Below are 57,671 nucleotides of genomic sequence, written 5' to 3' on the forward strand. Positions count from 1 at the left end.
TTTGGCTAACTACATCGTACCGCTGCTGCTGATTCCGTTCTTCGCGGTAACGCGTTTCAAGCCTAAGGATATTGACCGGCTGCTGTACGCTTTTGCCAATATCGCAGTCCTGGTGGCGATCTACGGCATCATCCAATATCTGACGGTTCCTCCCTGGGACGCTTTCTGGATGAGGAATGCAGATATGATGTCCATCGGAACACCGTATCCCTTGGAAATCCGCGTCTTTTCCACTCTGAATTCTCCCGGACCGGCGGCGACCTTCCTGGTATTCGCCCTCGTCCCGATGATTCTGGAGAAAAGATGGCAAGGCACGCTGCGCTGGATCGGTGTCCTGCTCGTTGTGGTCTGTCTGCTGACCACGCTGGTGCGTTCCGCCTGGCTGGTCCTGCTGGTTATGCTGCTGGTGTACATCGCCTCTTCTCCCTCCAAAGGGAAGTGGAAAACCCTGCTTCAGCTGGGATTTGTAGCAGTAGCGCTGATCTGGATCGTTCCCAAGCTGCCGGGAGCAGAGGGGCTGGTGGCCCGCATGGAGACACTTACCTCCGTGCAGGAAGACCACTCCTATAATGAACGGCTCAGCTTATGGCAGAACATGCTGCCGATGGTAGCCGCTAATCCGGTTGGCCAGGGAATCGGCAGTGTAGGCCAAGGAACAAAGATTGGCAACGGCGGGGAGCTTGGAGAGTACGGCAACATGGACAACGGCGTTATCGCACTGCTGCTTACCTTTGGAGTACTGGGCGCCTTATTCTTCTTCGGCGCACTTGGGGCCGTCATTAAACAGATTGTGGTCAGAGTCACCAGCAAGGACAGTCTTCAGCCCTATGCCCGGCTATCGCTGGCAGCATGGATGGGGGCGGTAGTCAGCCTGGTGTCTGACAACGGATTCCCCGGACTCAAGGGATATCTGATATGGATGCTGATCGGCCTTGGGCTAAGCGCCAAAGAGATTATTGAGAGCAGAAAGAAGGGAACACCACATGCAGCAGTTGAACGCGAAATCACTTCCCACTAGCACAGTCTGGTCCTCGCTCAAGAAATTCACAAAGAGCAAGGACAACAGCTCGGCAGCCGTAAAAACCATGTTCGTCAGCGTGTTGATTCTGCTGGTTAACATGCTGACGGGTGTGCTGACTGCCCGCTATCTCGGGCCGACAGGCCGCGGGGAACAGACAGCTATGGTGAACTGGTCCCAGTTTCTGGCGTTCAGTATGAGCTTCGGTATTCCCTCGGCGCTGATCTACAATGCCAAGAAGAATCCGGATGAGGCCGGGGTGCTCTACCGGGTGGCGCTGATGATCGGCCTTGGGTTTGGCATGGTGGCCATGACAGTGGGAATCTTTGTCCTACCCTACTGGCTGGAATCCTTCAGTCCGGAGGTGGTGGTTTTTGCGCAATGGTCGATGATCCTGTGTCCGCTGATTGTGATCTCGCAGATTAACAACGCGGCATTTCAGTTCAGAGGGGATTACAAGACCTTTAACTGGATGCGTTATCTGGTTCCTCTGCTGACGCTGGCAGCCATTGGCGTTCTGATCCTCACGGATCATATGAATCCATTTACTACGGCACTGGCTTACTTGGTTCCATCCGTACCGCTGTTTATCGGAATGACAATCTTGCTGCTCCGCACCTACAGGGTGAAGCTGAAGGACGCATACCTGAATTTCAAAAGATTATTCACGTATGGCCTCGGCTCTTACGGAAATGACCTGCTCGGCCAATTCTCCGGCTATATCGACCAGATCATTATTGCCGGTCTGCTGCGGCCAGCCGATTTGGGACTGTATGCAGTAGCAGTGAGCTTGTCGCGGATGGTCAACTTCTTCTCGAACTCGATCACCGTGGTGCTTTTTCCAAAGGCTTCTGAGCTCTCGAAGGAGGAAGCGATCGCCCTTACCTTCAAAGCATTTCGGATCAGTACGACCTGCACCCTGCTCGGCGCGGTGTTCCTGATGCTGGTGGCCCCCTTCGTTATTCCGTTGCTGTACGGGAAGGATTTCAATACGGCGCTGACCGTATTCCGCCTGCTGCTGCTGGAAGTTACGATCAGCGGAGGCACACTGATTCTGGCTCAGGTCTTTATGGCGCTTGGCAAACCGAAATTCGTATCCATTCTTCAGGGAGTGGGCTTGATCCTGGTGATCCCGATGCTCTTCCTGCTGGTGCCGAAGTTCGGATTGTTCGGAGCAGGGGTGGCGATGTTGTCATCGGCTGTACTGCGGTTCTTGTTCATTATTCTCAATATTAAATACAACCTGAAGGTCAAGCTACCGCGGCTGCTGATCAACGGGGACGACATTAAGTGGATGAAGACGACGATGAATTCCTATATTCATAAAAAACCCGCGGATACGAGCAGTTAGAGAGCAGAGGTACGATGCGAGCTGCTTAGCTGCTAAATAAACAAGGGACGGTGTGAGAGGAATGGAGAGAAAGTTTGGAGCTGTAGAAGCGTTAGCGTTCGCCTTTGTTCTCTGATTTCAACCGCAGCTGGCGGTTCAATAATAGAAATCAGAGAACAACAGCGATCGAAAGCCCAAACATTTCTCGTAATGACGACAACCACCGGACCATCAAAGCAAAGGAGGAAACCTTCATGGATTCAGTGACAAGCGTGCTTGGCGGCCCGGGGAGTTACCCGATATCTGCTGTCATCATTGCTCAGGATGACGAAATTCGAATATCCAAAGCAATTCAATCCTGCCGACTTTTCGCCGACGAGGTGGTTGTAATCGACGGAGGAAGCAAAGACGGGACGGTGCAATTGGCCGAAAGCCTGGATTGCCGGGTATACGTCAACCCATGGCCCGGATACGCGAAGCAAAGAGAATTCGGAGTGGAACGCGCCGTCCATGATTGGGTCTTCCTGATTGATACCGATGAAGTGGTCAGCGATGAGCTGGCCAAGGATATTCTTGAGCGCAAGCCGGCGCTGACGGACCGGGGCGTAGCTTACTCGCTATACCGGATCGGTGATTTTCTGGGCAGATGGCTGGATAAGGGCGAGTATCTGGTGCGGCTGTACAACCGCAAGGAGTACGGTATCCGCAACTCCCTGGTGCATGAAATGCCCGAGGTGTTGGAGGAACGGACGGTTCGCTTGAACGGAACGCTCTGGCATCAGGGCTTCCGCAGCATCAATGACCATGTAACCCGGTTTAATAAATACACCGACCTGGAAGCGCAGAGCGCTTATGCGAGCGGCAAGCCGTTTAAGCTGAGAAATCTGCTGCTGCGGCCGCCGGCACGGTTCCTGCAGAAATATTTTCTGCACGGTTTGTTCAAGAAAGGCATTGCAGGGTTCGCGGTATCCGTATTTTGGGTGATGTATGAATTCATGGTCGGCTTCAAGCACTACGAATTGAACAGCTCCGGCAAGCTGGCCCAGCACAACGCACAGGGGCAGGCCGAGAAAGAAAAGAAAGGGGAGAGAAGCTATGCCGTACAGTGACGGATTAAACATTATGACGACAGGCCTCAGTTGGCCTTCGTTACAGCCCGGCGGGCTTAACACTTATTTTAAATCCGTTTGCGAGCAGCTCTCCTCACGCAACCAGGTGCATGCGCTGATCTGCAGTCAGGAGACGCCGTCCACCTCGAAGGAACTGATTATTCATAATGCCGGAGATCCCAAGGAAACGATCTGGAAGCGTAAGGATGCTTTTCAGCGTAAAGCTGCAGATTTGATGGGCAGCGGGAGCGGGCGCATTGATATTCTATATACCCACTTCGCACCCTACGGCGTTGGGCCGGCGATGGAAGCGAAGAAGCGGGGGATTCCGGTGGTCATGACTTTTCATGGCCCATGGAATGAAGAGATGAAGATCGAAGGCCAGGGCATTAAGCACCGGGTCAAAACAACGATTGCCAAATCTATTGAACGCAAGGCCTACAAGCTGGCCGACCAGTTCATTGTACTTAGCGAGTATTTCCGTGACATGCTGCACAGTCTGCATGGTGTGCCGCTGCACAAAATCATCGTGATCCCGGGTGCAGCCAATGTGGAGCGGTTCATCCCTGCCAGCAACCGGCTGGCTGTCCGCCGGACGCTGAATTTGCCGGAGGGAGCAACGACGGTACTGACGGTCCGGCGGCTGATGAACCGGATGGGGCTGCTGCAGCTTTTGGAAGCCTGGAAGCAGGTATCCGAGCGGTTCCCGAACGCGATTCTGCTGATCGGAGGCAAAGGTCCGCTGCGCGGAGAGCTGGAAGAAAAAATCTCCGATTATGGTCTCAGTAACAAAGTCAGGCTGCTTGGCTACATTCCCGATCATGAACTGGCCTCCTACTACCAGGCTGCTGACATGTTCGTGGTTCCTTCACAGGCACTCGAGGGCTTTGGACTTATCACCGTTGAAGCACTGGCTTCCGGTCTTCCGGTTATGGCTACTCCGGTCGGAGGCAACAAAGAGATTCTGCAGGGCTTCCGTCCGGAGCTGCTGTTCAAGGGTTCGACCAGTGATGATATGGCGGAGGGTATGATTCATATGCTCAGTAACCGCAAGCTGCTTCCCGGCCGTGACGAATGCAGAAACCATGTGCTGGAGAAATACACCTGGCAGCATGTGGGCGATCAAGTGGAATCGGTATTCCTTCAAACATTGGGAAAGGGTGTGGCTGCAGGATGCTAAAAGTCGCTTATATTGATCACACCGCCAAGTGGAGCGGAGGAGAGGTTGCGCTGTTCAACATTCTCACCAACATCGGCAAAGAGATTCAGCCGCTGGTCATCCTGGCCGAAGAAGGGGCGCTGGCTGAACGTCTGCGCGAAAAAGGCATCGACGTCCGCATCATCCCGCTTGATGAGAGCATCCGCAGCCGCGGCAGAAATGCCGTCAATCTCGGCGCTCCGGCTGCGGCGTTCAAGCTGCTGGCTTACGGCCGCAAGCTGGCGCCGCTGCTCAAACAGGAAAAGGTGGATTGTGTGCACACCAACTCCCTGAAATCGGCCTTCTATGGTGCAGTTGCCGCGAAGAAAGCGGGAGTGCCGCTGATCTGGCATATCCGGGACCATATCGGTGCCCCGTACCTGAAGCCGGTTGTCGCCAAGGCGATCCGGCTGCTGTCACGCCTGCTTCCCAATGGCGTGATTGCCAATTCCCATTCCACGCTGAATGCGCTGGAGCTGCCGCGTTCGAAGAAGACACTGGTGGTCTACTCCGCTTTTGCCAAAGCAATCGGCGAGAGCATCGGCAGACGGGACCAGAAGGATTTCAACGTCCTGCTGGTGGGCCGGCTGGCGCACTGGAAAGGCCAGCATATCGTGCTGGAGGCTGCCAAAGCGTTCAAGGATGACAGCCGTGTCCAGTTCTGGCTGGCCGGTGATGCCTTGTTCGGGGAAGAGGAATATAAACAGGAATTAATTCAAAAGATGCAGCAGGATGGGCTTACCAACGTCAAACTGCTGGGTCATGTGGATGACATACAAGGCCTTATGAAAACTGCTGATTTGCTGATTCACACTTCGATTACCCCCGAGCCATTCGGCCAGGTTATTGTCGAAGGCATGGCGGCTGGACTGCCGGTAATCGCCTCCAATGAAGGCGGCCCGGTAGAGATTGTGGTTCCCGGTGTAACGGGACTGCTGATCCAGCCTGGAGACCCAGTCGTACTTGCAGATTCCATCACCTGGATGCTGAACCATCCCGAAGAGCGAAGAAGGATGGCGGAAAGTGGAATGAAGCGGGTAAAAGAGCATTTTGTCATCGAGAATACGGTCAAGGACATCGTCGCTTATTACAAAGGATTGCTCGCCGCAACCTGAGCTGTTTTTCCGGACAATGCTAAAGCTTAAGGGCACCGTTCCTTCCATGCATTCACTACTTGATGATGCTGCTCCATAAAACTTTGAGGATGATTTACATGAAAATTGCGATAGCGCACGATTACTTAATCCAAATGGGCGGAGCGGAAAGAGTTGTGGAGGTCTTCCACCACATGTATCCGGAGGCTCCGATCTTCACGACGGTTTTTAACGGAAGCCGCCTGACCGACAACCTCAAAGATGCGGATATCCGGGCCTCCTGGCTGCAGAAGATCCCGGGAGTGAAGGCCAATTTTAAAGGGGTACTGCCGCTTTATCCGATGGCCATTCGTGATTTGGACTTTAGCGGGTACGATATCGTCCTGAGCTCCAGCAGTGCTTTTATGAAAAGCATAAAGGTTCCCGAATCCACGTTTCATCTATGCTACTGTCATACGCCAATGCGCTTTGCCTGGGATTATGACACGTACATGGAGCGGCAATCGAATTCCGGACTGTTCAAAAGACTGCTCAAGGTCTATATGCAGCGGCTCAAGACCTGGGATCAGCGGACATCCAAAAATGTAAACCAGTTCGTGGCCAACTCTTCCGTAGTGAAGACGCGGATTCAGAACTATTACCATAGGGATGCCGATGTGATCTTCCCGCCGATCAATACAGCCCGCTTCACCAGTTCCAGCTCTATCGGCGACTATTACCTGATCGTCTCCCGGCTTGTATCCTACAAACGGATCGACCTGGCAGTGGAGGCTTTTAGCCGGAATGGCCTTAAGCTCTATATCGTCGGCGACGGGCCGGACCGTAAGCGTCTGGAAGGAATGGCCAAAGATAATGTCACTTTTCTGGGCCGGCTGGAGGATGAAGAGGTTACGGGCCTGATGTCGAAATGCCGGGCGTTTATTTTTCCGGGAGAAGAAGATTTCGGAATTACGCCCCTGGAGGCGAATGCCGCTGGAAGACCGGTCATTGCTTATCAGGCCGGAGGGGCGCTGGATACCATAGTTCCTTATGTCAATGGCGTATTCTTTCAGAATCAGGAAGTGGATGATCTGCTGAAGGCTATCCACGAAGTGGAGTCCTATGCGTGGGACATCAGCAAGATTATGGGGCATGCGCATAAATTCGATGAACAGACGTTTATGGTTCAGTTCAAGCAGTATGTGGAACAGGCCTACGTTAATTTTCTTAAAGGAGGATGATTATATGAAGCTGGCAGTAATCGGTACCGGCTATGTCGGTCTTGTATCTGGCGTATGTTTTACACTTAACGGGAATCATGTCATCTGCGTCGATAAGGATGAGGAGAAAATCAATAAATTGAACCGGATGGAATCCCCCATCTATGAGCCGGGTATTGAGGCGCTGATCGAAATGAATCTCCGTGAGGGCAGATTATCCTTTTCGGCAGATCTGCAGGAATCGGTGCGCCTTTCTGATATCGTCATCCTCGCTGTAGGAACGCCTTCCCTGCCGGGCGGCGAAGCAGATTTAACGTATATCGAGGGAGCAGCCACAGAAATTGCGCAAGCGATGGAAGGCTATAAAATCATCATGACCAAGTCGACCGTACCGGTTGGCACAAATGAGAAAATCCGCAATCTTATTGCTTCCCACACGAATCATCCCTTCGATATCGTCTCCGCTCCCGAATTCCTGCGTGAAGGCTCGGCGATCCGCGATACGCTTCATCCTGACCGGATTGTGATTGGTCTGGATAATCCGCTTTTGGAGCCAACGATGCGCCAGCTACATCAAGGCTTCACTGAAAATATCTTCGTAACGGATATCCGCAGTGCGGAAATGATTAAATATGCATCGAATGCTTTCCTGGCAACCAAAATCTCCTTTATCAACGAAATTGCCAACATTTGCGAAAAAGTGGGAGCTGATGTAACCGAAGTGGCGGAAGGCATGGGGATGGACCGGAGAATCGGCTCAAGCTTCCTGCAGGCCGGAATCGGTTATGGAGGCTCCTGTTTCCCGAAAGATACCAATGCACTGATCCAGATCGCAGGTAACGTGGACTATGAGTTCAAGCTGCTGAAATCGGTGGTTGAGGTGAATAAAGGACAGCGGTTTATGATTATTTCCAAACTTCATGAGTCGCTCGGCAGCCTGCGCGGCGCGGTTATCGGAATTTGGGGGTTGGCCTTCAAGCCGAATACCGATGATGTACGCGAGGCACCTGCCCGTGAAATCGTCGAAGCGCTGGTAGCGGAGGGAGCTACAGTGAAGCTCTATGATCCGATTGCCGCCGATAACTTCAAAATGCAATACGATCATCCGCAGCTCCGCTGGTGCGGCCTGCCGGAAGAGGCGGCAGAAGGCAGTGATGCCGTATGCCTGCTGACCGACTGGAGCCAGTTCAAGGATATCGACCTGCATCGCTTGGCGGGCAGTATGCGCCGCCAGGTTTTGATCGACGGCCGCAACGTCTACTCCAAGGAGCAGATCGAAGGCACCGGCCTGGAGTACCATTCCGTCGGACGCCCGCAAATGGGCGGACTGAGCGGGTATTCGGCCAGCGTGGCTGGTGCGATCTAAGCTAACACCTTGCCCTTTACTGCCGTCAAACTAGCGGCAATGCCGGATCTTTAGCAGGGTGCTTCGCCTGTGGGTGCAAGCCGCGGGCGTGAATGTCTTGCTAGGGCGCATAGCCCAGCTGGAATCCATCTAAGTAAGCTGTTATGGAATGGAACGGAGAGGAATTTTGGAACTGTAGGAGCGAATGCGTCCGCCTGAAAGCTTTCCGTAGGAAAGCTCGCTTCGAAAGCATATGCAGTCTGCGGATTTCCACCGCGAACAGCGGTATAAATCAAGAAATCTGCAGACAACAGCGGCCGAAAGTCCAAACATTCCTTGCAGTGACTCTCATAACAGCCCAAGCTGGTAGAATTTTTGCGCAGCCTGCAGTGCTGCCTGAAGCAGTCTGTCTTTTGCATTAGCCGAACTGCAGCTCACAATAACAATCCGATATTTTTGCGTCAACACATAATGAGGAGGGTTCCATATGAAACTGGTACTTCTATCAGGCGGTTCAGGTAAACGTCTCTGGCCATTGTCTAACGATTCACGTTCGAAGCAATTTCTGAAGGTACTTGAGAGCCCGACGGGTGAACCGGAATCCATGGTACAACGGGTATGGCGGCAGCTGGAGGAAGCTAATATGTCGGGTTCGGCTTATCTGGCTACCGGCCGCAGCCAGGTGGAAATGATTCAGAGCCAGCTTGGCAGCGAGGTGCCTATCATCGTTGAGCCGGAACGCCGCGATACGTTTCCGGCGATTGCCCTGACAGCAGCCTACCTGTATTCCATGGAAGGCGTTTCGCCAAGCGAGACCGTGGCCATCCTGCCGGTCGATCCTTATGTGGAAGCCGCCTTCTTCGATACAGTAGTGCAGCTTGAGCAAACGATGCAGGAGAGCGGAGCGAACCTGGCGCTGATGGGTGTAGTACCCGAGCATGCTTCAGAAAAATACGGATATATCATTCCTACCAGCGCTGAGGCGGGAGCAAGCGGCTATCTGCAGGTAAGCCACTTCCAGGAGAAACCTGACCGTGAGCAGGCTGAGGAACTGATCAGCCGGAATGCCCTCTGGAACTGCGGCGTGTTCGCGTTCCGCCTGGGTTACCTGCTTGATATTCTGCAGCGCAAGGGATTGCCGCTGAACTATGAGGAACTGCAGAAGCAGTACAAACTGCTTGCTTCCATCAGCTTTGACTATGAAGTGGTGGAAAAAGAGGAGAAAATCGTAGTTCAGCCTTATGACGGATTCTGGAAGGATTTGGGCACCTGGAACACGCTGACCGAAGAAATGAACAGCAACCATGTGGGCAAAGGGTTCGTGACGGCCGATTCCGAAGGCACTTGCCTGATTAATGAGCTGGATATTCCGATTACGGTGATCGGCGCGAAGGATCTGATTATCGCTGCCAGCCCGGACGGGATTTTGGTTACCCATAAAGCGGAGAGTCCGAGAATCAAGGAAGTGCTGAAGTCTTTTGAACAAAGACCGATGTACGAAGAACGCCGCTGGGGCCATTATAAGGTCATAGATTATGTGAAATACGATGAGGGAAATGAAGTGCTGACCAAACGGATTTTTATCGAAGAGGGTAAAAATATCAGTTACCAGCTGCACCATAAACGCAGTGAAATCTGGACATTTGTCAGCGGTGAAGCAAGCATTGTAATTAATGAGAAGATGCATAATGTGAAGGCGGGAGATGTGGTGCGTATACCGGAAGGCACCAAACATGCGATTCTTGCGCTGACGGATGTAGAGTTTATCGAGGTACAGACCGGCTCGGAACTGGTAGAAGAGGATAACATCCGCATCACCTTGGATTGGGAAGATATAGCTTTGCAACAGTTTATCTCTTAGGCCTAAACAGTCTATTTACCCAATTGTTGCAGATCCAAAACAGGCATTTAGAACCATTTATTAATTTATTTTTATTAATGCTCTAAATAAAAACTTCATAGGGACGATACTTACGGTAAGAGGGATAAATCCTTCCAAAACGACAAAGGCAAACCTAATCGAAAGATAGGGACGCAAAGCCATAGGGCCTTCGCAAGAGTGGCAGCCTGGCTACCGAAAGGAAGATAATTTTGAAAACTTACCGTAAGTCTCGTCTGCTGTCCACCTTGCTGTCTCTTGCCGTATTGTTAACCGCTATGCCTTTAGGATTTGGGCTGTCGCCTTCAACCGCAGAAGCCTCATCAAGCACAGCAGTGCCGGTTAATCCGGACGCTTCAGCCGAAGCTGTCAAGCTGCTTAGTAACCTCTATTCCATTACCGGAAAAGGGATTATCTCTGGACAGCACGATTATTTGGAGAGCCCGGATGAATTCAGCAACAAGTTGAAGGGAACAAGCGGAGAATATGCTGCTCTTCACGGATATGAGCTTGGCGTAATTAGCGGCCAGTCGGAGAGTACGGCTGCATCGCAGCGCAAGAATGTGGTGAACAGCGCGATCAACTGGTACAAGAACGGCGGCATTGTCGCAATGACCTTTCATCAGAATCTGCCGGGAACGGCTTACCTCTGGTCCAATGTGCAGAAGCCGCTCACCCAAGCGGAATTTAACAGGTATGTAACGCCGGGCACGGCAGAATACGCCAGCCTGATCACGGATCTGGATAAAGTGGCGGTGTCGCTCAAAAGCTTGCGGGATGCGGGCGTTCCCGTACTTTGGAGACCTTATCATGAAATGAACGGCAACTGGTTCTGGTGGGGGAAGAAAAGTAATTTTGCTGAACTGTGGAATATTATGTATGACCGTTTCGTGAACGTTCATCAATTAAACAATCTGTTGTGGGTATGGAACCCCAATGCACCGAATGCCTGGTCTGATCCTTATGCGCTGACCTATCCGGGCGCAAGCAAAGTGGATGTTCTTGCAGCAGATATATATGATAACGACTATATGAATAAGTACTATGACAGTTTGCTTAGTCTGGCTGCCGGTAAACCGATAGGCATTGGTGAAAACGGTGAGATGCCCAGCACGGCCAAACTGAAGCTCTCCCAGAAAAATTTCGTTTTCATGATGAACTGGGGAAAAATGCTCTATGAGAAAAATAGCACAACTACGATTAAGAGTTTCATGAATGATAGCTATACACTGACCCGGAATAAATATAAGAGTTGGAGTGCACCAGCCGTTGCGCCAACGGCAACACCGACACCGACACCAACGCCGACACCAACGGCAACACCGACAGCAACGCCAACGGCAACACCGATACCAACGCCAACAGCAACGTCGAAGCCGACGGCAATGCCAACGCCTGACTCTAATGATTCAGTGGAAGCGCCTGTGGTGAGCGGACTTAAGGGAGAGTACTTCAAAAACATGACGCTTTCCGGTACGCCCGCCTTGGTGCGCAATGATGCATTGCTTAACTTTAACTGGCGCCAGGGTTCGCCGGATCCTTCAATCGGTATAGATTCCTTCTCCGTCCGCTGGACCGGTCAAATCAAGCCAACGTATAGTGAGACTTATCAGTTTTTTACCACTTCGGATGACGGTATCCGCGTTTATATTAACGGTAAAGCTGTCATTGACAGCTGGATGAAACAGAGCGGAGCCGAGCGTACCGGAAGCATCGCTTTAACAGGCGGTCAGTTGTACGACATCAAGGTCGAGTATTACGAGAATGCCGGCGATGCGAATATCCGCTTAATGTGGCAAAGTCAAAGCCAAGTCAAAGGGACGGTTCCGGCCAGCGCATTGTTTGTGAATGCCGGGGCAGCTGCTGCCAGCCAGACAGAATTGGACAGTACACTCAGCCTGGTTGCAAAACCGGTTTTAGCGGCGACAGCAGCACCAGCCGCAACAGCAACGCCGACACCTGCGCTGACAGCAACACCAGCACTGGTGCCAACGGCAACACCGACATCTGCGCCAACACCGGCGGCAACAGCAACACCGGTGCCAACAGCAGCACCGACGCCAGCACCAACACCGACGCCAGCAGCAACGCCAACACCGGTGCCAACACCAGCACCGACGCCAGCAGCACCAACACCGGTGTCTACGCCGGCACCAACACCGACAGCAGCACCTGCTGAGAATGGGCTAAAGGCAGAATATTTCAATAATATGCTGCTGTCAGGCACTCCGGCACTTGTACGTAACGACGCCATTCTTGATTTCAATTGGCGTCTAGGCACCCCGGATGCTGCAATCGGCATCGATTTCTTCTCCGTACGCTGGAGCGGCAAGATTAAGCCGCTCTACAGTGAAACGTACACAATCTATACTACTTCAGATGACGGCATCCGCGTTTGGGTCAATGACAGTCTTGTGATTGACAGCTGGATGAAACAGAGTGGAACCGAACGCATGGGAAGCATCAGCCTGAATGCCGGGCAGCTATATGATATTAAAGTGGAGTATTACGAGAATCAAGGGGATGCCAGAGCGCGTCTAATGTGGGAAAGCCCAAGCCAAGTGAAGGGTACTGTTCCTGCGAGCGCCCTGTTTCTTCCTTCCGCTTCCTAAGCAGAGCGACTGGTTAGCTACTGTATTCACCGGCGGGTGCTGGTTAAGACGTTACAATTATAATTCCTAAAGTCCACTCTTAGTGGCCCTGCTTATCAGCAGGGCTACTAAGCTATAGCCCCCATTTGGCTTCGGGATGTATGAACCTGCATAGGGAACTCATCCTGTGTGCCGTGGCGGCATTTCGCTGGAGAAAGGAGATTACGATTTGAACACTTACCGCAAGTACCGCCTGTTTAATACGATTTTACCTCTTATATTAATATTTTCCCTGCTGCCCTGGTCAGAAGCGAGGAGTCTTCCGGTTCCCCGGACGATAGTTACACCTGCTGCTGCCATCACTCCCATCAATCCCTCAGCTTCGGAGGAGGCTGCCGATCTGCTCAGCTATCTGGTTGATCTTGGAGGCAAGGGAATGATATCCGGGCAGCATGACTATTTGGAGACCCCGGATGAATTCAACAATAAGCTGAAGCATGCAAGCGGACAATATGCCGTATTGCATGGTTATGAGCTGGGAGCGATTAACAACCAGCCGGAGGGCACCATCGTGAAGCAGCGCCAGAATGTCGTGAAGAGTGCGATCAAATGGCACCAGGGCGGCGGAATTGTGGCGATGACCTTCCATCAGAATTTGCCGGGTACCTCCCCGGATTGGGCTAATGTGCATATGAGCCTGAGCCAAGAGGATTTTGATGCTTATGTTACGCCGGGCACCCCGCAGTATAAGAACCTGATCGCTGAGCTTGATGAGGTAGCCGAATATTTGGGAGACCTGCGCGATGCGGGAGTGCCTGTGTTATGGCGCCCTTATCATGAGATGAACGGCAACTGGTTCTGGTGGGGGCAGAAGGACAACTTCACCGAACTTTGGGACATTATGTATAACCGTCTGGCGAATGTGCACAAGCTGGATAATCTCCTGTGGGTATGGAATCCGAATGCGCCTAATGAGTGGTCGGATGGCTATGAGCCATATTATCCCGGTGCCGGGAAGGTTGACGTTCTGGCGGCGGATATTTATAACAATGACTACAGACAGTCTTATTATGAGAAGCTGCTGAAGCTGGCCGACGGCAAGCCGATCGGGATCGGTGAAAGCGGAGAACTGCCAGACCCGCTCATATTGTCCCGAACGCAGAGTAAATGGGTATATACCATGACATGGGGAAAAATGCTGACCGAGAAAAATAACCTCGAGAAGATTAAGAGTTTTATGAGCGATGATTATACCGTGTCGCGGGATGATTATAAATTAATGCTGGTCGGTAAGAACAATAACCCGGCCCCGGTATCCCGAACCGGATTGACGGGAGAATATTTCAATAATATGGATCTGTCGGGCAAAGCCGTCCTGGTCCGCAACGACAATAAGATCGACTTCAACTGGCATGGAGATTCACCGTCTTCAGGAATTGGCAAGGATGCTTTCTCGGTGCGCTGGAGCGGCAAAATCAAGCCGGTTTACAATGAGAAATATAATTTCATAGCCTCCTCGGATGACGGGGTACGTGTATGGATCGACGGCAAACTGATCATCGACAGCTGGAAGAAGCAAAGCGGTGTCAGCCGTGAGGGAAGCATAGTCCTGGAAGCGGGAAGCTCGTACGACATCAAGGTTGAATATTACGAGAACAGTGGAGATGCCAGTATTCGCCTTATGTGGAAGAGCCCAAGCCAGAAGCAGGCGGTTATTCCCAAAGGCGCGTTGACTTCCAAATAATGAAATGAAAGCAATAAGTCATTGTGAGGCAGGCACCCCGGAAGAAAGCGAGGACAAGGAATGAGGACTAGAACTAAGAAGAACAAGAATAAACCTTTACATCTACTGTTAAAATTCGCAGCTTTAACCCTCTTGTTTCTATTGTCTGTTTCTATCTTCGGAGATGACGGGACGAAGAGGGCCGAGGTGGAGGTTGACATGTCCAAATTGTCCGCAGCGAAAGATGCAGGACCCGCATTGCCGGACGGAACTGTGCTGTGGCAACTGGGCAAGCACGACGGAACAGCTGGTGAATTTGCGGCTGCCGGCTCTTCGGCCGCTAAGGAGGCATTTAAGGTTGCCTCCGTTTCGGCCAAGACTGCGGAGCTCCAAAGTGTGCCCTCCGGTCTTAGAGGCGACACTAATCCTGAGCTGAGGATTATGTATAAGCTGGATAAGATCCCGGTCAACGGGGTCTTATTTCGCGTAAGCATCATAGATGCCTATAAATCCATTCCGCAAATGAGCGTATTCTCCAACCGGCAGCTGTCGGGGATTATCCAGATTGCAGGTGTTGCCGGTACAGACAGCAAATATACGTTCCGCAAAACGTATGAGCTATATATCCCGAAAGAGCAGCTGGTGGCTGGAACCAACGAACTAAAGCTGCAGGCGGCCCGCGGGATCTATTCCTCCGATTTGGAGGATAAGTACAACTGGTGGACCTGGGATGACCTTAGCCTGGAGTCGCTGAATGCCCCAATCAAGGAGCCGATTCATGGTAGCTACACACTGACGGGCACCATGGTGAACAATAAGCAATTTTATTTTGACGAAGGTGCAGTTACGCATCTGCCTTATATTATGAAGTGGCTTGGAGTAGCTTACAGCGGCAATATTATGCGCACCAGCTGTGCCAGCGATGTCGGCCGCTCCTGTTCGAATATGGAGGAGTACTACAAGGTGCTCAAGGATTACAACATGCAGGCCGTTGCGCTGTATTTGTATACCGGTGATATTAAGCTTAAGGCGGATGGCTCACTGCCGGATGACGCCGAGAAGAAACTGACTGATTATTTCCAGAAGTACAGCCCGTACTTCCAATATTATGAGGTGGACAATGAACCCGGCCTGTTCAATCGCTCGAAGGCAGTGAACCTGGCGATTGCCAACTGGCTGAACGAAAAGGGCAAAACTATAGCTCCCCATCTGCAAACTGTGGCACCGGGTTGGGCCTATTGGCCGAGTTATAGTACAGATTCCTGCGGCAACCAGAAAGGCACGCTTAAACAGTGCGGCGATCCGGACGGTTGGGAACGTGATTCGGAGCAACGCAACGAGCTGGAGGAAGTGACGGATTTAACGAATGGACACTCTTATGGCGAATCCTATATTTTCAGCCATGGAGGAAGCTTTACCGAGAATCTGAGAACCTTTGGCGGAACTGCGGACGGCCTCGGCAAAAAAATGCTGACGACGGAGTTCGGCACTTCAGACACACATGTAGATGCTTACCAATACGGGGCAGCCGAACGGACATCGGCGGTCTTCGACCGGATTATGCGCGGTCATATCGGCTACGCGGATATGTTCATCCAGCATGCCGCCTTCTTCAAGAATTTCAGTCTGTTCAAGTACGGATTCAATCTGGAAGAGCATGATCCGGCCAAAACAGAGATCTACTATACCAAAGAAGGCGAGGATTCCCGGGTCAGCATTATGAGAAGGCTCAGCCTGGCTTATGCTACCCACGGAGCCCCGTTAAGTTATGAAATTACCAATAAGGATGATCTAGCCGACAAGCTGCTATATGTACGTGCTGTTGATACCTCAACACTTGAGCCTCAACCCGGAAGCAAAGCCACCTCCAACAAGGTGCTGGTCAATTTCGTCAATTTTGAGGATACACCGCAGACGGTTCATGTGAAAGTAAATATGCCGAAGAAAACCGTGTATGAAGGTGAACGGTTCGGCAGCGGTGATTCATACGAGGCGGCACGCAGCTATGTATCCGGCAAAAGTGCTACACCTGTACTGGAGTTTACCGAGACTTTAGCTCCGGGCGAAGCGGTGCAGTATATCCTTCAGCCATCCTCCGAGGTGGCGGATGCTGCACCGCAGAGCTTTAAAGCTGCTGCAGTCAAAGGTTTGTCCGTAAAATTGAACTGGCTGGAGGCCCCTGGAGCAAGCTATGAAGTGCTCCGGGCCGACGGCTCAGGCACAGACCTGAAGGTTATCGCAACGGGGATAAAGGCTACGGAATACACCGACAGCAAGCTGCAGGAAGGAACATTATATACGTACGCAGTTAGGGTACCTGGTTCCAGCGTCATGTCGGAGAAGACACAGATTACAGCAACAGGACTGGTTCCTTTGGACCGTTCGCAGTGGAAGGTATCCTCCAATGTCAATACCGAGGCGTCCTATCCCGGAAATGCGATTGACGGAGACCGGCGCACACGCTGGGATACGGGTAAACATCAAGCCTCCGGAGAGTATTTGCAGGTAGATCTCGGGAAGGAACATAGTATAGAAGCGGTGGAAATGGATTACACATTATCTTCTTATGATTATCCACGGGGATATGAGCTTTATGTATCGGATGACGCCAGCAATTGGAAGCGCATAGCTTCCGGAAAAGGGAAGCTGGAGAAGACCAAGATAGAGTTTGCCAAGGTGAATGCGCGGTACATCAAGATTCTGCAGACCGGCTCGGGAGGAAATTACTGGTCCATTCAGGAGCTGCAGATTTTTTCAAGAGAATAGAGATGTTGGGATTGGGCTGGCCGCATTTTTAAGAGAACTGATGAGGGCATGAAGTTATAAGAAATTTATAAGGAAACCGAGGACTGCCCTGTTCCGTTCTTATCGAAATTGCGGCAAAGATTTATGAATTCACTTTCGGAGATATGTCCGTGTTTATACAACGCGTGGAAGCTTTCTTTTAGGTCTATTGTGCCTTCGTGCTTCATTCCTAACTGGTTTAGTAAGCTGCGAATAGAAAATTCTAATCTCATCAACTAAGCTCCTCCGCGAATATCTAAAATTAGGTAATTCATGTAAGCCTACTTTACTACTAATTCAAAAAAAAGAATGTCACTATGTGTCGGTGATAAAACTAATATTTTAAGTACTTTTGACTCATTTTACTCATTTTTGACTAGGCTGCAGAGGAATATGTTGAAATGTATTCAGCAGACTAGAGAAGTATACATAAGAATTGCAAGAGGAGCAGGAATAAAAAATAATCACGACAGCTCCCTTAACTAGCGGAACCGCCGTGATTATGATGGATAATGATTCATTGTTGACCATTGTCGCCAGAACTGGCGGCCGCCCTGTTCTGAACTACCCGCTCCAGCAGCATGCGCACAAGCTCCAAATCCTGCTCTTCCAAAGGAACGCCGTCCCAATGCAGCTGATGCTGGTTAAGGATCTCTCTGGCATTGTTCGTGATTTCCATGGGGTCGGGGTTATCGGTAAGGCCGATGAGATAATCTGAGGTAGTGTGAAGCTTCTTGGCAATCAGTTGAGTATTTTCAAGGGTAGGCTGACGGTATCCGGATTCATACCCGGCATACGTACTTTTGGCGACGCCAACCGCTTCAGCAACCTCCTGCATTGAGAATTTTCTTGTTTTTCGTAGCTGTTTCAACCGTTTAGCAAACATCTGCATGCCTCCAATTGCGGGTTCCAACATGATTGGATATAGGCGTAATTCGTATTGAATCATTTTTGGATATTATACCATAAACATAACTGAACGAACATCCATCCCTTTTACAGCAGCCAACCCGCTTGGGAAACTCCTCCGCACATCCCCCGGTACTTTACGAGTGTTCTATTTTCAAGGGAGAAATATAGAATTAACAGTGGTCACCTGTTTGTTTACGGTTTTGCTCTGGAACGTGGAATTGTATACGGTGATTGTTCCCCCCACAGGTAAGTCAGTATTATAGATAGCCACTTTGCTGTATCCAACGGTAGAGGCCATAAATTTGCTGTTGTACACTTTCACCTTTGCATTCGACAATACCGCGATATCCGCTTTGGGATCACCGGTATAATTGGCGGAGCCGTTGTTCTTAAAGATTGAATTGACAATCGTTACCTCCGCATAATCTTCAACATGAACACCTTGTCCCCGGATATGAATAAAGCTGGAGTTTTTAATGACAATGTCTTTTGCGGACAAAGCAACGCCTACTCCAAATCCCGCCCAGCGGGAAGGGCTGGTGTTGGTATCAAATACACAGTTCTCGATGACCCAGTCACGGCTTGGGGCATTGATTTCAATCCCGTCACCTTTGATATTCACGAACCGGGTATTCAGGATCTTAACCTCGTAGCTCGGATTTATATTCGACAGAATGCCATAGCCGGAATTTTCGAACAGACTGTTAAATACAGTTAACCGGTTGACTGTCACCGCATTCTGAATCCCTTGAACGCTGCATTCGAATCTGACGTCGATAATGTTGATGTCGTCCCCGTTCGGCATAATGCCAATGCGGGCTTTAATCCCGATGCCTTGAACACTCTGTTTGCCGAGCAGCCGCAGGGCGGCTTCATCCTTGTTATCATTGCGGATCAAGGTAGCATCTCTTCTGCCTGCACCTAGAATAGATATATTTTCAGGGACATGAATAGAGTTGATTAGATAAGTCCCTCTGTCGAAATAAACCGTGCCGCCCCCCGAATCCTGCGCAGCCTTTACAGCCTTGGCGATACTCGCTGTATCATTAGTGACTCCGTCCCCTACGGCCCCGTAGTCCTTCACATTAAACGTCGGAATGGCAAAAGCCTGAACACTTCCTGCGCCCGTATCGCTGCTCCAGGCTTTTTCCGGAGCCTTATTCCAAATGAGTCCCACAGCCAGAGCTGCAGTAAGGACGGCAACCAGGGGCAAAGCTATTTTCCAGCGCATCATGAATCCCTCTCCTTAATGAAATGGTTTATGAGTAACTTTGAAAAACTTTTTTTCCTGAAAAGAAAACATTAGTTGTTTACAAAGTTATTCTAAATGAATATAATAATTTTGACAAATACTCCTAATGAATAATATATGGCGATAATCATTCGATGTCAGAATATGTGAAGAATGAAAGGGAACATGAAAGGAAATGGGATAAGCGCTTTTTAAAAATATAAGAATTTATATGTTTCACACGATAATTTATCCTTCCATTTCTCGCTGAAACGGTACCGTCCTTAAAAAGGACGGCAAAGCCGTTTCCACTTGATAGAGATTAGGCAAGGAATATTTTTTTTAGTCACTCGGTCGCGATATGAATAACTTTATTTAAATTATTAAACATTTATTCTCGATGAGAACCAAGAGAGGGAGGCCAGTCCTCTTTAGAGCGGCAGACGTCAACCTTCATTAGCATATGTGCCCCGCCAACTGTTGGTGCGGCAGCAACAGCGGACAAACGCTGAGATTCCGTATATCATTGCCTGCATTTTTCGCAGGATCAAAGGTAATGCCTCCTGTACCTATATCACTGGAGACACTCGGTCATGCTGTGGGTGCTGATACCTTAGACGTTAATCGTCAAGGGTGTGACGTGAGGAAGGGTTAAATGCCCGCTTATTGCAAGAATTCAGTTCGTCAATAAAGAAACAAGGGATGTGTTCGGGATGAAAAAGGTAAGAAAGGCTATTATTCCAGCAGCTGGGCTTGGAACCAGGTTTCTTCCCGCTACCAAAGCAATGCCGAAGGAAATGCTTCCGATCGTAGACAAGCCGACCATTCAATATATCGTGGAAGAGGCGATTGCTGCGGGCATTGAGGACATTATCATCGTTACCGGAAAAGGAAAACGCGCCATAGAGGATCATTTCGATATTGCGTTTGAGCTTGAGCATACCTTGTTTGAGAAAGGGAAGCTGGAGCTGCTGGAAGAGGTGCGGCGTTCCTCCCAGGTGACTCTTCACTATATCCGGCAGAAGGAAGCCAAGGGGCTGGGGCATGCCGTATGGTGTGCGCGCAACTTTATTGGAGATGAGCCGTTTGCCGTGCTGCTGGGAGACGATATTGTGCAAAGCGATGTTCCGTGCACCAGACAGCTGATTGAACAGTACGAAAGACTTGGGAGATCAGTTATTGGCGTCCAGACGGTACCTGCCGATCAAACGAACCGTTACGGTATTGTAGATCCGCTGCGGGCCAGAGGGCGGCTGTACGAGGTGGACCGTTTTGTGGAAAAGCCGGCTCTAGGCCAGGCACCTTCCAATCTGGCGATTATGGGACGGTATGTGCTTACGCCGGACATCTTTGATTTCCTGGAGAGCCAGGAGACCGGAGCAGGCGGTGAAATTCAGTTAACGGATGCCATTCAAAGGCTCAATACGGAGCAGGGCGTATATGCCTATGACTTCCAGGGAGTACGGTACGATGTGGGCGAGAAGCTCGGGTTTATTCTGACGACGATTGATTTTGCCTTGAGAAGACAGGATCTGAGGCATGAACTGTTAAGTGCTCTCGGGGAAATTGTGGATAGAGAACACACCAGTACGTATGCAAAGTCAAGAGGTGAATAATAGATGATACCTTCCAGTCAAAGAGAAGAGGAAGCGGCCCTGTATGCTAAAAGGTACTATCCGGCAGTACGGCGTGCCGGAGGCAAGCCGGAGACATTATATCTATTTAATAAACGGGTCTTTGACATTGCGGCATCTGCGGCGGCACTCCTTGTGCTGTCTCCTCTTTTCCTTATTCTTGCGCTGGTTATCAAGCTGGAAGACCCCCGCGGCTCCGTATTTTTCGGGCAAACCAGGGTCGGGAAGGCGGGGCGTTTGTTCCGGATTTACAAATTCCGCTCGATGATTGCCGATGCGGAAGCGCTTCTGCCGAACCTGTTGAATCAAAATGAAATGAGCGGCCCCATGTTCAAAATGAGAAATGATCCGCGGGTGACCCGGGTAGGCAGATTTATCCGCAGAACAAGCATTGATGAGCTTCCCCAGCTGGTAAATGTGCTTAAGGGTGATATGTCGCTTGTCGGCCCAAGGCCGTCGCTTCCACGCGAAGTGGAGAAGTACTCGGAATACGACCGGCTTCGTCTATCGGTTACACCGGGTTGTACAGGGCTTTGGCAGGTGAGCGGGCGGAGCGGACTGAATTTTAAGCAAATGGTGGAGCTCGATCTGCTCTACATTGAGCAGAGAACGCTGGGTCTGGATCTCAAGATTATGTTTATGACGGCCTGGCAGCTGGTGAGATCGAAAAATGCATTCTAAATCATTTATAACGGGGTGAAGCGTATGGATCGCCATTCGAGAATATATGTAGCTGGGCATCGCGGTCTGGTCGGTTCGGCCATCGTCCGCACACTTGAGAAGCAGGGCTTTCATAATCTTGTCCTCCGTTCCAGAACAGAACTGGATTTGCGCAACGGCGCTGAGGTGGACCGTTTTTTTGAGGATCAGGAGATTGAGTATGTATTCCTTGCTGCGGCCAAGGTGGGCGGAATTGCAGCTAACAACGAACAACCTGCGGAATTTATCCGCGACAATCTGCTCATTCAGACCCATGTCATTGATGCGGCTTACCGTAACGGGGTGAGCAAGCTGATGTTCCTGGGATCGACCTGCATTTATCCAAAGCTGGCTCCGCAGCCGCTCAAAGAAGAATATCTGCTGACCGGAGAGCTGGAGCCGACCAATGCGCCCTACGCAGTGGCCAAAATTGCCGGCATCAACATGTGCCAGTCTTACAACAGGCAGTACGGCACCCGGTTCATTTCTGTGATGCCGACGAACATTTACGGGCCAAATGACAATTTTGATCTGTATTCGTCCCATGTGCTGCCTGCGCTGCTGCGCAAATTCCATGAAGCCAAGGAACAGGGCAGCCCGTCGGTGGAAGTGTGGGGCACCGGCAATCCGAAACGTGAATTCCTGCATGCGGATGATCTGGCCGAAGCCTGTCTCTATCTGATGGAGCACTATGAGGGCAATGATATCGTGAACATCGGTGTGGGTGATGACATTGCGATCAAAGACCTTGCACTGCTGATTAAAAAGGTTACCGGCTACGAAGGGGAAATCACCTTCAACACATCCGTTGCGGACGGTACCCCAAGGAAGCTGGTTGATGTATCCAGAATCAATGCCCTTGGATGGAAAGCAAGAATTGGGCTCGAAGACGGGCTGCACGATGTGTACGCTGATTTTCAACATACGTATGCTGTGAAAAAATAATGATGCGGGGGAATTCATCAATGAAGAGAGCTTTAATTACGGGCGTTACAGGGCAAGACGGGTCCTATCTGGCGGAATTTCTTCTCTCCAAGGATTATGAGGTATTCGGACTGCGGAGAAGAACGAGCACGCCCAACTATGAAAATGTGTACTCTATTAAAGATCGCATTCATTGGATTTCCGGAGATTTGACCGATTTGGCTTCCCTGATTGAAGCGGTGAGAATCGCTGACCCGGATGAGGTATACAACCTGGGGGCGCAGTCGTTCGTAGCCGCATCGTGGCCGCAGCCTTTGCTGACGAGTCAGATCACCGCCGTTTCCGTTACCAATATGCTGGAGGCGGTCAAGATTGTGAAGCCGACGGCCAGATTCTATCAGGCCTCAAGCAGTGAGATGTTCGGCAAGGTCGTAGAGACCCCGCAGCGGGAGACTACCCCTTTTTATCCGCGCAGCCCTTATGGTGTAGCTAAGGTGTACGGCCACTGGATTACCGTCAATTACCGGGAGAGCTTTGACATGTTCGCATGCTCGGGGATTCTATTCAATCATGAATCGCCAAGACGCGGACTGGAGTTTGTCACCCGCAAGGTGACCGACGCTGTTGCCCGTATCAAGCATGGGCTGCAAAGCGAGCTGCGGATGGGCAATCTGGATTCCCTGCGGGATTGGGGCTTTGCCGGGGATTATGTCAAGGCGATGTGGCTGATGCTCCAGCAGGAGGAGCCGGATGATTATGTTATTTCGACAGGTGAAATGCATACGGTCCGTGAGCTGCTTCAGGTGGCCTTTTCGTATGCCGGACTCGATTATGAGCAGTATGTGGTGATCGATCCTGAATTTGTCCGTCCGGCTGAGGTCGACCTGCTGCTGGGCGATTCCTCCAAGGCGCAAACCAAGCTGGACTGGAAGCTGGAAGTCGGCTTCCATGAGCTGATTCATATGATGGTGGATGAAGATATGAAGCGCGTCGCTGCTGAGATCCGCTACCACGATGCCTTTACTTTAGTGAACTAATATTTCGATACAGCATAGGTGATCTAACAGGGGACGGCGCTGCCGTCCTTTATTCAAATATAAGAAATTGTATGCTTCACGCTATAAATTATCCTTCTATTTCTCGCAGAAACGGATACCGTCCTATTGAGGACGGCGAAGCCGTTTCCACTTGTGAAGGCTGAAAGCGGGTGAGTGCTCTGTGACCGCACTGAGATTGAGGCTGGCAGGGTTGAGACGCAATCGCGATTTCAATAACGTCATTTACAGCCTGCTTTCTTATTGTATTACTCCTGTCGTTCTGTTCATTTCAACACCGCTGCTGCTCAGGCATCTGGGTGATCAGCAGTACGGGCTGTGGATTCTTATCCAATCGGTGCTTAATGTGCTGGCGGTATCGAATTTCGGCCTCGGCAATGCGCTGATCAAGCTGGGCTCCGAGAGTGACAGCGAAGAGAGATTTAATGCCCTCTTCCGGGTAACGCTTACGCTGTCGGTCGTTCTGGCGGTGTCGGCGAGTCTTTTTCTTCTTCTGTTCGGCACTTATATTTTTCCTTTGCTGGTGAAGGCGGAAGGGCTGGATACCGTGCTGTCCGTCTCCTATTTTCTTAGCGGAATCATCGGCATTCGGATCATCAACGGCATTCTTTCCGGTGCCTACATGGCTAAGCAGCGTTACGATCTGAACAGCAAGGTGAATATCGTATTCAACCTGGCAAGCTCGATTGGCTTCACCATACTGGCCGTCATGTATGGAGACTTGTATCTGCTGGTGCAGTGGATGTTCGTGTTTACGGTGCTGCTGGCGGTATGCAATGTCTTCGTTACACGCAAGGCGCTTCCCGGACTTCGATTTGCTCCCTATTTCGAGCGGGACAGCTTCAGAAGGCTGTTTCATTACGGGATTTATTCCTGGGGCCAAATGTTGATCAGCACGCTGAATGCCCAGATGGACAAATTGATTATCGGGGGATTTCTGGGTGCCAAAGTACTGGGGTACTACACGGTTTGCATGCAGGTGGTAGTGAAAATCCATGAAATTCCCGCTGCGGCCGGAGGATATTTACTGCCTAAATTCAGTTCACTTTCCAAGAGTGATGACCGCCGTGAAATCAGGAGGACCTATCATCAGTCACTGGTCATTGCCATTTCATTCGTAGGAGCTGCGGGTTTGGCAGCCTTTGTGCTGGCCAAGCCGATTCTGTCCCTATGGATCAGCCCGGAGTTTGCTGAAGCCCATTATGTGCTGTTCCAGGTGCTGGTATTGTCGGTATCTCTGGGTGCACTTGGTGTAGTCCCCTATTATTGTCTGAATGGAACCGGGTACGTCAGGCTTAATACTGCCATTTCACTTCTCACCACACTGGTGACAATGGGTCTGTTTGTTCTATTGATCCCGAGATATGGTGCCATTGGCATCGGCCTGGGCAAGTTTGTCGGCATACCGCTGGTTGTCTTCTCCCTGTATTACGTGGAGAAAGTGGTTCTGAATGGCAGCGGTCAAAGGAGGGAACCGGTTCGTGAAGGGACGATGGAAAGCATCTGAAGAGAATCATCAGAAGAAGTACCTGTTCTTTGATTTGCTGAATACCGGACATCATTATCAATATAATCTGGCTGTGATGAAGGGGGTATTGAAGGGGGCGCCCTCCAGTGAAGTCACATACTATTCCAGTAGACTGGAAGAGAGCAGGCAGGCGGAGCTTGAGGCAGCAGGGATCAATTATCAGCGGGCGGTGGAAAGGCGGTATCACCGTTATATGCCATCCATGCTGGTCCGTGCGCTGCTTCTGCTGCAGGTGCTGCGTTTTGCTTACAAGCATAAGTCCGTTCTGCATCTGTTATATCTGGATACGCTGATCATTCCGCTGGTGTTCCTGATTCCTGCGCTGAGGGGGATGAAAATAACAGCGACGCTTCACTGGTATCCGCCAAGAGAGAGCAAACGCAGGCTGCTGAGGAATCTGCTGCGGCGTCAACATCTCGACAAGCTTATTGTCCACGGGGATTATCTGAGGAAGCAGGTGCTGGAACTGACCAGCGTGGAGCAGTCAAGAGTAAGCTCTATCGTGTATCCCAACCTGCATCCTGCTGTGGTGCAGGAAACCGTTCAAGCGCCCGGCACCCATGCCAGCCAAGGCGCTGCGGAGTCCGTGCCGACCTTACTCTGCTTCGGCGGCCTGCGGTATGACAAGGGAATTGACCTGCTATTGGAAGCAGCCGGGAGACTAACCGGCCAGCCTTTCTCTATCCTCATTGCAGGCAGGGAGCAGGATTTCACACGCGGCGATTTGGAGCAGATCATCCGCGACAAGGGGCTGGAGCACAAGGTAGAGCTATGTTTGGAATATATTCCGGATCATGAGGTGCCGTTATATTTCGAGCGGGCGGATATCATTGTACTGCCTTACCGCAAAATGTTCTCCGGCCAAAGCGGACCGCTGACCGAAGCGGCGGCGAGAGGCAAGGTGATTATTGGACCGAGCCACGGGGAGATCGGGTACTGTATTGAGCGTTATGGACTGGGGGTCAGCTTCCGGGCGGAGGATATCAGCGATCTTGGCGACAAAATCGTCTATGCCATACATAACATGGATGAACTCCGCCGGAAATCACAAAGCTCGGAGTATAAGGCGCTCCTGTCGCCGGGTATTTTCGAGCAGCGGTATTTCGAGGAGCTTGCCGGGTAGGAGGGAGGATAATGTAAATGGCGTTCGTTTTAAAAATCGGATTCCTGCTGGTGACCGCCTTTTTGATCAAGCCCACGGCTTTGGGAGAGAACTACTCCATGCTGGGAATCGCAGCGGCCATGCTTGCCCTTTTGTTTCATCTCATTGATTGCCGGGTGCATCCCATGAAGAAAATATCCATTCAGGGCCCTCATCGGCTTGTGCTGTTCCTGGTACTGCTGCTGTTCAGCTACCTGCTGGGCCACGCCATGCTGATGAACTCCATCTTCCTGCTGAATGTGTTGAAAGCGGCAGTGCTGAACTGCACCGTAGTTCTCGTTGCGGCCTTCATCCTAAGCGAGGCAAGGGCCAACTATATTTTCTTTCGCAGCATGGTGATCATTTTTATTGGATTCATTGTGTCCTACTATGTGACCATCGCGCTGGCTGTATTTGTGACTCACCTGGAGCAGCTGGAGTTATTCCGGATTCAAATCGGGGACTATCCCTCCTCAGGGATGACCTATTTCCCCTTCACCGTCATGTACGGCGTTTACACGGTAGACGGTATCCGGTTTCCGCGGCTGCTGGGGCTGTTCAGGGAATCGGGCATTCTGCAGATGTTCCTGATCTGGTCATTGTTCAATCTGAAGTCCATCCGGCTGAACCGGTTATGGATTAAAGGAACACTGCTGCTGGGGATTATCGCTTCGTTCTCAACGGCAGGGCTTGCGATTCTCTTCGCCAACCTTGTGCTGTATCTCTTTATGAATAAAAAAGTGATGAGAGGCGTCGTCTTGCTCTGCTTAACCTATGTGGTGGTCATGTACGCCCCGTTTATCGGGATCAACGACAAGACGGAAACGCATGGCGCTTCCATCTCGGACCGTACCTTGGCTACAGAAGCAGGGCTGGAAGCGCTCGGGAACAATCCGTTCGGTGAAGGCATGTACAACACCCGTATTCCCAACGCGGGGATCAACCTGGTAGCAGCTTCTTCCATGATCGGCGTGGCCGGCGTGCTGCTCGCGATGCTTGTCTATCTGGTACCGGCGCTTGCCGCCGGGGACCGCAGGCGGTATTTACTCGCAGTCATTCCCATTATTCTGACTTCGCTGATCTCACAACCGCTGCTGGATGCCCCGCTGCTCTATCTGCTGCTGATGGCCCCGTATAAGGGCGAAGAGGAACCACAACCCGAAGGGGCGGCATTACTTGTTCAACCCGCTTTGGAATACATCCGTTAGGATCAAGAAAAGGTAGGGTCTTATGATAAAAACACTATTGATAGCCTATCAGATCGCCCCGTACCGTATCCCGGTCTATAACACGATCGACGCATCGGAGGATATCGATCTTACGGTCTGGTTTCTGGAGGAGAAGGAAGCCAACCGGGAATGGAATATTGATTATCAGGATATGCGATTCCGGTACAGCTGCCTGCGCGGGTTCCATTTGTTCATTCAGCGTATGGATTTCGGGGTGCATATCAACCCGGGTTTATTCTTTAAGCTGGTACGCCTGAATCCCGATGTGATTATCACCACGAGTTATGACGCGATTGGCTATTGGGTCAGCTTATTCTACGCTAAGCTCTTCCGTAAAAAGTTCGTCGTCTGGTGGGGCAGCACGCTGGAGAGCAGCAGAGTGAAGAACCGGGCGATGAATGCGGTGCGCGGATTGTATTTCCGTTCGGCGGATTCCTTTGTAACCTATGGCTCGGACTCAGCCAGATGCCTGAACCACTACGGCATTCCGGATGAGAAAATGGCTGTCGGCTTCAATACGGTGGATATCCGCTATTACTACCGGAAACGCCTGGCGGTTAAGCCCCATAAGGAAGAGGAAGGGCTGCTAAATCTCCTGTTTGTCGGTCAGCTGATCAAGCGGAAGGGCCTGGAGGAGACCATCCAGTCATTGGCCCGGCTGAACCATGAGAACTGGAGGCTGCGGATTATCGGCACGGGACCGGATGAGAAAAAGCTGAAGGAAATGGTCCGGCGGTACGGCATGGAAGAGAAGGTGCTGTTCGAGGGCTACAAGCAGAAGGAGGAGCTGACCGGCTATTTGGCGGCGGCCGACTGCCTGCTGGTCCCTTCGCTGATTGAGGTGTGGGGGCTTGTGGTCAACGAAGCGCTTGTCTCTAACACCTTCGTGCTGGCTTCCAAATATGCCGGCGTGACGAGTGATCTGATTGTCGACAAGGAGAACGGGATCATCGCCGATCCTCTGGACCCGGCCAGTATGGATGAAGCGATGCAGTGGCTGTTCGACAATGTATCCTATTTAAAAGCAGACCGGAAGATCAAGCTGAGCATGTGGAAGAAGCTGCATCCCACGACCTATGCCAAATCAGTGGTCCGGGCCATCCGGATGGCGAGCCGGCCCAGCCATTAAAAAGGTAAGGTTAAGATTATTTCGAGAGAGGTGCAAGGCTATGAAGCCGAAAATTGTGTTCGTGATCAATTATTTTTACCCGGATTATGCTTCCACCGGCCAACTGCTGACCGAGCTGTGCCTGCATCTGCAGAATGACTTTCAAATTACCGTCATTGCTTCGCAGCCCGGCTATTCCGGGGAGGCGAACACAGAGAAGAGAAGATTCATTACCGATCACCTGGAAAATATTGAAATTATCCGTATCCGTCTTCCTGTGGTCAATAAGCTGAATAAATGGAGTAGGCTGCGATATATCGTAACCTACTTTTTTTATGCCATTGTTGCCGTGCTGAAGCAAAGAAACGTGGATTTTATCTATACGATCTCACAGCCGCCGATCCTCGGGGGGCTGATCGGAACGATCGGCAAGCTGCTGAAACGGTCGAAGCATATTTATAATATCCAGGATTTCAACCCGGAGCAGGCGAAGGCGGTCGGCTTCATGCAGAATGCCAGGCTGATGAAGCTTGCCCAATGGGTGGACACCCTGAACTGCAAGCTGGCGGATCACATTATTACGGTAGGCCAGGATATGCAGGAGACCCTGCTGAGACGGTTTGCCAACAAGAAGGTGACAGAGAATACCGTCATTAACAATTGGACCAATGAACAGGAGATTATTCCCTTAAGCAGGGAGCATCCACAGGTCCAGGGCTTCCTCGAGAAGCATGGCCTGCAGAATAAATTCATTGTGATGTATTCCGGAAACCTCGGACTCTATTACGATCTGGAGAACCTGGTCAAGCAGACGGCAGCCTTCCGTCATCTCGATAATCTCGCCTTCGTCTTTATCGGAGAGGGAGCAGTGAAAGCCAAAATGCAGGAATATGTGGCGGAGCACGAACTCTCGCAGGTCTATTTTCTGCCTTACCAGCCGAAAGAGGATCTGGTGTACTCCCTGAACGCTGCCCATGTACATCTGGTAGTTAATCAGAAGGGAATCAAGGGTGTCTCCGTTCCCAGTAAAATCTACGGGGTCATGGCTGCAGGCAAGCCGGTGCTTGGTGTCCTTGAGAACGGAAGTGAGGCGTACCGGCTGATTCGGGAAAGCAACTGCGGTCTTCTCGTCGAGCCTCACAGTTATGAGGAGGTTGTCCGCAGCGTGCTGGCTTTTTATGAATGGGATAGTGAAGAGCTGGAGGCCTGCGGGATGCGGGGAAGAGCCTATTTGGAACAGTATTTAAGAAGGGAACTGTCTCTTGAACGTTATAGAGAGCTGCTGCTGTCTTTAAAAATCTCATAAAAGGTGGGGGAATTCATGAAGCTGGTGTTATTGTCCGGGGGTTCCGGAAAAAGATTGTGGCCGTTATCCAACGATTCCCGCTCCAAGCAGTTTCTCAAAGTACTGGAGAACGAAGAGAAGGAAATGGTCTCTATGGTCCAGAGGGTATGGGGGCAGATTGAGCGCAGCGGACTGGGTGCATCCACGTTTGTAGCTACGGGGAAATCGCAGATTGAAATGATGCACAGCCAGCTCGGCCCGCATGTGCCTCTGATCATCGAGCCGGAACGCAGGGATACCTTCCCGGCCATCGCGCTTACAGCGGCCTATCTGTATTCCTTTATTGGAGTGGATCCGGATGAAGTGATCGCCATTCTGCCGGTGGACCCGTTTGTGGAAAACCGCTTTTTTGATACCGTCAAGCAGCTGGAGGAGGTTGTGTCGGCAACGAGAGCGGATCTCGCACTGATCGGCGTACAGCCCACGTATCCCTCTTCCAAGTACGGCTATATCATCCCTGAAAGCGGTGCGGATTCCTCCGGCGGCAGCCTGAAAGTCAGCCATTTCCGTGAGAAACCGCAGGAAGAGGAGGCCAAAAACCTGATTGCCCAGGGCGCCCTGTGGAACTGCGGAGTGTTTGCCTTTAGGCTCGGCTATCTTATCGATATATTGAGCGGGCAAGGCTTGCCTGTGAACTACGAGGAGCTGTCGGAGCAATATGACCAGCTGCCCAAGATCAGCTTTGATTATGAAGTGGTTGAGAAGGCAGCCCATATCACTGTGGTTCCCTATGAAGGTTATTGGAAGGATCTCGGGACGTGGAACACTCTTACAGAAGAGATGAAAAACAATCAAATCGGCAGAGGAACGATCAGCGGGGATTGCAGCAACACCCACCTGATCAATGAGATTGATATCCCCGTGTCCATTATCGGTTTATCCGATATTGTCGTGGCGGTGAGCCCGGACGGGATTCTGGTCACAGACAAGAGCGAAAGCCCGAGAATCAAGGACTACATTGATTATAATCAGGGACCGATGTATGAAGAGCGTCAATGGGGCTGGGTAAGAATACTGGATGACCAGTCGTATGAGGACGGACGCTGTGCCGTTACTAAACGGGTATGCATTCTTGGCGGCAAAAGCCTCAGTTACCGGATGCACACCAGCCGGGAAGAGGTTTGGACCATTATTAAGGGAGAGGCAGAGTTTGTGCAGAACGGGAATTTCATGCTTATCGGCCCGGGCAATGTCCTGCATATTCCGATGAAGACATTGCATACGCTCAGAGCTTCTGCCGACCTGGAGATGATAGTGGTCCAAAGCGGGCAGGTACGGGAACCTAACCGGATGCTTGAGCTGTACCCTACATGGGATGAGATGTCACAGCATTGCTTCAAAACCTCCTGAATAGCCGAATCATCCTAACCCAAAGGAGGCCAACACATGCATGCAATCGCCGATCAGCTGGAGGAAATCGTTCAGAGGCGTTATAACCGCTGGAAAAATGCAGAGCTGCCCGCTTATCTCAGCAAAGAGCTGAATGAGCTGAAGTCTGCGGAAATTATCGACCGCTTCTATCAGGATTTGCAGCTTGAGGATCATGGCATTTACGGAATTACCGGGGTTGGAACGAACCGGATGAATATATTTACGATCCGCCGCGTTTGCCGGGGACTGGCTGAGGAGATTAAGAGCCGCGGCTTTGCCGCCGGGCAGAGAGGCATAGCCATCGGCTATGATTCAACGTCCTTTTCCAAAGGGCTTGCGGAGCAGGCGGCGCTCGTTCTGGCGAATCATGAGGTGAAATGTTATCTGTTCCGCCAGCCTTCTCCCGCAGGTGAACTGGCATTTGCCGTACGGTATTTACATGCTGCCGGAGGGCTGCTCATGTCGAGCGGGGGGGAGGCCTCCGGCTACAGCGGCTGCACCCTTTATGATGAGCATGGAATGCCGGTAGAGACGGAGACCAACCTGCGCTTGGCCCGTTACATGGAGCAGTGGGAAGATGGGCTTCATATCGGATTGATGAATGTAGAGGAGGCGGCCCGTACAGGCCGGCTTGTCTTTACCGGGGAGGAAGTCGCCAGCGCCTATCTGGAAGATGTGGAACGGATTCCGGTCTCCCGGGAAATCAATCAAATCATGGGCGCTTCTGTGCGTATCCTTTATATCCAGCCGGGGCAGGGGGAGGCAGGACTGCTGCGCAGCACGCTTCTGCGTTCCGGCTTTACCTCGGTACATGTCGTTCAGGACCCGAAGCTGCAGAGCGCGAAGTCATCCTCCCAATACTTTGAGCTGTACGATTGGCGGCTGGCGAATGAGGCGGCTGCGGAGATGAATGCCGATCTGATTCTGGCGTTCAACCCGCAGTATAGTGAGCTGGCCTTGTCCATTAAGACGGAAATGGGCAAGTATCTTGTATTAAGCCACAGTGAAACGGCGGCGCTGCTTCTCCACTATCTTTTGCGGCAAAAGAACAACAGAGGGGGAAGCACTGCCGGTGGAGTGCTGCTTAAGTCTTTTTTTACAAGTGATCTTGCCTCGTCTATTGCCCGAAAAGAGGGGATTAAGACGATCAATGTTACCGGAGGTTTTGGCGGAGGGGCATCGCTGGGGAAATTTTGCCGCTCGGGCAATCTCCCTTTTCTGTTCGGTTACGATGAGGACGGCGGATTTGCGGTCGGGGGCTCCATTGCTGGCAGTGACGCCATTCAGTATGCTGTGCTGATTGCCGAGATGTCAGCCTATTTTAAGTCCAGGGGCAGAACACTTGGCAAAGAGCTGCTGGACTTGTATGCGGAGCACGGCTGGTTCGCAGATGACAGGATAGAGCTTACATACCGCGGACTTGAAGGCCGGCAGAGGGTGAGCTTTATCATGGGGCGGCTGAGCAAGGATGCGTTAAGAGTAGTGGGCGGATTAAAGGTTGAGCAGTTGTATGACTTCCGGGCCCGGGAGCATATCCAACTGGCCAAAGGCAAACATTTGGCGCTGGATATGCCGCGGTATGACGCGCTCAAATTTATAATGGAGGACGGGTCCTGGTATGGTCTGCGGCCGGTATCTGCACAGCCGGGCATTCAGCTGTTCCTCGGCAGCCATGCTTCTGACAGCCTTGCCAGCAGGCGGAAGCTTGCAGCTATACGATCCGACGTGCTGTTCATGCTGGAAAGCATGCTGTGAAACTGAAAATTTTTATTTGTTTACAATGTTATTCGAAACGAATATAATTGAGTCGACAAATACTCTTATCGAGGTATTTTTTGAGAGCCTTAGAGACTGTCTGAAATTGCGGAATGTTGAAAATGGGTATGTAAAGAGGCATGGAAACGGGTTAAAGCAATAGTTTATGTCTTGTAGTCGCGTATTGAATAATTATTATTTGTTTATTCGTTCTAATAATTCGAATGGAGGAATTTGAGTGGAGTTAAAACAGTATTGGACCGTAATCCGAAAGCGATTATGGCTGCTGGTCCTGCTTGTTGTTGTGATTACTACCGCCACGGGAATATACACGTATGAATACACCGAGAAGCAGTATACGGCGTCAACGAAGCTTATTGTAACCCCCAAGCAGGAGGTTGAACTGCTTGGCGGCAAGCTGGATCTAAGCACCATCAACTCCAACATCCGGCTGATAGCGACCTACAAGGAGATCATAATGTCGCCGAGGATCATGAATCTGGTCGTCCAGCAGTATCCTCAGCTTGGCCTCACATCCGATGAAATGCTGAAGAAGGTAACTGTATCCGCCGTCGAGGAATCCCAGGTGATGTCCCTGGAGACAGTGGATACTTCTTACGCTCAGGCAGCTGCAATTGTGAATGCAGTGGCTGCCATATTCCAGTCAGAAGTGCCCAAGGTGATGAAAATAGATAATATCAGCGTCCTCAGCGAAGCCAATCCGGCTGATACTCCAGATCCCACATCACCGCAGCCGCTGCTCAATATGATTATCGGACTCGTTCTGTCCCTGATGATCGGAACGGGACTTATGTTCTTGCTCGATTACCTGGACGATACGATCAAGACGGAAGCGGATATCCGCGATGTGCTGGGTCTCTCTACGTATTCGGCAGTCCCGGCGATTACACAGCGGGACCGGGTGGCAGCCCCGAGAAATACAGCCAAGCCGACGAGGAGGAAGAAGAATGTCACGTTCGAAGTCTAAGCATTATCTGATTGCGGATCCCAGTCTGGATTCCCCGGCTGCCGAGGCCTACCGCAAGCTGCGGACTACTCTTGATTATTCGCACCAGGATGAAGGCATCCGGACGCTCATGATTACTTCGGCATTAAGCGGCGAGGGCAAAAGCACGACTGCTGCCAACTTGTCGATGGCTTACGCGCAGTGCCGGAAAAAAGTGCTGCTGATTGATGCGGACCTGCGCAGCCCGTCCCAGCACTCCATATTTAATGTAGAGCAAAACCCGGGAATCAGCGCGGTTCTAAATGGCCAGGCTCTGCTGGAGGAAGTGCTTGTGCCTGTGCTTGACGGAACATTGACGCTGCTTCCGGCCGGACCCCTCTCCGGCAACCCTGCGGAGCTGCTGACCTCGCCGCGGATGAAAGATTTGCTGGCTGAGCTTAGCGGGAAGTTCGATCTTATCCTGATTGACACCCCCGCACTGCTGACCTACAGCGATGCCCAGATCATCGCGGCCCAGTGTGACGGCGTCCTTCTGGTAGTCAAGCCGGGCAAGGTGAAGAATGGCGCTGCGCTTAAGGCCAGAGAGAGTCTGGCGCTGGTTAAGGCACGGGTGCTTGGGGCCGTCCTGAGCAACGTCAACCGCAAAAATGCCGGCCGTTTTATCTACTAGAAGAAGAGTACAGGAGAATAGCTATGAATGCTTTCATTTATCTCGCTTTTGCATTGCTCCCGCTGGACAATTTCCCCTATATGTTCGGCGGAGCATACAAGCCGGTTTCTCTGATTTTTATCGTACTGTATTGTGTACTCAAGATTCCGGTACTGATCCGGATGAAGTTCCAGAGAAAGGAGATCTGGATCTTTATCGTTCTGGTATCGGCAGTCCTGATCTCCGCAATCCTGGGCCTGCAGAACAATTACTCCTTTGCGGGGCTTCAGGATGCAGTGGTTTCTCTGGCCGCCGGCATTATCATCTATCTGAGCTTCAGAATATATGTGCATTCGAGCGAACACCGCAAGGATTCATTCCTGACCTTGTTCCGCTGGATGTTCAGAGGATATTGGCTGGCCGTCATAATCGGTCTGCTCCAGCTTGTATATATGTATGCCTTTCATAGCGGCGCGCTAAGCAGTGTAATCGGTTTTTTCGTCCAGAGGGATTCTTACGTCACCGCAGGACGGCTGCATTTTACATTCTCGGAGCCATCCTACATCGGACTTCATACCAATCTGCTGCTGTTCCCGGCCTATCTTATCCTGAAGAAATACAATTATTTAACGAAATCCGACAAAGTGCTGTTATGGATCTTTATCCCGTTATCGCTGCTCTCCTTGTCTATCCGTTACTATCTGGATCTGCTGTTTTTTGTGGTCGTGTATGTCATTGTTACCAGCAAGCCCGAAAAGTTCCTGATGTTATTCATGAAGTTTATGATGTACCTTGCGGCTGCTGCTGTTCTGCTGAATATCGTGTTTGTTAACAATCTCTTTCAATTAAAATCCGATCATTACTACCGTATTCTGCATATCTACGAGGATCCTGCCAGTATTACGGAAGATAATTCATTCAGCATCAGGAGCACTTACTCCAGCCTGGGTTTTCGATCCTTTCTCGATAAGCCGTGGTTCGGGTATGGAATGGGGAATTACTATTACGGCTTTATGCATAATTTGGACCATATTCCCGCTGACACCCTTGAAGAGAACGAGGAGCTTAGGGACGCTAAATACAATCTGACCCTACCGCAATATAACATGTACACCCGGCTGCTGTCGGAATTCGGCCTGCTGGGGATTATGCTGATTTTTTTATTGCTCTCTTTAGTAAGGCTCAGCCACAAGGGCAATTTCCCGAAGCTGATGGTCGTCCTGCTGTTGTATTCGCTTCTGCAATTTGATTCTTTTGCCTTCATCCAAGTGCTCTTTTGGGTGGCTATTCTGCAGAGCGAGGAGGTGTCCCGGCTGCGGATTGGCAAGGCGGAGAGCACAGAGAATAAAAGAAAGATGGCTAAGATGCATTCGGGCCCGTGGGTCCAGCTGCGGAGGTCAGAACATTATCCCAAGTGACAATGAAGGTGATCATAATGAAGAAAATCTGCATTATCGGCCAATTTCCCCCGCCTGTACACGGATTGTCCAAAGCACTCGAGACACTTCTGAATTCCCGGCTTTTTAACGAAAAATACGAACTTACCCATGTGGATATTAAGGACAATAAGAAAGTTGCTGCTCATATGAGCATGATCAACCGCCAGGACACAGATATTTTTTACTTTACCATTTCACAATCCAAGTGGGGCAATCTGCGGGATATGCTTATTCTGGCCAATCTGTTCAAGAAGGGTAAAAAAGTGGTCATTCATTATCACGGCGGCTACTTCAGACAGCTGTACAGCCAGTTTAATCCCCTGCAGCGGGCTATCAACAAGAAACTGCTCGCGAAAGTGGATGTGATGATTGTCCTCAGCAAAAGTCTGGAATGCCTGTTTTCCGGGATTGTCGATGCCGGGAAAATCAGAATTTGCGAGAACTGCATTGAGGACAGCCAGCTCTTAACCTCATGGGAATACGAGAGCAAAATCTTCAGGCTGATGGAAACCGGAAAGCCGCTTGAGGTGGTATATCTGAGCAATTTCATTAAGAGCAAGGGATACTTCGATCTGTTGATGGCAGCGGAACGGCTCAGGGACCGGGACATTCATTTTCATTTTGCCGGCAGCTTCTTCAATCGGGAGGATGAGGAGGAGTTCCTGGACTACATTCAGCAGAACGGGCTGCAGGATAAAGTGTCTTATCATGGCGTGGTAACCGGGGAGCGCAAGAAACGGCTGCTGGAGCGCTGCGATATCTTTGCGCTTCCGACCTATTATCCCAATGAAGGGCAGCCGATCTCCATAATTGAAGCAATGGGCAACGGACTGGCCATTATCTCGACGAAACATGCCGGCATTCCCGACATCGTATCCGAGGAGAACGGCTTTCTGATCGAACCGCAGTCGCCGGAGGCGATTGCCGGAGTCATCGCCGGACTGCTTCAGGACCGGAGCGGAATGAAGCAAATGGCTGATGAGAACCGGAGTAAGATTCTACGCAGGTATAAGGAAGCGGACTATCTAAAGCGGTTGGAACTAATTATGGATGAGGTCTGAACAATGAAGATGAACTTAGCGAAGTATGATCAATCCTGGTTCGTTAGAGGGAGAAGCGGCGCTGTAGTAATGCTGTGGTGGCTGATACAGGCAACCGTGTTCAGAGTGTCGCTGCACAATATGCATGGCTTCCGCAGCGCTTTGCTGCGTCTGTTCGGCGCACAGGTAGGCAAAGGGGTAAGGATAAGGCCTTCGGCGAAGTTCACGTATCCCTGGAAGGTCAAGATCGGTGATTATTCCTGGATTGGAGACCATGCGGAGCTGTACAGTCTGGACAGCATCGTGATCGGCGACCATTGTGTGATATCCCAGAACGCCTATTTGTGTACAGGCAGCCATAAGCTGAATGATCCCCATTTCGGTCTCATTACGAAACCGATAGAGCTGAAAGACGGAGCATGGGTGGCTAGCCATGTCTTTGTATACCCCGGAGTAACAATCTATGAAATGGGGGTTGCAGGGGCAAGGAGCACCGTGATGAAAGATATTCCCGCGAACCAGGTTCATGTCGGATTTCCCGCCGTGTATTTCAAAGAACGATTCACGAGCTGAAAGGCTGCACCATTAAAGGAGAGTAGCAATGAGAATGATGAAGAAGGCCTCCGGCAAAAACTTTTCGTGGCTGTTCACCGGAAATTTAATTTATTCGTTATCCCAATGGGGGATGGTGGTTTTGCTGGCGAAGCTCGGAAGCCCGGCCATGGTCGGCCAGTATGTGCTGGCTCTGTCAATTACGGCTCCGGTCATTCTGTTTGCAAATTTCCAGCTTCGTGATTTCCAGGCTACCGATGCCAGCAACCAGTATTCATTCCAGCAATATTTAACACTCAGACTGCTGTCGATGACGGCTGTATTCCTCCTCATTCTCGCTGTTACTGCATTCATTCCGCTATCCCTGAATACGCTTCTTGTGGTCTGGTTCGTCTGCGCAGCCAAAATGGTCGAATCCGTCTCGGATATTTATTTCGGATTATTCCAGCGGAATGAAAAGATGGAGTATGTCGGGAAATCCATGATTCTAAAAGGCTTGTCCTCTGTCCTTGTGCTTGGGATAAGCGTCTATCTGACCCAAAGCATTGCCGCCGGAGCTTTAGCACTTGTGCTTGCCTGGCTAGGGATACTCTTATTCTACGACATGAAGAACGGGGCTGCCATGCTGCACAGCGTTTCGGCGGAAGGGAGACTGAAGAAGGGCCGCCTGATGAGTCTCTGGAAGGATTTCGGGAAAGGGGAGCGGTCTACGCTCAAGGGGCTGCTCCTGCTTGTATTGCCACTGGGTATTACCGCTACGCTGGATTCCCTGAACAGCAGCATTCCGCGTTATTTTCTCCAGCATATCGGCGGTGAGGAAGCGCTCGGGTACTATTCTGCGATCGCCTACATCATGATGGCGGGAGGCACCTTTGTCAATGCAATGACACAGGCGTCGAGTCCGAGGCTGTCGCGCTACTACCGGGACAACCTGCAGCGGTTCAAACGGCTGCTCCTGCAGATCATGGGCCTATGCCTGCTGCTCGGACTAGCGGGTCTTTCCGCTGCCTATTTCATGGGTGAGTTTCTGCTCAGCCTGCTCTACAGTCCCGATTATGCCGCGTACAACAATGTCTTCATTATTATCATGCTGGCAAGTACGCTCTGGTATATGACAGGCTGCCTCAGTGCAGCTTTAACCGTCTCCCGTTATATTAAGCTGCAAATTCCGGTATTTCTGCTGACCTGCTTATCCATTATCGCAAGCTCCTTCCTGCTGATCCCGGTCTATGGGGCAACCGGCGCCGCGTGGAGCATTTGCATCGGGATGGGGACAAGATTTGTCTGCAGCTTTGCGCTGGTTCTTCATGCCTTGTCCAGGCAGGCGGCACTTGCCAAACAGGCGGAGCAGCGGGAGGCGAGGATCGCTCTCGGCGATATCGCCAGGGGATAAGTTCTTCTATTTAAGCTCACAAAACTTTGATGAGGAGCAGAAACATGAACATTACTGTGATAGGAACAGGGTATGTCGGTTTGGTGTCAGGTGTATGCTATGCAGAGCTTGGCCATCAGGTGTATTGTGTCGATAAGGATGCGGAGAAAATTGAGCTGCTTCTGAGTGGCGGCATTCCGATTTATGAGCCGGGGCTTGGAGAGATGTCCTGCACAAATATGGAGGCGGGCCGGCTCCGCTTCACGACTGACCTGTCCGGTGCAGTGTCGGATGCAGAGCTGGTAATTATAGCGGTAGGAACGCCTTCGCTGCCGAGCGGTGAAGCAGATCTGCGGTTCGTCGATGCGGCCGTAAGGGAGATCGGCGCGGCCATGAACGGTTATAAAGTAGTCTGCGTGAAGAGCACCGTGCCGGTAGGCACCAATGACAGAGTCCGTGAGCTGCTGAGCGAGTTATACGAAGGGCCGTTCGATATTGCTTCGCTTCCGGAATTCCTGCGTGAAGGAACGGCTATCCGGGATACGCTGGCTCCGGACCGCATTATCATCGGGACGGACAGCCAGCGTGCTTCCAAGCTGCTGAGCGGACTGCATGAGCCGCTGAACACCAGAATATTGATCACAGACATCCGCAGTGCGGAGATGATTAAATACGCCTCCAATGCTTTTCTGGCTACCAAAATTTCATTTATCAACGAGATCGCCAACATTTGCGAGAAGGTAAAGGCCGATGTCACGGAGGTAGCCAAGGGAATGGGACTGGATACACGAATCGGGCCCTCGTTTCTGGGAGCGGGTATTGGCTATGGCGGCTCCTGCTTCCCCAAGGATACAACAGCGCTGATCCAAATCGCAGGCAATGTGCATTATGATTTCAAGCTGCTGAAATCAGTAGTGGAAGTCAATAAAGAACAGCGCTATAGTGTCATCAGCAAGCTACATCAGGCACTGGGCAGCCTGGAAGGCAGAACCATTGCACTATGGGGGCTGGCCTTCAAGCCGGAAACCGATGATGTCCGGGAGGCTCCTGCACTGGAGATCGTAGACAGGCTCATTCAGCTTGGCGCTACTCCTAAGGTATACGACCCGGTGGCCATGGATAATTTCCGGCGGCTGCGGAATCATCCCGGGATCCAGTGGTGCAGCTCGGCGCTGGAAGCTGCGAAGGACAGCGACGCGTTGTGCCTGCTGACAGAGTGGAAGCAGTTTAAAGAGATCAATCTGGCCGAGGTAAAAGCAGCCATGAGCGGCACCGTCCTCATTGATGGCAGAAACGCCTTCTCGGAGCAGCAGGTAAGCGGATTGGGCTTCGGGTATTACCCGGTAGGGCGGCCTTCGCTCCAGGAGCCGTTTGAAATTCCGGAAGTCGTGTAGCTTTGCAAGGGGCGATCCAGCCGGATCGCGAAATCAATCCCTGCCGTAAGTGTGGCGGGGATTTTTTTTGCGTTTCCATATCCCTGATTACTTAGCCTGGGAATGGAAATTGGATTAATTTATTGTAACCTATAAATCGAGAAACTTTTAGACCGGTTGATGCGTCAAAGGGATAGTCAAGAAATTGGAATTATTTATTATCCAGGAGGGTGAGCTTGTGAAGAAGTTATTTATTTCGATTTTAGCGGGGTTGCTGGTGTTCCCGATGCTGCTGCAGTCCCCGGCTCAGGCAGATGCACCTATCAAAATTGTGATTGACGGTGTTCCCTTACCTACTGATCAACCCCCCATATCGGTGCGTGGACGAACGCTGGTGCCGTTACGGGCCATTTTTGAAGCCTTTGATGCCACCACCACGTGGAATAAGCAGACAAAAACAGTAACAGCAACAAAAGAGGATACAACGATTATATTGAAGCTTGGCTCCACACTTGCCACGATTAACAATAAGCCTGTTATCCTCGATGTGCCTGGTCAAAGTTTGAAGGGCAGAACGCTGGTTCCGACACGGTTCGTCAGCGAAGCTCTGGGTCAGGAAGTGGTATGGAATTCCAAAGCGAGAACAGTGTCCATAACGACTTCCGGAGGTAAAGGTGGAAGCGTAAGTCCGGCATCCAATGTAGTCCTGCAGGATGTGAGTGACAGCGGTGACGGACGTGATCTGCAGGTCAGCTTCGTCCGTGCGGCAGATGAGTCCATTGTTGATCATTACAGGGTATTGATTGTGAAAGCGGGGAACACATTAAACTTGTCATCCGCCCAACAGATCGCACCGTCCAATTATTCTACTGTATTGTCTATCGGAGCTAATCCTACGTTTAAACTGAACGCTGGGTCGAGGGATATCAGCGGTGAATTAATTAAAGTCAATCAGCCGTATATTGCTTATGTTTTGGCGGTAGGCAAAGGGAATAATACCAGTGCCCTTTCGAATAGTTCTGCAACGCTTACGTTGGTGAATAATATTGTATCCGCACCAACCAATATACAAGTGAATGATGTCGGGGATAATGGCGATGGACGGGATTTGTCCGTCAGCTTCAACAAGTTGCCGGATGAATCGAAGGTCAATTCTTACCGGATATTTGTAGTCAAAGCAGCGAACTATACAAATTTCAATGTGGCGGCAGCAAACGCAGTTTCCAGCTCTAACTACACCCAAGTCAGCAAGACGGGAAATAATCTTTCTCAGGTCTTGGCTTCAGGATCCAGGGATGTCGATGGAGCGCTTATAAAGTCGGGTGTGAGCTACCGGGTGTTTGTTATGGCGGTAGATAGCAGGAATTCGGCCAATCAAGTACTGTCTCCTGCGTCATCCGCGATTACGTTGTCCACTACAGGAATCTCAAGCTTCATCGTTAGTGATGTTAATGACTATGGAGACGGCCGGGATATGAAAGTGTCCTTTGTCCATCCCACAGCCGAAGCTAATATTAACCAGTATCGGATTATGGTCGTACCTACAGCTTACTACAGCGGCTTCAGCGTATCTGAAGCGAATAATGTATCCAGCTCCAATTATACAGCGGTGAGTACATCAGGAAGCAGCACCAATCAAATCCTGACCTCATCAACCAGAGACGTACGGGGTAATTTGATCAAAAATGGAACTGGTTATCAAGTGTACGTGTTATCGGTTGGAAGCAATTCAAGTGCAAATGTGCTTTCCAGCGCTTCATCGGTTATTACGCTGCTGACTGACTTCAGTATGGGAGCCGTTTCTAATCTAACAGTAAGCGACGTTAGCGACAATGGTGATGGACGGGATTTGAAAGTATCCTTTACTCATGCTGCGGACGAAAGGTACATCAGCAAATATCTGATCATGGTGGTGCCAACCTCATATTACAGCAACTTCAGCGTATCTGAAGCCAATCGTATATCCAGCTCCAACTATACAGCGGTGAGCACATCAGAGAATAGCACCAGTCAAATATTAAATTCATCCTCCAGAGATGTGCGCGGCAATTGGATCAAAGAGGGAACCACTTACAAAGTGTATGTATTATCTGTTGGTAGTGGGAATTATTCAGGTTCTAATGTCTTGTCCCAGGCATCCACGGACATTACGTTGTCTTCCAAAACCCCTGTGGTTTCTGTAACCAACGTCACGTATCAAGTGAACGACAGCAGAATACTGGCCCGCTTCACCAAATCGTCCAATGAGACCAATATTTCTGAATACCGGGTATTAGTAGTTCCGGCCAAGCAGGGTTTTGGCTTAGGTGATGCGCTTGGGGTGACAGCTTCCTCTTACAAGTCGATCATTCCTAACGGAACGAACCCGGTAATTACAGCATCAACAATAGATGTCAACGGTAGTCCAATTATTAAAGGCAAAAAATATAAACTGTATATTCTTGCCGTGGCAAATAACAAGGGGACGCAGAATGGCGGCCTTTCAGATTCAACGGAGGAGTTTGAATTATAATAGTCAATGTTAAATGAGTCCGTAAGCCTGACCTTCCAAGGTCAGGCTTTTGTTATGTAGTTAATAGAAGAGATGTATGATGTACGGCCGTTTGAGCATTATAAATTCAGTATGGAAGTGTAGATGACCAGAGCAGGGCACCCGGCAGTCTTTACCGCAGCTGACTCAAGAAAAGACTTTTGAGGTTAATAACGTAAATAACACAAGGAGCGGTAACGTCTGCTTGATTTCATATCAGAAGGGTGCGAAGTAAACGATGACTCATCTTGCAGATCAGATTATTATGCTGCTGGCGGTGCTGCTGCTTGTAGGAGTGCTTTCCACAAAATTCTCTACACGGTTCGGCATGCCGGCGCTCGTATTATTTATTGCGGTGGGGATGGTACTCAGCCACTTTGTCTATTTTAACAATGCATCCCTGACCCAGATTGCCGGGATTTTTGCACTGGTCGTGATTCTGTTTGAAGGCGGGATGCAGACCAGCATGAAGGATATCCGGCCGATTATGGCGCCGGCGTTGTCCTTGGCCACGGTGGGCGTGCTGCTGACTACAGCCATAGTAGGCGTTTTCGCCAAATTCATACTGGGAGTGCCTTGGGCGGAAAGCCTGCTGTTCGGAGCGATTGTCGGTTCAACGGACGCAGCCGCCGTATTCTCTGTTCTGGGCGGCAAAAACATCGACAAAAGGTTGACCTCCACACTGGAGGCTGAGTCTGGAAGCAATGATCCGATGGCCGTATTTCTGACCGTATCGCTGATTGAATGGATTCAGCATCCCGATACTGCCATCTGGAGCCTGCTGCTGTCCTTTGTATGGGAAATGGGGATTGGCCTGCTGCTGGGGATCATTATCGGCAAGGTGGCCGTATATCTGATCAACAGAATCAACCTGGATTCCACCGGTCTGTATCCGGTAATGGCTATAGGGTTTGCCGTATTGACCTATGGCCTTACAGCCATGGTACACGGCAGCGGACTGCTTGCCGTCTATGTGATTGGCCTGACGCTGGGGAATTCCGAACTGATGTATCACCGCACCATCATGAATTTCAATCACGGCTTTGCCTGGATGATGCAGATTGCTATGTTCATTCTTCTGGGGCTGCTGGTGTTCCCGCAGGAGCTTGCAAATATCGCTTGGGACGGGCTGCTGCTATCCGTCATCCTAATGGTAATTGCCCGGCCGGCCGGGGTATTTATAAGCCTGCTCTTTGCCAAATTCTCTTTCCGGGAAAAAACACTGATTTCATGGGCTGGCCTGCGCGGCGCCGTGCCGATTGTACTGGCCACCTATCCGCTGCTGGCGGGTCTTCCGCAGGGACGGCTGTTCTTTAATGTCGTTTTCTTCGTCGTCCTTACTTCGGCTGTTATTCAGGGGACGACGATTTCACCGCTTGCTTCCAGACTGAAGCTGGTCGGGCGGGAAGAAGCGGGGCAGCCTTCCCTCATGGAGCTTGTGGCCCTTGGCAAGACGGACTCGGAATTCAATCATATTGGAATACAGCCTTCTATGCCGATTGCCGGGATGCAGATTGCAGAGCTGGGGCTGCCTGATGATATTCTCTTCACGGCGATCATACGGGATAAGAATATTGTCACTCCGCATGGCAATACCGTCATTCAGGCAGGAGATACAGTCTATGTGCTTAGTCCGAAGTCTAAACGCGACGAGATGCGGGCGATCTTCCGGAGCGGAAAAGGCAAGGCGGCTCAAGCGGAAACTACCTAGGTTTAGATCCTTGTATTTCATGTAATTTTTTATGCCGCAATGATGTGATTTGTGTCAATATAGGTGCTTATGCTCCAATGTGACACAAATAATAGGAGTATAACAGAAAGTTATGCTAGAATTTGCAGCAACAAAATCGTCGTAATCGTTGCAAAAAGTATAACTTCATGTTATATTGTATATAGATTTAGAACAAGTCTAAATACAATAACATATATACAAACCATAGGAGGCTATTAGAATGAGTACACAAGTAAAGAGCCAGACTGAACTGCACGCTGCTTTGAATCGCCAAACTGCGAACTGGACCCTGCTCGGAGTGAAACTGCATCATTACCACTGGTATGTGAGCGGATCGCAATTCTTCACGCTGCATGCCAAATTCGAAGAACTGTACAATGAGGCTGCAGGTTATGTGGATGAGCTGGCTGAACGCCTGCTAGCTATCGGCGGACAACCGGCCTCTACTATGACCCAATATCTGGCCCTCTCCGAGCTCAAGGAAGCTGTCGGCGGCGAAAGCGCCAAAGAAATGGTTACCCAACTCGTAAAAGATTTTGCCCTTGTTGCAGAAGAGCTGAAGCATTCCATCGCGGCAGCAGAAGAGCTGAGCGATCAACCGACTGCTGATCTGCTGATTGGTATCAGAAGCAGTGTTGAGAAGAGCGCCTGGATGCTGAATGCCTACCTGGCATAAGACCAAGTGACCAAGTAGCAACAATCAGGAACCGCCTGTGATTCCCGGTATAGAAGCTGTGGCCGGGTTTATGGGTTGTGTGCATTGTCTGTAAATTAAAGAGTGCCCTTGCGTGATACGCACGGGCACTCTTTTTGCTAATTAAGGTTTGTATTTATCCCTACTTAATAAATACTCCCCCGAATGGCAGAGCCTCACGGAGAAACCGTTTGATAATCCCGTCCTCATTGTTGTCGCGTTCAAAGCGCCGGCTCTGGCGACCGGCTTGGAACAGCACGGGCCCGTGGCCTGTCATCTTCCAATGATAGCTCATATGCTGGCTGGCCAGATGATTGCCGTAGACGGTCAGCTCAAGCTTGGCATTCTCGGGGTAGGCAATGACGCTTCCGGCATCCACATACAGCGGATCGAAGGGATGCAGCTCCGCTTCGCATACCGTTCCCTCAGTTAAGATGCCGATGCTGCCCCTGCCGGAGAACTTCACCTTAATGACATCGCGTGTCACGAGCATATTCTTCATGCTGAGCACCCGGGTCTGCATCGTAACCCCTTTACTATAGAAGAAGAGATGCCTGAAATCATAGAGCAGATCGCTTTTTCCGTCGAGCTGCAGCGTTTTGATCCGATAACCGGGAGGAAGTGCGGCAACGAACCGGCAGGGCCCGGACAGATCCGAGCGGATCAGCTTGCGCTTGCGGTACATGCCCTTGACATCCATCAGCCGGTCCGCCCGGCCTGAAGAGGGACCTTGATATGCAATAATCTGCTGCGGATGCAGCACATGAACCTCTTCGTTCTCTCCAACAGTAAAGGCAACGGCTTGTCCGCTGCCGCTGTCGCCTTCATCCTGGACATCAACGTTCATAGCTTACACTTCCTTGTTCCTGTGACTTCTTGTTTCTGCGGGTAACGCTCTCCTTGCGGACTACCGCAGCCGGTCGCTTCTTCTGGACCGGTAGCGCATCGCGAAGCGAAGCAGCCGGGTGAGCAGGAAATAACCGAATATAAGGGCAACCCCAGTAATGACCGTAACTTTAATCCGGTTATAGTAGTTTTCCCGGGCCGTACGATCGTTTTTCAATTCATCTACCACCAGGCTTAATTGGCGGTTCTGCTCCTGAAGAGCCTCATTCTGGGTACGGTACGTCTCCATCTCCTGCAGTGTCTGTCCCAAGGCTTGGGTCGTTTCGCCCAGCTCATTTTTGGTCTGCTGGAGCTCATCCACCGTTTGCTGGTAGCTTTCCTGCAATTGATTAACTTCACCGGGCAATTCCGAGAAATTCTGCAATCCCTTATATATATCGCTGAAGTAATTGGCCTGAGCCGCAGGAGCCGGCAGGGCTGCCGTTATCCCAAGCAGCAGCAGGGCCGAACTTAACAGCTTGATCAATTTGCTCATTACATGTTTTTTCATTACATATCACCACCTGGTATAGGCTAATATTACTTTTATTTTAACATAGCCGGACAACTTCCGGGTACCTTACAGGGGAAGTCTGGCATCATTTGGCGGATAAAGCACATTTTTGTCCCGAGTTTTGGATATAAAGGGACTTAAGCTTTTTTACCCTGGGGCTTGCGGCTATAACCATAAAAGTAATACAGCATTAAAGACACTCAGGTTTCGGTTTTGCTACCACAGGTGTACAAATTATCGTATACTTTGAACGGAAAGGGGCTGATGTGATGAATAAATGGCTCAAGACGCTATTGTTTCTGGCAGGTTCTGCCTTTTTGACGCGGTTAATCCCGTTCTCTTCCTTGTTCCGCAATCTGGATACGATGGTTCACGAGTTCGGCCATGCGCTCATGACCCTGCTGCTCTCGGGAAGTGTGCTGCGCATTGAGCTGTACGCCGATCACAGCGGGGTCACCTATTCGGCCATTGGTGCGGGAGCACAAGCGATACTGGTGTCGCTGGCCGGATATCCGCTGGCTTCGTTATTCTCTTTGCTGCTGTTCTATTTATATAGAAGAAACCGGCTGCAATGGGGGCTGATGCTGTCCACCGCCATAGCACTCATTATGCTGATTTTATATGTGCGGGGCGGATTCGGCATGATGTGGCTGACCGGCTTTATTGCGCTGAATCTGGCAATGATGTTTCTCTGGCCTAAGATCAGCAAATATTATTACTTGTTTCTGGCGTTTCTCACGCTTGAGGAATCCGTAATGGGTACACTTTTTCTGGTATCGTCTGCGGCATTTACACCCTCCCGTGCAGGGGATGCGGCCAATCTGGCGAGGTTGACTCCTTTGCCGGCCATCTTTTGGGCAGTGCTGTTTCTTCTATTTTCATTGCTATGCGCCAAAGGGGCACTGGGTTTCTTGTTCAAGGAAGAGCGCCGGAACGGCAAACTGGGGAATAGGTGAAATTACACGAATTTTTCGTCATCTTTAGACAAAAGAACGATCTTTCGCAAAGAGGCAATCCACTTTTTAGTGGAGTGGCTCTTTTTTTGTCGATATTCTAGGTCCGAACATATATTCCATGACAAGGAGTTGTCCGCCATTATTGGTACATTAATAGAAGATCCAAAAAAAGAAAGAGGTGGAAATATGCAAGCAAGTATCCAGCCCATATTTACATGGAGTCAAAACCGGATTTTTGCAGGAGCTGCTCGAGATGTAGTTTTGCTAGTCGAGTGGGAAGGCATGGTCCAAGGTGTGGAAACCCGCAAGAAAAGCCGCAAAGTCGTTGCCCGTGAAATTGAACTGAGAGTATGGCTTGAAGCGCATGTAAGTCTGAAGGCATGTTATGGATGTGTAGTGGAGGCAGGGGAAGGCAGATCGCTGCTGCTTAAGCTTGGTAAAATACATGCGGGAGGGAGGAAATATATAGCGCTGGAATTCACTATGGCGGCGATGCCAGCCGGAAACCATGAAGCACTCTGGCTGCAGTGGCAATATAAACAACCCCCGGTGGAACGCATCCGCGAGCTGCCCTTGCATAAGCTAAGCCTAGAGTATACCCACCATACCGATGTGCTCGGCACGGTCAGTTGCTTTCATGTAGCCAAGCATTTGGAGCTGCTCAAGACAGCGATGGTGATGGAAGAAGCAGTGGCCTTAAGTTCTAAGACATCCGACCCAGCTTCCTATGATAAGTTGCGCAGACAGGCGGATGATCTGCTGCTGCTGGCAACCCAGTCTGGAGACATGCAGCTGGTTAAAGAGGCGGAGGCTTTGTACAAGCAGTTGGACGTTGGGATTCAGGTCTGGTGACTCTAGGAATACACAGTTTAAGATCCAACAACCGGTAACTAGGGCATATACATAACTGCACTATTTCGCTGAGTGCAAACCAGAATAGCTGACAGATAGAGCGATATATTAATGTGGTAATATAGTAAAATAGTTCTATTATATTTTTGTAACGAGGTTATTAATTCCCTGTTTTTAGATATATATAACTAATTTATTTAAAATAATGGGTCTATTTTACCATAAATCAAGGGGAACTGAAAATGACAGACCGATTAATCCGGCTGATGCGCATCATTACGCTAGTTCAGGCCAAACCCGGAATTTTAGCCCGTGAGCTGGCGGAACGCTGCGGCAACAGTGAGAGAACGATATACCGGGATATGGATGCGCTAAGTGCCATGCATATCCCTATTACCCACCTGGGGCACGGGAAGGGATATGCTTTTATCGGGAACTTTGCACTCTATCCTTTAGATTTGTCGGAAGAAGAATCGGCCGCATTTTCACAGCTCCGCGGCATTATGAATGACATTAAGCCACTGCTGCCTGCGCATTTTGAAGACGCCTATGAAAAAATCATGGCTGCGGAATATAAGCAGAAGGCGGAAAGGGAAGAGAAGATGGAAAGCGTAAAAAAAGAAGCCGGGCAGCATTGGACAGAGAGGGGGACTTCGCAGGGGGAGCCTTCGCCTTTTCTGACGGAAATTCTGCTGGCTATAATGAAACAGCGAAGCTTTCAGGCGGATTACAGTGAAAATGCCTATGAAGAGAAGGAGATACAGATCGATCCGTACTGCCTGGTTCCGCTGGAGAACCGCTATCATTTAATTGGTTTCTGCCACCGCTTTGGCATGATCCGGGCTTTTCACATCAACGGGTTCTCGAGTGTCAGGCCGTTGAACCGTTTTTTTTCCAAGGAGCAATTTGATCTGCAGTCTTTTATGAAGCAGAAGTGGCGTTTGGACCAAGACAGTCTGGAGATCGAATTCAAGGTGAAATTTTCGGAACGGATGATGGATTGGATCAAATATGAGGAGTTGTTTGTAAAACCGAGCAAGGTGGACCGCCAGAGCCGCTTTCTCCACTTTAAGGTAGCTGTTGAACAGGATATTGGATTTGTTCGTTGGATCATGAAATTCGAGGAGGAAGCGGAGATTGTGGAGCCGTTTTACTATAGGGATATGATGAGGGTTCAACTGGAAAGGTGGCTATTGGTCTACAAATAGAGCAGGATCTTTTTGTTTTGTCATTAATTATACCCTTAAACCCTATGAGGTTAGTTAATCTTGTAAATTTTTCTTGTCTACCATGGTTTTATATAGTAATGTTATACATTAAATAACAACTATGTCGAATTAATGCTAAAAACTAACTTATTATGTAAGGTATTCGCGGTTGAATCTCTCTTTTAGAGAGATTTTCTTGTCAGTCATTTGACCTTTGTTCAATTTTTAATAGAAGAGAGGGTTCATTTTGATCCAGCCAATTCTGGAAATTGAGGATTTGCATACTCATTTTTTTACGGATCGTGGAGAGGTTCCTGCTGTGGACGGCGTCGATTTGTATATTGATCCGGGCGAGGTTCTTGGAGTGGTTGGTGAATCGGGCTGCGGCAAGAGCGTCACTTCATTGTCCATCCTAAAGCTGGTTCCGAATCCTCCCGGCCGGATTGTAGGCGGCCGCATTCTATTAAAAGGGCAGGATCTTGTGCCGCTTAGGGAAAAAGAAATGCGAAAGATCCGCGGAGACGCGGTATCGATGATCTTCCAGGAGCCAATGACTTCGCTTAACCCGCTGTTTACGGTAGGTCAGCAGATTATCGAAACTGTGCGGCTTCACCGCGGCTTATCGAAAAGAGAAGCACGGGAGCATGCGGTAGAGATGCTCCGCAAAGTAGGAATACCGCGGCCGGAAGCGATCATTGATGAGTATCCTCACCAGTTGTCGGGCGGCATGCGCCAGCGGGTGATGATCGCGATGTCGATCTCCTGCAGTCCGGAGCTGCTCATTGCCGATGAACCCACAACGGCGCTGGATGTAACGATTCAGGCGCAGATTCTGGATTTGATCCGGCGGTTGAATGAAGAACAAGGCACTGCGGTCATGCTGATTACCCATGATCTTGGAGTCGTGGCGGAGATGTGCCACCGGGTTGCTGTTATGTATGCCGGCAAGATCGTAGAGGAAGGCTGTGTGCGCGATATTTTTAAAAATCCGCTTCATCCCTATACGAGGGGGCTTATACAGTCTGTGCCAAGAATGAACGAGGTCCGGGAACGGCTGTATTCCATTCCCGGCAATGTGCCGATTCTCAATAAAGATATGCAGGGCTGCCGGTTTGCACCCCGCTGTCCGGATATGATGGACATCTGCCGCGAGTCGCTTCCTGAGCTGTCACTGCAGGAAGACCGGCACAGCTGCAGATGCTGGCTGCATGACAGCCAACAGGAGGATGCTGTATGAGCGAGAACCTGCTCGAGGTTATTGGCCTCAAGAAGTATTATCCGATTCATAAAGGTTTCTTCAACAAGGTGCAAGGGGCTGTCAAAGCGGTGGACGATATTTCCTTCTCCGTAAACAAAGGCGAGACCTTTGGACTGGTGGGGGAAAGCGGCTGCGGCAAATCGACAACCGGGCGTTCGCTGCTGCGGCTGATCGAGCCTACAGCAGGGGAGGTCTGGTTCGAAGGCCAGGATATCACCAGGCTCACTCTGGAAGAAATGCGCAAGCGCCGGCGGGAGATGCAGATTGTCTTTCAGGACCCGTTCTCTTCCCTTGACCCGCGGAATACGGTGCAGCGTATTCTGGAAGAGCCGATGATTGTACATGGTGTTGGCGATGCCAGGCAGCGGAGGGATACTGTCGAGCGGCTGGCTGATGTAGTCGGCTTGGCGAAGGCACATCTCCAGCGTTACCCGCATCAGTTCTCCGGCGGACAACGGCAGCGGATTGGAATCGCCCGGGCGCTTGCCCTGCAGCCGAAGCTGATTATAGCGGATGAGCCTGTGTCCGCACTGGATGTATCCATCCAGTCTCAGGTCATTAATCTGATGCAGGATTTACAGAAGGAATTTGGACTTACCTACATATTTATAGCCCATGATCTCAGTGTGGTGAAGCATATCTGTGACCGTGTCGCCGTAATGTACCTGGGACGGATTGTAGAGATTACCGATAAGTACAAGCTTTATGCCGAGCCGCAGCACCCGTATACACAGGCGCTGCTGTCGGCTGTTCCCGAACCCGATCCCGATATCCGCAAGAAACGGGTTATTCTGCAGGGGGAAGTGCCGAGTCCGGCCAATGCGCCTGTCGGTTGTGCCTTTAATACCCGTTGTCCCCGGGTGATGGACGTATGCCGCAATGTAAGACCACCGTTGATCGAGACCGGGCCAGGGCATCTAACCGCATGCCATTTATATGATGATGCTGACACCCGGCTGGCTTAACAAGACTTGACGACATCTTAGAAAGACTCCGGCAGGAGTTATCTTAAAATATAAGAAATTATATGTTTCACATGATAACTTATCCTTCTATTTCTCGCTGAAACGGTACCGTCCTTAAAAAGGACGGCAAAGCCGTTTACACTTGGTATTCAGAGCGAGCAACCATTCATGAATGCAATTAGTGGACTTGGTATATGGCAGTGCTTTGGCGCAGCTCCATATAGACGCTTTAATACTTTTAATGAAGGAAGGGAGTTTTCTAGAGATGAACAAATGGAGTAGTCTTGCACTGGCAGTGACGCTGGGGGCGGTATTAACGTTAAGCGGCTGCGGAGGCAACAATAACGCAAGCACGGAATCAACTGCGGGGGGCAATACAGCGGCAACTGCCGCACCGGAAAGCTCTCCTGATTCTGCGGCAACGTCACAGGATACACTGATATTGGGGCGCGGCGGTGACTCGGCTTCGCTGGACCCGGCAATCGTAACCGATGGTGAATCTTTGAAGATTGCCCATCAGGTATTTGACTCTCTGCTGGAATACAAACCGGGGACCTCTGAGGTGCAGGCTTCACTTGCAGACAGCTGGGAAGTCTCAGCCGACGGCTTAATCTACACCTTCAAGCTGCATCCGGGTGTGAAGTTCCATGATGGATCAGACTTTGATGCCGAGGCTGTCGTGTTTAACTTCACGCGCTGGAGTGATCCGGCAAGTGAATACAAATTCGAAGGCGATTCCTTTGACTACTATGACTCCATGTTCGGTCCGGACGGAAGCCGTGTCATTAAAGAGGTGAAGGCTGTTGATGCCACAACCGTGCAATTTGTGCTTAATCAGCCGCAGGCCCCTTTCCTGCAGAATATCGCCATGACCTCCTTCGGGATTGCCAGCCCTACAGCGATTAAGGAGAAGAAGGAAAACTTCAAGAATGAGCCGGTAGGCACAGGACCGTTTGTGTTCACCGAATGGAAGCACAATGATTCCATTACGCTGGACAAGAATCCGGGCTACTGGAAAGAAGGGCTTCCTAAGCTGAACAAAGTTATCGTCCGCTCCATTCCGGATAACTCTGCGCGCTTCACTGCTCTGCAGAACGGTGAAATCGACCTGATGGAAGACCTTAGCCCTGATGATCTGTCCACACTGGAAGGCAACACCGGGCTGCAGAAGATTGAACGCCCGCCGTTTAATGTCTCGTACCTCGGCTTCAACTTCAATAAGAAACCTTTTGACAACGTGAAAGTAAGACAAGCGCTGAACCATGCGGTGAATAAGCAGGCCATTATCGAAGCGTTCTTCTCAGGTCAGGCAACGGCTGCTGTTAACCCGATGCCGCCATCACTATGGGGCTATAACGATGCCGTGAAGGATTATGAATATGATCTGGAGAAGGCAAAAGCGCTGCTGGCTGAGGCTGGATATCCTGAGGGTCTGCCGGATCCGGTAACCTTGTATGCTATGCCAGTCTCCCGTCCTTATATGCCTGACGGCAAGAAGGTTGCTGAGGCGATTCAAGCCGATTGGGAAAAAATTGGCGTGAAGACGGTAATCGAGTCCCCTGAATGGGCTACTTACCTTGACGACACAAAAGTCGGAGAAAAAGATGACATCTACATGCTCGGCTGGACCGGTGATAACGGTGACCCGGATAACTTCCTGTATACGCTCCTTGATAAAGATGCTATTCCGGGCAACAACCGTTCCTTCTATATTAATGAAGAATTGCATACGGTTCTGATCAATGCACAGAAGGAAACGGACCAAGCCAAACGCTCCGACCTGTACAAGCAGGCTCAGGAAATCATCAAAGCGGATGCGCCTTGGATTCCGCTTGTGCACACGACTCCGCTGCTGGCTGCCAAAGCCAATCTCAAGGGTTTTGTTCCAGGTCCGACAGGTACGGAATATTACAGCGCAATCTACTTCGAATAGTAGGTGAGCTGATTTGAACTCCTACCTATTAAAACGTGTAATGGTTTTAATCCCGGTGCTGATTGGGATGACAATCATTGTCTTCTCTATTATCCATGCGATTCCGGGAGATCCGGCAGAGACGATTCTGGGACAAAAGGCAACGGAGCAGTCCAAGCAGGCGCTGCGGGAACAACTGGGTCTCGACAAGCCATGGCTGCAGCAGTATTTCAATTATATGGGCGATTTGCTGCAAGGCGATTTGGGTACCTCGATCCGTACCAAAACGCCAATCGCCAAAGAAATTATGCCTTATCTGGCCGCTACCCTGGAACTTACGGCGGCGAGTATGCTGTTCGCCACTGTTGTGGGAGTCAATGCCGGTATTCTAAGCGCCTGGCGGCAAAATTCATGGTTTGATTATACCGCAATGATTATAGCGCTCATTGGTGTGTCCATGCCGATTTTCTGGCTTGGTCTGATGGAGCAGCTGTTATTCTCGCTGAAATTACACTGGCTGCCCTCCATAGGCAGGATGGACCAGCGCAATCCGGTGGAGAGCATCACCAATCTCTACGTGATTGATACGATACTGGCAGGCCGCTGGGACCAGTTGTGGACGGTTGTTAAACATCTGATCCTGCCAAGCATTGCACTGGGCACGATTCCTATGGCGATTATCGCCCGGATGACCCGCTCCAGCATGCTGGAGGTAATGAATTCGGACTACATCCGTACGGCAAAAGCCAAAGGGTTATCGCAATTTCTCGTAGTATACAAGCATGCGCTCAAAAATTCGCTGATTCCTGTATTGACTGTGGTGGGGCTGCAGACAGGCGCTCTGCTCGGCGGGGCGGTGCTGACAGAGACGATCTTTGCATGGCCGGGTGTGGGAAGATATATATTTGAGGCGATCAGCTCGCGTGACTATCCTGTCATTCAGACTGGCATTCTGATTATTGCTTTTATTTTCGTAATCATTAATCTGCTTGTGGATCTGCTCTATGCCGTCGTTGATCCACGCATCAATTACAAGTGAGGGGTGAATCTGTGGCACAGGCAACAGTTAACGTAACGCCCCCGAAGGTGCCTGCCGAAAAGGGCTCCGGACCTTGGCATGATGCGTGGAGGGCATTCCGCAAGAACAAGACGGCTATGCTCGGGCTCTGTATTATTTTGTTTTTCGTGCTGATTGCGCTGTTTGCTCCGCTTATCGCGCCGTATAGCTTCAAGGAGCAGGAGCTGGTGAACCGGCTGAAGGCACCGTCGGCTGACCATTGGTTCGGCACGGACGATCTGGGAAGAGATCTGTTCAGCCGGGTCCTGTACGGTGCCCGTATCTCGCTTTGGGTCGGGTTCTCTTCAGTGATCGGTTCTATTATTGTCGGCACGTTTCTGGGGGTTCTAGCCGGATTCTATGGCAAGTGGGTAGACATGCTGATCTCCAGAATGTTTGATATCCTCTTGGCTTTTCCGAGTATTCTGCTCGCGATTGCAATTGTGGCCATACTCGGACCCTCTCTGCGGAATGCGCTGCTCGCCATTGCGATTGTTAATATCCCGACCTATGGAAGACTCGTGCGGGCCAAGGTGCTCAGCTTGAAGTCGGAGGAATACATCACGGCGGCAAGAGCGATCGGGATGACGAATACGCGTATTCTGCTGACTCATATTCTGCCGAACAGCCTGACGCCGATCATTGTACAGGGGACGTTGGGCATCGCAACGGCCATTATCGAAGCGGCAGCCCTCGGCTTCCTTGGCCTTGGTGCGCAGCCGCCTGATCCGGAATGGGGCAAGATGCTCTCCGATTCGCGCCAGTTCATTCAGAAAGCGCCATGGACGGTCATTTTTCCGGGGATGTCAATCATGTTGACTGTACTCGGATTCAACCTGATGGGAGACGGACTGCGCGATGTGCTTGATCCGCGGATGAAGAGTTAAAATAACGAAGTCCAGGGAAGCCCTTAGGCGTTTACACGCCTGGGGGCTTTTTTGCTATGAAGCCCATTATAAATAAAAATGTATGTTAAGGTGTAATCTGTATCAATCATAACTAAATATAAGCAAACATAACCAAACGTATAGAAAAACGAAAAAAGGTATGCTAGAATATCATCTAAATATACAAGATATATAAATGGGAGGAATGGAAATGTTCAAGAAATTAGCGTTGGTTGTCATGACTGTAATGCTTGCTGTGGGCTTGTCGGCAATACCTGAGAGACAGGCAGAGGCGGCGAAGAAGAAAACCGAAATTATTGTATCTGCCGCAGCCAGCCTGCAGGACAGTCTTGACAAGATTGCCGTTCTTTATGAGAAGCAGCATCCTGATATCGACCTCGTCTTTAACTATGGCGCTTCCGGTACATTGCAGAAGCAGATTGAACAAGGCGCTCCGGCCGATCTGTTCTTCTCAGCAGGAGATAAGCAAATGACAGCGCTGGTGGATGGCAAACTCATTTCAGACCATACGGAACTTCTAAAGAATCAGCTGGTTCTCATTGTGCCTTCGGATTCCAAAGCCAAGATTACAACAATCACACAGCTTACAGATAAAACGTTCAAGAAGGTTGCTGTCGGACAACCGGAATCGGTGCCGGCGGGCCAATATGCGCAGCAGTCATTGACTGCGAAGAATGTATGGGACACGCTGCAGAGTAAACTGGTATTCGCCAAGGATGTCCGCCAGGTGCTCTCCTACGTGGAAACAGGCAATGCTGATGCCGGATTTGTGTATAAGACGGATGCCCTAACCTCCAAGAAAGTGAAGATCGCCCTTACTGTAGGGGCACAGGTGCACAAAGCAATCAATTATCCGGTCGGGATCGTTAAGGATTCCAAACATCAGGCAGAGGCCAAAGCATTCTATAACTACGTGCAAGCCAAGGCGGCAAGCGATATTTTTACCGGCTACGGCTTTCAGCTTGCCAAGTAATTCTAATCGAACTTAAGCGGGGTGAAAGCGGATGGAGATCAATTGGACTGATTTTTTCGCCCCGGTCTGGCTTTCGGTCAAAATCTCTGTAATCACGAGCATCATCGTATTCCTTCTGGCAACCTTCGCGGCCAAAAAGATGGCGGGCCGGAGGTTCCCCGGATACAGTCTGGTCGAGACCATTCTGCTGCTGCCGCTTGTACTGCCCCCTACCGTGGTCGGCTTTGTGCTTCTGGTCATTTTGGGACGTCGGAGCTGGATTGGCAGGTTGTATGAGCAGTTCACAGAGCATACCATTCTCTTTACCTGGGGGGCTGCCGTTATTGCTGCGGTGGTTGTGGCCTTTCCGCTGGTCTACCGGACCGTTAAGGCCGGATTTGAGGATGTGGAAAAGGATCTTGAGGATGCGGCGCGTGCGCAGGGTGCCAGTGAACTGCAGGTGCTGCGTTATGTAACGCTGCCGCTTGCCAGCCGTTCTCTGGCTGCAGGGTATGTGCTTGGCTTTGCCCGCGGGCTTGGTGAATTTGGAGCTACGATCATGGTAGCAGGCAATATTCCCGGCCGTACACAGACGGTGCCCACCGCCATATATGTGGCCGTCGACGGCGGCGACATGACGCTCGCCTGGATGTG

The 57,671-nt window shown here is 50.6% G+C and carries 46 protein-coding genes and 1 riboswitch (2 of these 47 cut by a window edge); of the genes, 42 read left to right on the top strand and 4 right to left on the bottom strand.

The annotated features are described in order from the left end of the window. The 11 genes from H70357_RS05120 to H70357_RS05170 form a co-directional block, all read left to right on the top strand. On the top strand, positions 1 to 1,018 hold the 3' portion of the coding sequence (locus tag H70357_RS05120) for an O-antigen ligase family protein (protein WP_038586499.1). Its footprint begins 482 nt before the window's first position; only the last 1,018 of its 1,500 coding nucleotides appear in the window; the start codon falls outside the window, past its left edge; the stop codon is at positions 1,016 to 1,018. Continuing rightward, on the top strand, positions 984 to 2,369 hold the full coding sequence (locus H70357_RS05125) for an oligosaccharide flippase family protein (RefSeq protein WP_038586502.1): 1,386 nt from the start codon (positions 984 to 986) through the stop codon (positions 2,367 to 2,369). The genes H70357_RS05120 and H70357_RS05125 overlap by 35 nt, the downstream gene beginning before the upstream one ends. 233 nt (positions 2,370 to 2,602) lie before the next feature. Then, complete coding sequence (locus H70357_RS05130; protein ID WP_038586505.1) at positions 2,603 to 3,457, top strand: glycosyltransferase family 2 protein; 855 nt, start codon at positions 2,603 to 2,605, stop codon at positions 3,455 to 3,457. After that, the gene (locus H70357_RS05135) at positions 3,444 to 4,637 is read left to right on the top strand and encodes a glycosyltransferase family 4 protein (protein WP_038586508.1); all 1,194 of its coding nucleotides are present in this window, start codon (positions 3,444 to 3,446) and stop codon (positions 4,635 to 4,637) included. Before H70357_RS05130 ends, H70357_RS05135 begins: the two co-directional genes overlap by 14 nt. Then, on the top strand, positions 4,631 to 5,770 hold the full coding sequence (locus H70357_RS05140; RefSeq protein ID WP_038586511.1) for a glycosyltransferase family 4 protein: 1,140 nt from the start codon (positions 4,631 to 4,633) through the stop codon (positions 5,768 to 5,770). The genes H70357_RS05135 and H70357_RS05140 overlap by 7 nt, the downstream gene beginning before the upstream one ends. A gap of 98 nt (positions 5,771 to 5,868) precedes the next feature. After that, positions 5,869 to 6,969, top strand: a complete 1,101-nt coding sequence (locus H70357_RS05145; RefSeq protein WP_038586514.1) for a glycosyltransferase — start codon at positions 5,869 to 5,871, stop codon at positions 6,967 to 6,969. A gap of 4 nt (positions 6,970 to 6,973) precedes the next feature. Next, positions 6,974 to 8,314 (top strand): UDP-glucose dehydrogenase family protein, encoded by a 1,341-nt coding sequence (locus tag H70357_RS05150; RefSeq protein WP_038586516.1) that lies wholly within the window; start codon positions 6,974 to 6,976, stop codon positions 8,312 to 8,314. Between the two features lie 466 nt (positions 8,315 to 8,780). Then, on the top strand, positions 8,781 to 10,154 hold the full coding sequence (locus H70357_RS05155; protein ID WP_038586519.1) for a sugar phosphate nucleotidyltransferase: 1,374 nt from the start codon (positions 8,781 to 8,783) through the stop codon (positions 10,152 to 10,154). A 137-nt stretch (positions 10,155 to 10,291) separates the two neighbouring features. Next, positions 10,292 to 10,372: riboswitch (cyclic di-GMP riboswitch) on the top strand. 12 nt (positions 10,373 to 10,384) lie between these two features. Further along, a complete protein-coding gene (locus H70357_RS05160; protein ID WP_063848014.1) occupies positions 10,385 to 12,784 on the top strand; it encodes a PA14 domain-containing protein in 2,400 nt (799 codons plus the stop codon). Between the two features lie 208 nt (positions 12,785 to 12,992). Further along, the gene (locus H70357_RS05165) at positions 12,993 to 14,507 is read left to right on the top strand and encodes a glycosyl hydrolase (RefSeq protein WP_038598677.1); all 1,515 of its coding nucleotides are present in this window, start codon (positions 12,993 to 12,995) and stop codon (positions 14,505 to 14,507) included. 198 nt (positions 14,508 to 14,705) lie between these two features. Then, a complete protein-coding gene (locus H70357_RS05170; protein WP_063848015.1) occupies positions 14,706 to 17,252 on the top strand; it encodes a discoidin domain-containing protein in 2,547 nt (848 codons plus the stop codon). A gap of 535 nt (positions 17,253 to 17,787) precedes the next feature. On the opposite strand, the gene H70357_RS05180 is transcribed toward H70357_RS05170, so the two are convergent. Both H70357_RS05180 and H70357_RS05185 read right to left on the bottom strand, forming a co-directional pair. Next, complete coding sequence (locus tag H70357_RS05180; RefSeq protein WP_038586527.1) at positions 17,788 to 18,156, bottom strand: helix-turn-helix domain-containing protein; 369 nt, start codon at positions 18,154 to 18,156, stop codon at positions 17,788 to 17,790. A gap of 177 nt (positions 18,157 to 18,333) precedes the next feature. After that, entirely contained in the window at positions 18,334 to 19,416 is a 1,083-nt protein-coding gene (locus H70357_RS05185; protein ID WP_038586530.1) for a glycosyl hydrolase family 28-related protein, read from the bottom strand. Positions 19,417 to 20,126: 710 nt separating this feature from the next. Here H70357_RS05185 and galU point away from each other — a divergent pair. From galU to H70357_RS05290, 21 genes are all read left to right on the top strand, one after another. After that, positions 20,127 to 21,029, top strand: coding sequence for a UTP--glucose-1-phosphate uridylyltransferase GalU (gene galU, locus H70357_RS05190; protein ID WP_038586533.1), 903 nt, complete (start codon positions 20,127 to 20,129; stop codon positions 21,027 to 21,029). Between the two features lie 3 nt (positions 21,030 to 21,032). Further along, entirely contained in the window at positions 21,033 to 21,728 is a 696-nt protein-coding gene (locus H70357_RS05195) for a sugar transferase (RefSeq protein WP_038586535.1), read from the top strand. 24 nt (positions 21,729 to 21,752) lie between these two features. Next, positions 21,753 to 22,691 carry a GDP-L-fucose synthase family protein gene (locus tag H70357_RS05200; protein ID WP_038586538.1) on the top strand — a complete coding sequence of 313 codons (939 nt, stop codon included), beginning with the start codon at positions 21,753 to 21,755 and terminating at the stop codon, positions 22,689 to 22,691. Between the two features lie 20 nt (positions 22,692 to 22,711). Further along, positions 22,712 to 23,707 (top strand): GDP-mannose 4,6-dehydratase, encoded by a 996-nt coding sequence (gene gmd, locus H70357_RS05205; RefSeq protein ID WP_038586541.1) that lies wholly within the window; start codon positions 22,712 to 22,714, stop codon positions 23,705 to 23,707. A gap of 211 nt (positions 23,708 to 23,918) precedes the next feature. Continuing rightward, complete coding sequence (locus tag H70357_RS05210; protein WP_038586544.1) at positions 23,919 to 25,232, top strand: oligosaccharide flippase family protein; 1,314 nt, start codon at positions 23,919 to 23,921, stop codon at positions 25,230 to 25,232. Next, entirely contained in the window at positions 25,207 to 26,376 is a 1,170-nt protein-coding gene (locus tag H70357_RS05215; protein ID WP_052091834.1) for a glycosyltransferase family 4 protein, read from the top strand. Before H70357_RS05210 ends, H70357_RS05215 begins: the two co-directional genes overlap by 26 nt. Before the next feature lie 17 nt (positions 26,377 to 26,393). Next, positions 26,394 to 27,602 (top strand): hypothetical protein, encoded by a 1,209-nt coding sequence (locus H70357_RS05220; protein WP_052091835.1) that lies wholly within the window; start codon positions 26,394 to 26,396, stop codon positions 27,600 to 27,602. A 22-nt stretch (positions 27,603 to 27,624) separates the two neighbouring features. Further along, on the top strand, positions 27,625 to 28,752 hold the full coding sequence (locus H70357_RS05225) for a glycosyltransferase family 4 protein (RefSeq protein WP_038586547.1): 1,128 nt from the start codon (positions 27,625 to 27,627) through the stop codon (positions 28,750 to 28,752). 40 nt (positions 28,753 to 28,792) lie between these two features. Beyond that, complete coding sequence (locus H70357_RS05230) at positions 28,793 to 30,037, top strand: glycosyltransferase family 4 protein (protein ID WP_038586549.1); 1,245 nt, start codon at positions 28,793 to 28,795, stop codon at positions 30,035 to 30,037. Between the two features lie 15 nt (positions 30,038 to 30,052). Continuing rightward, positions 30,053 to 31,426, top strand: coding sequence for a sugar phosphate nucleotidyltransferase (locus H70357_RS05235; protein WP_038586552.1), 1,374 nt, complete (start codon positions 30,053 to 30,055; stop codon positions 31,424 to 31,426). 36 nt (positions 31,427 to 31,462) lie between these two features. Then, positions 31,463 to 33,202 carry a phosphohexomutase domain-containing protein gene (locus H70357_RS05240; RefSeq protein ID WP_038586555.1) on the top strand — a complete coding sequence of 580 codons (1,740 nt, stop codon included), beginning with the start codon at positions 31,463 to 31,465 and terminating at the stop codon, positions 33,200 to 33,202. A 238-nt stretch (positions 33,203 to 33,440) separates the two neighbouring features. After that, on the top strand, positions 33,441 to 34,190 hold the full coding sequence (locus H70357_RS05245; RefSeq protein ID WP_038586558.1) for a YveK family protein: 750 nt from the start codon (positions 33,441 to 33,443) through the stop codon (positions 34,188 to 34,190). Beyond that, positions 34,171 to 34,839, top strand: coding sequence for a CpsD/CapB family tyrosine-protein kinase (locus tag H70357_RS05250; RefSeq protein WP_038586561.1), 669 nt, complete (start codon positions 34,171 to 34,173; stop codon positions 34,837 to 34,839). Before H70357_RS05245 ends, H70357_RS05250 begins: the two co-directional genes overlap by 20 nt. Positions 34,840 to 34,862: 23 nt before the next feature. Continuing rightward, a complete protein-coding gene (locus H70357_RS05255) occupies positions 34,863 to 36,236 on the top strand; it encodes an O-antigen ligase family protein (protein ID WP_038586564.1) in 1,374 nt (457 codons plus the stop codon). A gap of 17 nt (positions 36,237 to 36,253) precedes the next feature. Continuing rightward, a complete protein-coding gene (locus tag H70357_RS05260; RefSeq protein WP_038598684.1) occupies positions 36,254 to 37,318 on the top strand; it encodes a glycosyltransferase family 4 protein in 1,065 nt (354 codons plus the stop codon). Positions 37,319 to 37,321: 3 nt separating this feature from the next. After that, positions 37,322 to 37,870, top strand: a complete 549-nt coding sequence (locus tag H70357_RS05265) for a WcaF family extracellular polysaccharide biosynthesis acetyltransferase (protein ID WP_038586568.1) — start codon at positions 37,322 to 37,324, stop codon at positions 37,868 to 37,870. Positions 37,871 to 37,898: 28 nt separating this feature from the next. Next, positions 37,899 to 39,242: a lipopolysaccharide biosynthesis protein gene (locus tag H70357_RS05270; RefSeq protein WP_052091837.1), complete on the top strand. Its 1,344-nt coding sequence runs from the start codon at positions 37,899 to 37,901 to the stop codon at positions 39,240 to 39,242. 44 nt (positions 39,243 to 39,286) lie between these two features. After that, positions 39,287 to 40,615, top strand: coding sequence for a UDP-glucose dehydrogenase family protein (locus H70357_RS05275; RefSeq protein ID WP_038586571.1), 1,329 nt, complete (start codon positions 39,287 to 39,289; stop codon positions 40,613 to 40,615). Positions 40,616 to 40,832: 217 nt separating this feature from the next. Continuing rightward, positions 40,833 to 43,106, top strand: coding sequence for a copper amine oxidase N-terminal domain-containing protein (locus tag H70357_RS05280; RefSeq protein WP_052091838.1), 2,274 nt, complete (start codon positions 40,833 to 40,835; stop codon positions 43,104 to 43,106). Positions 43,107 to 43,362: 256 nt separating this feature from the next. Beyond that, positions 43,363 to 44,835: a potassium/proton antiporter gene (locus tag H70357_RS05285; protein ID WP_038586574.1), complete on the top strand. Its 1,473-nt coding sequence runs from the start codon at positions 43,363 to 43,365 to the stop codon at positions 44,833 to 44,835. 241 nt (positions 44,836 to 45,076) lie between these two features. Continuing rightward, positions 45,077 to 45,532 (top strand): Dps family protein, encoded by a 456-nt coding sequence (locus H70357_RS05290; protein ID WP_038586577.1) that lies wholly within the window; start codon positions 45,077 to 45,079, stop codon positions 45,530 to 45,532. 160 nt (positions 45,533 to 45,692) lie between these two features. On the opposite strand, the gene H70357_RS05295 is transcribed toward H70357_RS05290, so the two are convergent. Beyond that, positions 45,693 to 46,397 (bottom strand): AIM24 family protein, encoded by a 705-nt coding sequence (locus H70357_RS05295; protein ID WP_038586581.1) that lies wholly within the window; start codon positions 46,395 to 46,397, stop codon positions 45,693 to 45,695. 60 nt (positions 46,398 to 46,457) lie between these two features. After that, on the bottom strand, positions 46,458 to 46,946 hold the full coding sequence (locus H70357_RS05300; protein WP_038586583.1) for a hypothetical protein: 489 nt from the start codon (positions 46,944 to 46,946) through the stop codon (positions 46,458 to 46,460). Positions 46,947 to 47,218: 272 nt separating this feature from the next. On the opposite strand from H70357_RS05300, the gene H70357_RS05305 reads away from it, so the two are divergent. The 10 genes from H70357_RS05305 to modB all read left to right on the top strand — a co-directional run. Next, positions 47,219 to 47,905, top strand: a complete 687-nt coding sequence (locus H70357_RS05305) for a M50 family metallopeptidase (RefSeq protein ID WP_038586586.1) — start codon at positions 47,219 to 47,221, stop codon at positions 47,903 to 47,905. A 186-nt stretch (positions 47,906 to 48,091) separates the two neighbouring features. Next, on the top strand, positions 48,092 to 48,757 hold the full coding sequence (locus H70357_RS05310) for a hypothetical protein (RefSeq protein WP_038586588.1): 666 nt from the start codon (positions 48,092 to 48,094) through the stop codon (positions 48,755 to 48,757). Between the two features lie 242 nt (positions 48,758 to 48,999). Further along, complete coding sequence (locus H70357_RS05315; protein WP_038586590.1) at positions 49,000 to 49,965, top strand: helix-turn-helix transcriptional regulator; 966 nt, start codon at positions 49,000 to 49,002, stop codon at positions 49,963 to 49,965. A 247-nt stretch (positions 49,966 to 50,212) separates the two neighbouring features. Then, a complete protein-coding gene (locus H70357_RS05320; RefSeq protein ID WP_038586592.1) occupies positions 50,213 to 51,202 on the top strand; it encodes an ABC transporter ATP-binding protein in 990 nt (329 codons plus the stop codon). Next, the gene (locus H70357_RS05325) at positions 51,199 to 52,188 is read left to right on the top strand and encodes an ABC transporter ATP-binding protein (RefSeq protein WP_038586594.1); all 990 of its coding nucleotides are present in this window, start codon (positions 51,199 to 51,201) and stop codon (positions 52,186 to 52,188) included. The genes H70357_RS05320 and H70357_RS05325 overlap by 4 nt, the downstream gene beginning before the upstream one ends. Before the next feature lie 265 nt (positions 52,189 to 52,453). Next, entirely contained in the window at positions 52,454 to 54,121 is a 1,668-nt protein-coding gene (locus H70357_RS05330) for an ABC transporter substrate-binding protein (RefSeq protein ID WP_197073653.1), read from the top strand. A gap of 13 nt (positions 54,122 to 54,134) precedes the next feature. Further along, positions 54,135 to 55,139 carry an ABC transporter permease gene (locus tag H70357_RS05335; RefSeq protein WP_038586600.1) on the top strand — a complete coding sequence of 335 codons (1,005 nt, stop codon included), beginning with the start codon at positions 54,135 to 54,137 and terminating at the stop codon, positions 55,137 to 55,139. A gap of 11 nt (positions 55,140 to 55,150) precedes the next feature. After that, positions 55,151 to 56,044 (top strand): nickel transporter permease, encoded by an 894-nt coding sequence (gene nikC, locus H70357_RS05340; RefSeq protein WP_038586603.1) that lies wholly within the window; start codon positions 55,151 to 55,153, stop codon positions 56,042 to 56,044. A gap of 211 nt (positions 56,045 to 56,255) precedes the next feature. Next, positions 56,256 to 57,038: a molybdate ABC transporter substrate-binding protein gene (modA, locus tag H70357_RS05345; protein WP_038586606.1), complete on the top strand. Its 783-nt coding sequence runs from the start codon at positions 56,256 to 56,258 to the stop codon at positions 57,036 to 57,038. A gap of 31 nt (positions 57,039 to 57,069) precedes the next feature. Then, a protein-coding gene (gene modB / locus H70357_RS05350; RefSeq protein ID WP_038586608.1) for a molybdate ABC transporter permease subunit crosses the window boundary here: on the top strand, positions 57,070 to 57,671 show its 5' portion. Its footprint extends 61 nt past the window's final position; only the first 602 of its 663 coding nucleotides appear in the window; its start codon is at positions 57,070 to 57,072; its stop codon lies off the right edge, out of view.

Origin of the sequence: Paenibacillus sp. FSL H7-0357, from assembly GCF_000758525.1 — a bacterium.
Classification (GTDB): Bacteria; Bacillota; Bacilli; order Paenibacillales; family Paenibacillaceae; genus Paenibacillus_AQ.

Bases quoted from the DNA above. Each gene is read 5' to 3' on its own strand.
- H70357_RS05125 (WP_038586502.1), top strand. From the start codon at position 984: ATGCAGCAGTTGAACGCGAAATCACTTCCCACTAGCACAGTCTGGTCC.
- H70357_RS05130 (WP_038586505.1), top strand. From the start codon at position 2,603: ATGGATTCAGTGACAAGCGTGCTTGGCGGCCCGGGGAGTTACCCGATA.
- H70357_RS05135 (WP_038586508.1), top strand. From the start codon at position 3,444: ATGCCGTACAGTGACGGATTAAACATTATGACGACAGGCCTCAGTTGG.
- H70357_RS05140 (WP_038586511.1), top strand. From the start codon at position 4,631: ATGCTAAAAGTCGCTTATATTGATCACACCGCCAAGTGGAGCGGAGGA.
- H70357_RS05145 (WP_038586514.1), top strand. From the start codon at position 5,869: ATGAAAATTGCGATAGCGCACGATTACTTAATCCAAATGGGCGGAGCG.
- H70357_RS05150 (WP_038586516.1), top strand. From the start codon at position 6,974: ATGAAGCTGGCAGTAATCGGTACCGGCTATGTCGGTCTTGTATCTGGC.
- H70357_RS05155 (WP_038586519.1), top strand. From the start codon at position 8,781: ATGAAACTGGTACTTCTATCAGGCGGTTCAGGTAAACGTCTCTGGCCA.
- H70357_RS05170 (WP_063848015.1), top strand. From the start codon at position 14,706: ATGTCCAAATTGTCCGCAGCGAAAGATGCAGGACCCGCATTGCCGGAC.
- H70357_RS05180 (WP_038586527.1), bottom strand. From the start codon at position 18,156: ATGTTTGCTAAACGGTTGAAACAGCTACGAAAAACAAGAAAATTCTCA.
- H70357_RS05185 (WP_038586530.1), bottom strand. From the start codon at position 19,416: ATGATGCGCTGGAAAATAGCTTTGCCCCTGGTTGCCGTCCTTACTGCA.
- galU (WP_038586533.1), top strand. From the start codon at position 20,127: ATGAAAAAGGTAAGAAAGGCTATTATTCCAGCAGCTGGGCTTGGAACC.
- H70357_RS05195 (WP_038586535.1), top strand. From the start codon at position 21,033: ATGATACCTTCCAGTCAAAGAGAAGAGGAAGCGGCCCTGTATGCTAAA.
- H70357_RS05200 (WP_038586538.1), top strand. From the start codon at position 21,753: ATGGATCGCCATTCGAGAATATATGTAGCTGGGCATCGCGGTCTGGTC.
- gmd (WP_038586541.1), top strand. From the start codon at position 22,712: ATGAAGAGAGCTTTAATTACGGGCGTTACAGGGCAAGACGGGTCCTAT.
- H70357_RS05220 (WP_052091835.1), top strand. From the start codon at position 26,394: ATGGCGTTCGTTTTAAAAATCGGATTCCTGCTGGTGACCGCCTTTTTG.
- H70357_RS05225 (WP_038586547.1), top strand. From the start codon at position 27,625: ATGATAAAAACACTATTGATAGCCTATCAGATCGCCCCGTACCGTATC.
- H70357_RS05230 (WP_038586549.1), top strand. From the start codon at position 28,793: ATGAAGCCGAAAATTGTGTTCGTGATCAATTATTTTTACCCGGATTAT.
- H70357_RS05235 (WP_038586552.1), top strand. From the start codon at position 30,053: ATGAAGCTGGTGTTATTGTCCGGGGGTTCCGGAAAAAGATTGTGGCCG.
- H70357_RS05240 (WP_038586555.1), top strand. From the start codon at position 31,463: ATGCATGCAATCGCCGATCAGCTGGAGGAAATCGTTCAGAGGCGTTAT.
- H70357_RS05250 (WP_038586561.1), top strand. From the start codon at position 34,171: ATGTCACGTTCGAAGTCTAAGCATTATCTGATTGCGGATCCCAGTCTG.
- H70357_RS05255 (WP_038586564.1), top strand. From the start codon at position 34,863: ATGAATGCTTTCATTTATCTCGCTTTTGCATTGCTCCCGCTGGACAAT.
- H70357_RS05260 (WP_038598684.1), top strand. From the start codon at position 36,254: ATGAAGAAAATCTGCATTATCGGCCAATTTCCCCCGCCTGTACACGGA.
- H70357_RS05265 (WP_038586568.1), top strand. From the start codon at position 37,322: ATGAAGATGAACTTAGCGAAGTATGATCAATCCTGGTTCGTTAGAGGG.
- H70357_RS05270 (WP_052091837.1), top strand. From the start codon at position 37,899: ATGAGAATGATGAAGAAGGCCTCCGGCAAAAACTTTTCGTGGCTGTTC.
- H70357_RS05275 (WP_038586571.1), top strand. From the start codon at position 39,287: ATGAACATTACTGTGATAGGAACAGGGTATGTCGGTTTGGTGTCAGGT.
- H70357_RS05285 (WP_038586574.1), top strand. From the start codon at position 43,363: ATGACTCATCTTGCAGATCAGATTATTATGCTGCTGGCGGTGCTGCTG.
- H70357_RS05290 (WP_038586577.1), top strand. From the start codon at position 45,077: ATGAGTACACAAGTAAAGAGCCAGACTGAACTGCACGCTGCTTTGAAT.
- H70357_RS05295 (WP_038586581.1), bottom strand. From the start codon at position 46,397: ATGAACGTTGATGTCCAGGATGAAGGCGACAGCGGCAGCGGACAAGCC.
- H70357_RS05300 (WP_038586583.1), bottom strand. From the start codon at position 46,946: ATGAAAAAACATGTAATGAGCAAATTGATCAAGCTGTTAAGTTCGGCC.
- H70357_RS05305 (WP_038586586.1), top strand. From the start codon at position 47,219: ATGAATAAATGGCTCAAGACGCTATTGTTTCTGGCAGGTTCTGCCTTT.
- H70357_RS05310 (WP_038586588.1), top strand. From the start codon at position 48,092: ATGCAAGCAAGTATCCAGCCCATATTTACATGGAGTCAAAACCGGATT.
- H70357_RS05315 (WP_038586590.1), top strand. From the start codon at position 49,000: ATGACAGACCGATTAATCCGGCTGATGCGCATCATTACGCTAGTTCAG.
- H70357_RS05325 (WP_038586594.1), top strand. From the start codon at position 51,199: ATGAGCGAGAACCTGCTCGAGGTTATTGGCCTCAAGAAGTATTATCCG.
- H70357_RS05330 (WP_197073653.1), top strand. From the start codon at position 52,454: ATGAACAAATGGAGTAGTCTTGCACTGGCAGTGACGCTGGGGGCGGTA.
- modA (WP_038586606.1), top strand. From the start codon at position 56,256: ATGTTCAAGAAATTAGCGTTGGTTGTCATGACTGTAATGCTTGCTGTG.